General features: G+C 55.9%; 64 protein-coding genes (2 of these 64 cut by a window edge). 26 read left to right on the plus strand and 38 right to left on the minus strand.

Annotated features, from left to right (window positions below; genetic code table 11):
- The 6 genes in view from ACM1ZW_RS20660 to ACM1ZW_RS20685 are tightly spaced (at most 46 nt apart) and all read right to left on the minus strand, a layout consistent with a single transcriptional unit that may run on beyond the window.
- A protein-coding gene (locus ACM1ZW_RS20660; protein WP_416739204.1) for a DNA cytosine methyltransferase crosses the window boundary here: on the minus strand, nt 1–393 show its 5' portion. The gene continues 459 nt to the left of window position 1, outside the view; only the first 393 of its 852 coding nucleotides appear in the window; the start codon lies at nt 391–393; its stop codon lies off the left edge, out of view.
- Entirely contained in the window at nt 354–554 is a 201-nt protein-coding gene (locus ACM1ZW_RS20665) for a Com family DNA-binding transcriptional regulator (protein ID WP_416739205.1), read from the minus strand. The genes ACM1ZW_RS20660 and ACM1ZW_RS20665 overlap by 40 nt, the downstream gene beginning before the upstream one ends.
- 46 nt (nt 555–600) lie before the next feature.
- Nucleotides 601–1,545: a hypothetical protein gene (locus ACM1ZW_RS20670; RefSeq protein WP_416739206.1), complete on the minus strand. Its 945-nt coding sequence runs from the start codon at nt 1,543–1,545 to the stop codon at nt 601–603.
- A complete protein-coding gene (locus ACM1ZW_RS20675; protein ID WP_416739207.1) occupies nt 1,545–2,090 on the minus strand; it encodes a phage tail protein I in 546 nt (181 codons plus the stop codon). The genes ACM1ZW_RS20670 and ACM1ZW_RS20675 overlap by 1 nt, the downstream gene beginning before the upstream one ends.
- On the minus strand, nt 2,083–3,204 hold the full coding sequence (locus ACM1ZW_RS20680) for a baseplate assembly protein (protein ID WP_416739208.1): 1,122 nt from the start codon (nt 3,202–3,204) through the stop codon (nt 2,083–2,085). Before ACM1ZW_RS20680 ends, ACM1ZW_RS20675 begins: the two co-directional genes overlap by 8 nt.
- Nucleotides 3,188–3,565 (minus strand): GPW/gp25 family protein, encoded by a 378-nt coding sequence (locus ACM1ZW_RS20685; protein WP_416739209.1) that lies wholly within the window; start codon nt 3,563–3,565, stop codon nt 3,188–3,190. Before ACM1ZW_RS20685 ends, ACM1ZW_RS20680 begins: the two co-directional genes overlap by 17 nt.
- Nucleotides 3,566–3,674: 109 nt before the next feature.
- On the opposite strand from ACM1ZW_RS20685, the gene ACM1ZW_RS20690 reads away from it, so the two are divergent.
- Both ACM1ZW_RS20690 and ACM1ZW_RS20695 read left to right on the plus strand, forming a co-directional pair.
- Entirely contained in the window at nt 3,675–4,400 is a 726-nt protein-coding gene (locus ACM1ZW_RS20690) for a hypothetical protein (RefSeq protein WP_416739210.1), read from the plus strand.
- Nucleotides 4,401–4,585: 185 nt separating this feature from the next.
- Entirely contained in the window at nt 4,586–4,771 is a 186-nt protein-coding gene (locus ACM1ZW_RS20695; RefSeq protein WP_416739211.1) for a hypothetical protein, read from the plus strand.
- On the opposite strand, the gene ACM1ZW_RS20700 is transcribed toward ACM1ZW_RS20695, so the two are convergent.
- The 6 genes from ACM1ZW_RS20700 to ACM1ZW_RS20725 all read right to left on the minus strand — a co-directional run bounded on the left by ACM1ZW_RS20700 (nt 4,768) and on the right by ACM1ZW_RS20725 (nt 10,673).
- On the minus strand, nt 4,768–5,301 hold the full coding sequence (locus ACM1ZW_RS20700; RefSeq protein WP_416739212.1) for a phage baseplate assembly protein V: 534 nt from the start codon (nt 5,299–5,301) through the stop codon (nt 4,768–4,770). The two genes, ACM1ZW_RS20695 and ACM1ZW_RS20700, sit on opposite strands and share 4 nt — an antisense overlap.
- A 17-nt stretch (nt 5,302–5,318) precedes the next feature.
- A complete protein-coding gene (locus tag ACM1ZW_RS20705; protein ID WP_416739213.1) occupies nt 5,319–6,308 on the minus strand; it encodes a phage late control D family protein in 990 nt (329 codons plus the stop codon).
- Nucleotides 6,309–6,337: 29 nt separating this feature from the next.
- Nucleotides 6,338–6,544: a tail protein X gene (locus ACM1ZW_RS20710; protein ID WP_416739214.1), complete on the minus strand. Its 207-nt coding sequence runs from the start codon at nt 6,542–6,544 to the stop codon at nt 6,338–6,340.
- Nucleotides 6,544–7,425, minus strand: coding sequence for a phage tail protein (locus tag ACM1ZW_RS20715; protein ID WP_416739215.1), 882 nt, complete (start codon nt 7,423–7,425; stop codon nt 6,544–6,546). Before ACM1ZW_RS20715 ends, ACM1ZW_RS20710 begins: the two co-directional genes overlap by 1 nt.
- Nucleotides 7,425–9,641: a phage tail tape measure protein gene (locus ACM1ZW_RS20720; protein ID WP_416739216.1), complete on the minus strand. Its 2,217-nt coding sequence runs from the start codon at nt 9,639–9,641 to the stop codon at nt 7,425–7,427. Before ACM1ZW_RS20720 ends, ACM1ZW_RS20715 begins: the two co-directional genes overlap by 1 nt.
- A gap of 714 nt (nt 9,642–10,355) precedes the next feature.
- The gene (locus ACM1ZW_RS20725) at nt 10,356–10,673 is read right to left on the minus strand and encodes a phage tail assembly protein (protein ID WP_416739217.1); all 318 of its coding nucleotides are present in this window, start codon (nt 10,671–10,673) and stop codon (nt 10,356–10,358) included.
- A gap of 150 nt (nt 10,674–10,823) precedes the next feature.
- Between ACM1ZW_RS20725 and ACM1ZW_RS20730 the strand changes: the two genes are divergently transcribed.
- From ACM1ZW_RS20730 to ACM1ZW_RS20765, 8 genes are all read left to right on the plus strand, one after another.
- On the plus strand, nt 10,824–11,018 hold the full coding sequence (locus tag ACM1ZW_RS20730) for a hypothetical protein (RefSeq protein WP_416739218.1): 195 nt from the start codon (nt 10,824–10,826) through the stop codon (nt 11,016–11,018).
- A 12-nt stretch (nt 11,019–11,030) separates the two neighbouring features.
- Nucleotides 11,031–11,474, plus strand: coding sequence for a hypothetical protein (locus ACM1ZW_RS20735; RefSeq protein WP_416739219.1), 444 nt, complete (start codon nt 11,031–11,033; stop codon nt 11,472–11,474).
- Between the two features lie 692 nt (nt 11,475–12,166).
- Nucleotides 12,167–12,574 (plus strand): DUF6124 family protein, encoded by a 408-nt coding sequence (locus ACM1ZW_RS20740; protein WP_416739220.1) that lies wholly within the window; start codon nt 12,167–12,169, stop codon nt 12,572–12,574.
- A gap of 80 nt (nt 12,575–12,654) precedes the next feature.
- A complete protein-coding gene (locus ACM1ZW_RS20745) occupies nt 12,655–12,981 on the plus strand; it encodes a hypothetical protein (protein WP_416739221.1) in 327 nt (108 codons plus the stop codon).
- A 186-nt stretch (nt 12,982–13,167) separates the two neighbouring features.
- Entirely contained in the window at nt 13,168–14,076 is a 909-nt protein-coding gene (locus tag ACM1ZW_RS20750) for a hypothetical protein (RefSeq protein ID WP_416739222.1), read from the plus strand.
- Between the two features lie 372 nt (nt 14,077–14,448).
- A complete protein-coding gene (locus tag ACM1ZW_RS20755) occupies nt 14,449–15,117 on the plus strand; it encodes a hypothetical protein (protein ID WP_416739223.1) in 669 nt (222 codons plus the stop codon).
- 170 nt (nt 15,118–15,287) lie between these two features.
- A complete protein-coding gene (locus tag ACM1ZW_RS20760; protein WP_416739224.1) occupies nt 15,288–16,901 on the plus strand; it encodes a hypothetical protein in 1,614 nt (537 codons plus the stop codon).
- 89 nt (nt 16,902–16,990) lie between these two features.
- Complete coding sequence (locus tag ACM1ZW_RS20765) at nt 16,991–18,160, plus strand: hypothetical protein (protein ID WP_416739225.1); 1,170 nt, start codon at nt 16,991–16,993, stop codon at nt 18,158–18,160.
- 159 nt (nt 18,161–18,319) lie between these two features.
- On the opposite strand, the gene ACM1ZW_RS20770 is transcribed toward ACM1ZW_RS20765, so the two are convergent.
- The 9 genes from ACM1ZW_RS20770 to ACM1ZW_RS20810 all read right to left on the minus strand — a co-directional run bounded on the left by ACM1ZW_RS20770 (nt 18,320) and on the right by ACM1ZW_RS20810 (nt 24,775).
- On the minus strand, nt 18,320–18,856 hold the full coding sequence (locus ACM1ZW_RS20770; RefSeq protein ID WP_416739226.1) for a hypothetical protein: 537 nt from the start codon (nt 18,854–18,856) through the stop codon (nt 18,320–18,322).
- Nucleotides 18,857–19,275: 419 nt separating this feature from the next.
- A complete protein-coding gene (locus ACM1ZW_RS20775) occupies nt 19,276–19,800 on the minus strand; it encodes a phage major tail tube protein (RefSeq protein ID WP_416739227.1) in 525 nt (174 codons plus the stop codon).
- Complete coding sequence (locus ACM1ZW_RS20780) at nt 19,801–21,225, minus strand: phage tail sheath subtilisin-like domain-containing protein (protein ID WP_416739228.1); 1,425 nt, start codon at nt 21,223–21,225, stop codon at nt 19,801–19,803.
- A gap of 6 nt (nt 21,226–21,231) precedes the next feature.
- Nucleotides 21,232–21,465, minus strand: coding sequence for a hypothetical protein (locus ACM1ZW_RS20785; RefSeq protein WP_416739229.1), 234 nt, complete (start codon nt 21,463–21,465; stop codon nt 21,232–21,234).
- Entirely contained in the window at nt 21,462–21,947 is a 486-nt protein-coding gene (locus ACM1ZW_RS20790) for a Gp37 family protein (protein ID WP_416739230.1), read from the minus strand. Before ACM1ZW_RS20790 ends, ACM1ZW_RS20785 begins: the two co-directional genes overlap by 4 nt.
- Nucleotides 21,947–22,378 carry a gp436 family protein gene (locus tag ACM1ZW_RS20795; RefSeq protein WP_416739231.1) on the minus strand — a complete coding sequence of 144 codons (432 nt, stop codon included), beginning with the start codon at nt 22,376–22,378 and terminating at the stop codon, nt 21,947–21,949. The genes ACM1ZW_RS20790 and ACM1ZW_RS20795 overlap by 1 nt, the downstream gene beginning before the upstream one ends.
- Nucleotides 22,379–22,381: 3 nt before the next feature.
- On the minus strand, nt 22,382–23,362 hold the full coding sequence (locus ACM1ZW_RS20800; RefSeq protein ID WP_416739232.1) for a major capsid protein: 981 nt from the start codon (nt 23,360–23,362) through the stop codon (nt 22,382–22,384).
- A gap of 13 nt (nt 23,363–23,375) precedes the next feature.
- Entirely contained in the window at nt 23,376–23,744 is a 369-nt protein-coding gene (locus ACM1ZW_RS20805) for a head decoration protein (RefSeq protein ID WP_416739233.1), read from the minus strand.
- 8 nt (nt 23,745–23,752) lie between these two features.
- Nucleotides 23,753–24,775: a phage protease gene (locus ACM1ZW_RS20810; RefSeq protein ID WP_416739234.1), complete on the minus strand. Its 1,023-nt coding sequence runs from the start codon at nt 24,773–24,775 to the stop codon at nt 23,753–23,755.
- A gap of 435 nt (nt 24,776–25,210) precedes the next feature.
- Between ACM1ZW_RS20810 and ACM1ZW_RS20815 the strand changes: the two genes are divergently transcribed.
- Nucleotides 25,211–27,520, plus strand: coding sequence for a restriction endonuclease (locus ACM1ZW_RS20815; protein WP_416739235.1), 2,310 nt, complete (start codon nt 25,211–25,213; stop codon nt 27,518–27,520).
- Between the two features lie 32 nt (nt 27,521–27,552).
- Here the strand turns inward: ACM1ZW_RS20815 and ACM1ZW_RS20820 are convergent, their stop codons facing one another.
- On the minus strand, nt 27,553–27,705 hold the full coding sequence (locus ACM1ZW_RS20820; protein WP_416739236.1) for a hypothetical protein: 153 nt from the start codon (nt 27,703–27,705) through the stop codon (nt 27,553–27,555).
- A 372-nt stretch (nt 27,706–28,077) separates the two neighbouring features.
- Between ACM1ZW_RS20820 and ACM1ZW_RS20825 the strand changes: the two genes are divergently transcribed.
- Complete coding sequence (locus ACM1ZW_RS20825; protein WP_416739237.1) at nt 28,078–28,437, plus strand: DUF6124 family protein; 360 nt, start codon at nt 28,078–28,080, stop codon at nt 28,435–28,437.
- A 156-nt stretch (nt 28,438–28,593) separates the two neighbouring features.
- Entirely contained in the window at nt 28,594–29,460 is an 867-nt protein-coding gene (locus ACM1ZW_RS20830) for a DNA/RNA non-specific endonuclease (RefSeq protein ID WP_416739238.1), read from the plus strand.
- A 288-nt stretch (nt 29,461–29,748) separates the two neighbouring features.
- On the opposite strand, the gene ACM1ZW_RS20835 is transcribed toward ACM1ZW_RS20830, so the two are convergent.
- The 14 genes from ACM1ZW_RS20835 to ACM1ZW_RS20900 form a co-directional block, all read right to left on the minus strand.
- The gene (locus ACM1ZW_RS20835; protein WP_416739239.1) at nt 29,749–31,215 is read right to left on the minus strand and encodes an alpha/beta hydrolase; all 1,467 of its coding nucleotides are present in this window, start codon (nt 31,213–31,215) and stop codon (nt 29,749–29,751) included.
- Nucleotides 31,216–31,256: 41 nt separating this feature from the next.
- Nucleotides 31,257–31,733 carry a phage virion morphogenesis protein gene (locus tag ACM1ZW_RS20840; RefSeq protein WP_416739240.1) on the minus strand — a complete coding sequence of 159 codons (477 nt, stop codon included), beginning with the start codon at nt 31,731–31,733 and terminating at the stop codon, nt 31,257–31,259.
- Nucleotides 31,734–32,576, minus strand: coding sequence for a phage minor head protein (locus ACM1ZW_RS20845; protein ID WP_416739241.1), 843 nt, complete (start codon nt 32,574–32,576; stop codon nt 31,734–31,736). It abuts the gene before it with no gap.
- A gap of 1 nt (nt 32,577) precedes the next feature.
- The gene (locus ACM1ZW_RS20850; RefSeq protein WP_416739242.1) at nt 32,578–34,074 is read right to left on the minus strand and encodes a DUF935 domain-containing protein; all 1,497 of its coding nucleotides are present in this window, start codon (nt 34,072–34,074) and stop codon (nt 32,578–32,580) included.
- Nucleotides 34,071–35,678 (minus strand): hypothetical protein, encoded by a 1,608-nt coding sequence (locus ACM1ZW_RS20855; RefSeq protein ID WP_416739243.1) that lies wholly within the window; start codon nt 35,676–35,678, stop codon nt 34,071–34,073. Before ACM1ZW_RS20855 ends, ACM1ZW_RS20850 begins: the two co-directional genes overlap by 4 nt.
- Complete coding sequence (locus ACM1ZW_RS20860; protein WP_416739244.1) at nt 35,675–36,226, minus strand: phage protein Gp27 family protein; 552 nt, start codon at nt 36,224–36,226, stop codon at nt 35,675–35,677. Before ACM1ZW_RS20860 ends, ACM1ZW_RS20855 begins: the two co-directional genes overlap by 4 nt.
- Before the next feature lie 2 nt (nt 36,227–36,228).
- Nucleotides 36,229–36,522 (minus strand): ArsR family transcriptional regulator, encoded by a 294-nt coding sequence (locus tag ACM1ZW_RS20865; RefSeq protein ID WP_416739245.1) that lies wholly within the window; start codon nt 36,520–36,522, stop codon nt 36,229–36,231.
- The gene (locus ACM1ZW_RS20870) at nt 36,519–36,824 is read right to left on the minus strand and encodes a DUF2730 domain-containing protein (RefSeq protein ID WP_416739246.1); all 306 of its coding nucleotides are present in this window, start codon (nt 36,822–36,824) and stop codon (nt 36,519–36,521) included. The genes ACM1ZW_RS20865 and ACM1ZW_RS20870 overlap by 4 nt, the downstream gene beginning before the upstream one ends.
- A 42-nt stretch (nt 36,825–36,866) precedes the next feature.
- Complete coding sequence (locus ACM1ZW_RS20875) at nt 36,867–37,085, minus strand: hypothetical protein (RefSeq protein ID WP_416739247.1); 219 nt, start codon at nt 37,083–37,085, stop codon at nt 36,867–36,869.
- Complete coding sequence (locus tag ACM1ZW_RS20880) at nt 37,076–37,582, minus strand: structural protein (protein ID WP_416739248.1); 507 nt, start codon at nt 37,580–37,582, stop codon at nt 37,076–37,078. The genes ACM1ZW_RS20875 and ACM1ZW_RS20880 overlap by 10 nt, the downstream gene beginning before the upstream one ends.
- 97 nt (nt 37,583–37,679) lie before the next feature.
- On the minus strand, nt 37,680–38,243 hold the full coding sequence (locus ACM1ZW_RS20885) for a hypothetical protein (RefSeq protein ID WP_416739249.1): 564 nt from the start codon (nt 38,241–38,243) through the stop codon (nt 37,680–37,682).
- A gap of 252 nt (nt 38,244–38,495) precedes the next feature.
- A complete protein-coding gene (locus tag ACM1ZW_RS20890; protein ID WP_416739250.1) occupies nt 38,496–39,074 on the minus strand; it encodes a hypothetical protein in 579 nt (192 codons plus the stop codon).
- Nucleotides 39,075–39,147: 73 nt separating this feature from the next.
- Nucleotides 39,148–39,465 carry a hypothetical protein gene (locus ACM1ZW_RS20895; protein WP_416739251.1) on the minus strand — a complete coding sequence of 106 codons (318 nt, stop codon included), beginning with the start codon at nt 39,463–39,465 and terminating at the stop codon, nt 39,148–39,150.
- Nucleotides 39,466–39,482: 17 nt separating this feature from the next.
- Nucleotides 39,483–39,776, minus strand: coding sequence for a hypothetical protein (locus ACM1ZW_RS20900; protein WP_416739252.1), 294 nt, complete (start codon nt 39,774–39,776; stop codon nt 39,483–39,485).
- Nucleotides 39,777–39,859: 83 nt separating this feature from the next.
- Here ACM1ZW_RS20900 and ACM1ZW_RS20905 point away from each other — a divergent pair, with 83 nt between their 5' ends.
- Genes ACM1ZW_RS20905 through ACM1ZW_RS20940 form a run of 8 tightly spaced genes read left to right on the plus strand, consistent with a single transcriptional unit; the run spans nt 39,860 to nt 45,340 of the window.
- A complete protein-coding gene (locus ACM1ZW_RS20905) occupies nt 39,860–40,258 on the plus strand; it encodes a DNA-binding protein (RefSeq protein ID WP_416739253.1) in 399 nt (132 codons plus the stop codon).
- Nucleotides 40,259–40,266: 8 nt separating this feature from the next.
- Entirely contained in the window at nt 40,267–40,446 is a 180-nt protein-coding gene (locus ACM1ZW_RS20910; protein ID WP_416739254.1) for a hypothetical protein, read from the plus strand.
- The gene (locus tag ACM1ZW_RS20915; RefSeq protein WP_416739255.1) at nt 40,443–40,745 is read left to right on the plus strand and encodes a helix-turn-helix domain-containing protein; all 303 of its coding nucleotides are present in this window, start codon (nt 40,443–40,445) and stop codon (nt 40,743–40,745) included. The genes ACM1ZW_RS20910 and ACM1ZW_RS20915 overlap by 4 nt, the downstream gene beginning before the upstream one ends.
- Before the next feature lie 11 nt (nt 40,746–40,756).
- A complete protein-coding gene (locus ACM1ZW_RS20920; protein WP_416739256.1) occupies nt 40,757–41,686 on the plus strand; it encodes a hypothetical protein in 930 nt (309 codons plus the stop codon).
- Nucleotides 41,687–41,689: 3 nt separating this feature from the next.
- Entirely contained in the window at nt 41,690–43,459 is a 1,770-nt protein-coding gene (locus tag ACM1ZW_RS20925) for an integrase (protein WP_416739257.1), read from the plus strand.
- Nucleotides 43,459–44,640, plus strand: a complete 1,182-nt coding sequence (locus ACM1ZW_RS20930) for an ExeA family protein (protein WP_416739258.1) — start codon at nt 43,459–43,461, stop codon at nt 44,638–44,640. Before ACM1ZW_RS20925 ends, ACM1ZW_RS20930 begins: the two co-directional genes overlap by 1 nt.
- A gap of 1 nt (nt 44,641) precedes the next feature.
- Entirely contained in the window at nt 44,642–44,959 is a 318-nt protein-coding gene (locus ACM1ZW_RS20935; RefSeq protein ID WP_416739259.1) for a hypothetical protein, read from the plus strand.
- Nucleotides 44,960–44,977: 18 nt separating this feature from the next.
- The gene (locus ACM1ZW_RS20940) at nt 44,978–45,340 is read left to right on the plus strand and encodes a Mor transcription activator family protein (RefSeq protein ID WP_416739260.1); all 363 of its coding nucleotides are present in this window, start codon (nt 44,978–44,980) and stop codon (nt 45,338–45,340) included.
- 198 nt (nt 45,341–45,538) lie between these two features.
- Here the strand turns inward: ACM1ZW_RS20940 and ACM1ZW_RS20945 are convergent, their stop codons facing one another.
- Nucleotides 45,539–46,261, minus strand: coding sequence for a pirin family protein (locus ACM1ZW_RS20945; RefSeq protein ID WP_017337922.1), 723 nt, complete (start codon nt 46,259–46,261; stop codon nt 45,539–45,541).
- Nucleotides 46,262–46,520: 259 nt separating this feature from the next.
- On the opposite strand from ACM1ZW_RS20945, the gene ACM1ZW_RS20950 reads away from it, so the two are divergent.
- Together ACM1ZW_RS20950 and ACM1ZW_RS20955 are read left to right on the plus strand one after the other, a co-directional pair.
- Nucleotides 46,521–47,471, plus strand: coding sequence for a GlxA family transcriptional regulator (locus ACM1ZW_RS20950; protein ID WP_414878852.1), 951 nt, complete (start codon nt 46,521–46,523; stop codon nt 47,469–47,471).
- Nucleotides 47,472–47,648: 177 nt separating this feature from the next.
- The gene (locus tag ACM1ZW_RS20955) at nt 47,649–49,133 is read left to right on the plus strand and encodes an ATP-binding protein (RefSeq protein ID WP_416739261.1); all 1,485 of its coding nucleotides are present in this window, start codon (nt 47,649–47,651) and stop codon (nt 49,131–49,133) included.
- Here ACM1ZW_RS20955 and ACM1ZW_RS20960 read toward each other — a convergent pair.
- A complete protein-coding gene (locus ACM1ZW_RS20960) occupies nt 49,098–51,902 on the minus strand; it encodes an ATP-binding protein (RefSeq protein ID WP_414878854.1) in 2,805 nt (934 codons plus the stop codon). The genes ACM1ZW_RS20955 and ACM1ZW_RS20960 overlap by 36 nt on opposite strands.
- A 357-nt stretch (nt 51,903–52,259) precedes the next feature.
- Here ACM1ZW_RS20960 and ACM1ZW_RS20965 point away from each other — a divergent pair, with 357 nt between their 5' ends.
- The 3 genes from ACM1ZW_RS20965 to ACM1ZW_RS20975 form a co-directional block, all read left to right on the plus strand.
- The gene (locus ACM1ZW_RS20965) at nt 52,260–52,835 is read left to right on the plus strand and encodes a flavodoxin family protein (RefSeq protein ID WP_017337926.1); all 576 of its coding nucleotides are present in this window, start codon (nt 52,260–52,262) and stop codon (nt 52,833–52,835) included.
- A 31-nt stretch (nt 52,836–52,866) separates the two neighbouring features.
- Nucleotides 52,867–53,691, plus strand: a complete 825-nt coding sequence (locus ACM1ZW_RS20970; RefSeq protein WP_414884522.1) for an alpha/beta fold hydrolase — start codon at nt 52,867–52,869, stop codon at nt 53,689–53,691.
- Nucleotides 53,692–53,762: 71 nt separating this feature from the next.
- A protein-coding gene (locus ACM1ZW_RS20975) for a catalase (protein WP_144425245.1) crosses the window boundary here: on the plus strand, nt 53,763–53,849 show its 5' end (the start). It continues 1,356 nt past the right edge of the window; only the first 87 of its 1,443 coding nucleotides appear in the window; its start codon is at nt 53,763–53,765; its stop codon lies beyond the right edge, outside the window.

The following is a 53,849-nucleotide window of genomic DNA, read 5'->3' on the forward strand; positions in this document are numbered from 1 at the left end:
GTCTTGGCTATCGTTGATAGCGAGCAGGTTAACGACATTCTCAAGCACCACCCAGCGAGGTTGTGTCTCTTTGAGGATTCGTATGACTTCCCAGAATAGGCCGCTTCGTTGGCCACGAAGGCCTCGGGTTTCTTTGTTGCTGGGTCTGGCGCCGGCAAGGCTGATGTCTTGGCAGGGAAAGCCGCCGGTGATGACGTCAACGGGGCTGAGGTTGTGTGCGCCGCAGTGGCGGACGTCTTCGAACTGGGTGGCGTGTGGAAATCGATCGGCAAGGACAGCCCGGTTAACTGGGTTGAGTTCCACTTGCCAGGCGGTGCGGTAGCCTGCTTTTTCGAATCCGACATCAAAACCTCCTATACCTGCGAACAGGCTTCCAATAGTGGGCTGGGGCATGTCTGCTCTTTTATGGGCAGATGCTCACGGCATTCGGATAGGAGGCTCGGGGCCTTCAGGTGATTGAGTGTCCGGCAACGCGGGCACTTGATTTGTAGTTCGGTAAAGCCGCTGACGACGGCGAGTTTGCGGTGGCATTCGCCACAGCGTATTTCTTGCATGATTAAATCCCTTGAGTTGCGCCCCCTTATGAAGCCTTTCGTGCGCTTACCATCGGATGGTTACCTGTCCATCAGCACCATCAGGCGCCGGGCCACCGTTACGCCCACCACCACCATGTCCGGGACTTCGCGGACGATGGTCGCCGATCCCTGCGAACCCAGAGACTCCACCGCCGCCAGCGCCCCCCATAAAAGCATTGTTGCTCGCGGTCCCAACTGGAATGTAACCCCCACCGATGGTGCTGGTTTCGTCACCATCAACGCCGTATCCCCCTTCCGGTCCCTTTCCGTCTATCCGTCCCCCATAGCCACCTGTGGCCCATGGTTTTCCACCAAATGACGAGTTGCCGCCGTCGGTCCCATTCGTGCCATCAACTTTGCCTCCTTCACCACCTGCACCGACCTTTACGATCACAGATGTTGCTCCAGTCAGGTCGACAAGCTTTTTGGCAATACCGCCACCGGACCCTCCGGACGGACCTGGTAGTACTGCAATTCGGGCTCCACCGCCGCCGCCCCCAATAACAGTCACCCAGGCTTTAGTCACCCCAGACGGTACATCCCAAGTGAACTCTCCAGCCGACGAATAGACTTTTATGCCACGAAACGGGAACGTTTCTGCGAGCGCTTTCGGCGTCACGATCGTGTGGTTATCAGTACCCGCTTTAATCAATCGTTGTGTTGCAATCCGTGCAATTCCTGGTGCTTGGGCCGTCGCTTGAACGACCTTGGCGCGGATGGCTTGGAAGACTCTAAGCGCACTCATCGGTTTATTGGTATCAGCGCCTTTTTCTGCCTCATTCTGACTTGCAAAGGGAATTCCAGAGCCGTCGATGAACGCGTCGATTTTTTTCTTTAGCCAGCTTGTCCTGTTCGCCAGTTGTTTGGCTGGCAGGTTGGTAATGCCCTCTGGTCCGCCCAATACCGGGTCGGAGGTTTCGATTTGGTAGACGCCGGGGGCCCATTCGCTTGATTCGGGTAGGTCGGCCATTAGCTGCTCCCATGGTTGTATTGGCCGTCGTAGCGGGCGACTGCGTTGTAGCGGATGGCGACGGACTGGTAGTCGAGCGACACAAGGCGGCAGCGTGCTGGTGCTACGGACAGTAAAAGGCGGCGCAGGAGCACCGCCTGATCGTTGGTGATAACGCGTTTTAAAACGACGCGGTACAGCGGCCAAGCCGAAGGATCTGCGTCGGGTTGTGTGTGCAAACCTTCTTGAAGGGTGACCTCGCCGAAACCTAGTAAGCGAATGACTTCGCGGATTGCCCATGGTGTGCCTTTGAACCGATGCAGTTCGCAGGCATTTTTTATGAGGTTGCGCTTTGCTTCTTCGGACTCGGCCAAACCCCAGGCGGCTTCGTCGAGCAGTGAGAACTGGTCGGCCAGGGCTGGTAGTAGTGAGGGTTTCAACAGGTCGATGAGGTAAACCAGCATGACGTTGAGATCGAGCTCGGCTAACGCCTCGTTGAGGAGTTCGCACAACTGCGCAAAACGTTCATCGCCTGCCAATGCGGGTGGTAGCGGTTGATTAGCCATCGGCCACTCCCGCGTCGATCAGTTCAATGGATGAACAGTTTGCCCATTCGTTGTTCTGTAATTCGCGCAACTCTATTGGTAGCTGGAGGTCTGCGCGGTAAACACCGATGACTTGAAGACGCGCCGTTAACTGTTGTGGCACGAGATCGCGACCGAGGCCGGTGCGGCATTGGGCTGCATAGGCTTGGGCGGCGGATTGTGCGGTGGCCATTGCGTTGCGGCGATCTGCGTTGGCATAGAACGTGATGTGGGCCTTGATCTGATAGCTGACTTCGGTTGGTGAGAACGCATTGACGGTGTCGCACAGCGGGCGCAGTTTTTCGCCGCTGACTTGGGTCTCCATTCGTTGTAGCAGATCGGCAGTCGGTAAGCCGGTTGTGGTCAGTGGGTATAGCGCGACGTGGCCGTCTGGCTGACCTTCGTCTGGGCCGTGCACCGCGACGTCGATAATTGATTGGTGCACGGCGAGCGCATGGTAGCGATAGGCGGCACGGCTGCCGGCGTTGCTGAAGGCTTCGGGGGCCAGGATGATGCGTTCGCGGTAGCGGTCATCGTCTTCATCTTCGGCACCGTTGGCCGTGATGGTTATGTTGCTTGCCGTGAGACCTGGCATCGGTGAGTTGCCAAGGGCGCTAATTTGGCCGATGGACCAGCCGTTGCCTTGCTCGCCAGCGGTCACGCACGTTGCGGAGACGGTGACTTGTGTTTGCCCGTTGGTTATTACCTCGTCTTGATCGGTGATGAAGGTCAGCTTGGCGTCTTGGGTACTGACCCGAGTGCCGACCGGAATCAGCAGAGATCGGGTTACTGGGGTGGGCATAGTGAAGCGCAAAGTGCATCGGGCGGCTTGTGCCAGTAACCGAGGTGTTGCGACCAACTCGCCGAGGTAGTCGAGTATCACCCCGCGGGCGAATCGCACCAGCAGTTGTTCACCGGCATGCTGAATACCCATCTGCAGGCGAGATACCGCGTAGGCGATTTGATTGATGTAGAGACGTTCGATCTGGGCCGGGTACAAGGTTTTGCCGGACTTTTTCTCGTAGCGCGCGATTAGTTTTGCCTCTGTCGCGGCAGGGTCTATTTTGATGAATTCGGGTCTAGGCAGCTCGCGCATAGGGCACCTCGGTCAACTGGGTAAGTTCGCCTGCAACACCCCATTGCACCCGCACGATGATCTGCGCGGCGTTGATGTGCACTTGCACCTGGACCACAGTGGCGCGGGGTTCCCAATGGCCAATGGCGTCGATTGCTTCGCGTACCAAATGCGGCGTGACGCGATTACTGGGCCAATCTAGGTAAAGGTGCAGGTCGCTGCCAAATTCTGGCCGATGGGGATCGCTGCCTTTGGGCGTGGTTAAGATGATGCGGAGGGATTGGTCGATATCACGCAGGCCCTCGACCACCAAGCCGGACGTACCGAGAGCGGGCTGCCAGTGGGCGGCGGTGATGCTTGTGTGGGAAATGGGCGTCGTCATGGGCCCATGGTGAGCTAACCCACTAGCGCTCGCTTTTAATCAGGTTTAAAGATGCTGTTCGCGCGGCCGATGAGGCTATATCGCAAAAATATCGAACGGAGTCGCGTCAGTGCTTGGCATCTCAAAACAAACATTTCTGCAGCTGGTAAAAGAATTCCGCATTCCCTTAGTGGTCGCTGTGGGATGGACCACCTACGCTGTTTGGGGGCCAGAGGTTTCATTTAAAAAACTCATTGAGACCTTTGGCACATCGTTCTTTTTGGCTAGCTGGATGACCGGCCAGATTTTCAGAGTTCGAAAACAGGCAGGGATTGAGGACAGCCTTTCTAAAGTACAAACCCGCATAGAACTCGTGACAGAGAACTTGGAGCATCAGACAAAACAGCTAATGGGGTATGTCACCGGAGGAGACAGTTTTGTTTTTTTCAGGGTGAAGGTTCGTGGTGATAACACAAGTTTATGGATGGCTGCCCATGGCGGAGGCACGGAATTCCCTGTGTATCGTGCGCAAGCCAGAATCGTCGATTTGGATGTTTTCGACGCTCTGCTCCGTAGCGGGCGTTCAGACGAGGCCAGCACTTTCATCTCTATAGGTGACCTGCTGCCCCGGACCTTTAACAATGAGTGGGAGCATGACTTAGGCAATGGCAACTCTCGGAGCTTCAACATCTTCATTACCGCCGGGAATGGTCATATCCAACAGAAAATCAGATTTCGTCGCGTTAACGACGTTTGGACCCAGGCTACGCGCGTTCTCAATGACAACGGCGTTGTGCATCTCTATGCAGATGACGAGTACCCAAAAGATGAATCCGGAGAAATTTGCTGGGACTGATCGTCGAGTGATGAACAGATCCTTGTGTTGGCCCATACACCGCTGTCTCGTCCGATTCATCGGCCTGTAGTAAACGCTGTCGATGCGACATACATAGTCAAATTCAATGACCATCGACTTCCAATTACCCTTAATTCACGTAAGAGTGCCGATTGGAAAAATGACTCGTGAAAAAGGACAAAAAAATGTTTGATGGTTTGGATGTGGACACGCTGTGGCAGATGAAAAATCAGCCTAATGGTGCGGAGTATCGTGTGATTATGCACTCCTTTGGGTTACTTGAAGGGCCGACAGTGACGTTTGATTTCAAGAATGAAATGAAAACGTACAGCGTGGATTGGATACGTGAAAATATGCAGCCTGTCATCTAATGGCTGTGATGATTTGAGTTACCGCCAGCATCCATGATGGTGCCGGTCGCTTGGATATCACCCGTCACCTGCAGGTTGCCTTTCAAGGTGACCTGTGGGATTTCTAGCGTCGCTGAAGGCGCATTCACTACTAGCGGTTCACCCGCTTGAATCGTGATGTTCTTCCCGCACTTCAGAAGCAAAGCCCCCGCGCAATCCAACGTCATCAGCCTGGACACACGGTCGTAAGTTGAAACGGTTCCGTCGCTGAACCTCACGTAGTCCGTGTCTTCGTCAACTACCGGTGGTGGTTCGGCTATTGAGTAGATGCCGCCCAAGTAGACGCCACCCACACCGTCGGAATCGAGGAGCACTGCGACTTGCTCGCCTAGTTCGGGCATGAGTGGGCGGCGTTGGGTGCCTTGGGTGTTGCGTTGGGGGATGTTGAGCCAATAGCTTTCGACGTTGTCGCGGTCGGCCAAGCGTACGCGGATGCGGCAGGTTTTGTGGTCGATGGCGCTGACTTCGCCGTATTCGAGTTCGACGGGCATTTGTTGGGGGTTCCTTGTCAGGACTCGGTTACGCGGTTGACGGATTGGCTGACGGTGTAGCCGTTGCGGGTCATGCGGTGTTTTGAGGCGGTGATGAGGTAGTGGCCGCCGAGTTTGCCGGCGGCGGCCAGGGTGACGACGTTGCCGCTGAGCAGGTTGGGTTGGCCGATGGATGACCAGTTGCCGGTGGTGCGTTCGCGGTTGGCTTTGGCGAGTTGGGCTTGGGCTTTTGCTTTGGCTTCTTCGGTTGAGGCGCTGCGTGTTCGGCTTTTTTGGGTGTCGGCGCTGGTGGTGGTTTTGGTCATGCTGCTGGGGACGGCGATGGTTTGGTTGTTTTCGATTTTGTAGGCCACCAGCTGTTTGGTGGCGGGGTCTTTATGTTTGACCTCTGCGGCTTGGGGGACGTTTTTGATTTGGTCGCGCAGGTTCACTTGGTTTAGGTCTTGTAGGTGCAGTGTTGCCACTGGTGCTGTTTTGGCTAGTGCGCTGATGGCGTGAAAGACCATGCGATGGCCGGTGATTTTGAAGGCGTAGTCGTACTCGGCGGCGAGTTTGCGCAGGAAGGTTAAGTCGGTGTCTTGCTGGGTTAACCGGTCGAGGTGGATGGGTTGGATGGTGCCGATCAGTTCCAGGTTTTGGCGTGTTGCGATCTGCTGGGCGACGGCTGGCAGTGTGGTGTTTTCGTAGGCGTGGTGTGAGGTGGTGCGCAGCGCCGTTTTGATGCCGGTGGCCAGGCCATGGATGGTGATGGTCGAAGGTGGGCTGTTGAGTTCGACTTCGTCGATTTCGAACCGGCCAAGGGCGCGCAGTGGTTGGCCTTGCCAGCCGATGGATAAGGTGAGGCTGTCACCGTGGCCTGGGTACCATTGGTCACGCCATTTACCTTGGGCGTCTTCGAGTTCGACGGCCAGGCTGTCGGCTTGGCCGGTGAGGTAGTCGTCATAGGACACCGAGAGCAGATGCTGGCTGACGTTGCGGGTGATGTTGCGTTGTTGATAGGTCAGCACGAAGCGTGATTGCGGGACCTGCTTTGGGATCATTGCATCCATGGGGGCAGGTCCTGGGTTGTGGCCATCGGTTCCAGAATGGGAATAGCCAGGGTCAGGCCTGACGGCAAGGTTGCCGCGATGGGTACGTGGGGGTTGGCCTGAACGATCGGTGAATAGCGATGTGCATCGCCGTAGTAACGCCAGGCCAGTTGGTCCCAGCGTTCGCCTTCGGTGGTGATGTGGGTGATGAACATCAGGCATGCCTCGTCAAGACTTGGGCAGCCAAGCCTGCAAGACGGGTTCGGGCGTCGTGCATTTTTTCTAAGGCTTGTTCGAGCGATGCGTGTGAGGCCTGGAAGCGGTCGACGATGTTGCCGAGGTCTACCGGTTTGAGGGCGGATCGGGCGCCCACTACGCTGCCCAATACATCCTCGCCCAGACGCGATAAATCGGCACCATCTTCGAGTAAGTCGGCGGCTGACGCCAGGCCTTGCAGTGGTGCTATGGCCCGGGCCGTGACGCCCAATAGTTGTGGGACTTGGCCGAGGATGATTGAGGCGTTGCCGCTTTTGGCTGCCAGGTACACTTTTTGGCCCGCCCTGAGGATGTTGGCCGCTGTTTTTGCGTGACCGATCACCGCCTGCACGACACTGGGCGGTGGTGTGAGGCGCGAGATCAGGCCGGGCTTGCCGGCTGCCGCTGCCGATGTGCCATTAACGGTTGAATCGAGCAGGCCTGGCCTTGCGACTTTGCGGGTGAATGCACCGGTGTATTCCTTGAGACTCAGTTGAACCGTGGCCGCCTTGATTTGGCCCACTGCTGTGGCGCGGCGAATAACGTTGGAAATATGGGTGATGACGTAGACGCCCAGGTATTCGCCGCTGCCCATCACAAACGCCAATGGTTGGTGCTGACTTTTGGCCTGGGACAGCGCCTGCAAACGTTCCTGTGGATTGCCCAGTATCGGGTGCAGTTCTAGTGTGAGGTTGCATTCGTCGAGCCCTTCGCCGATCCATTCAAGCAAGGGTTTGCCTTGGATACGTGCGTGCTCTGCCCAGTCGGCTGACCTGGTTTGTTCCATGGCGCTGATGCCACCGGCCACGGTGAATTCGATTTCGCCCAGGATGGCAAACATCACGCGAACCCCTCATCGGCTGGGCCGTAGCTGCGGCGGCGTTTGTCGTGCAGGTAGCGCTCCATCATGCGCATCCATTCGGTATAGCTGGCGTGTAAGCCCTGGTTGATTGCGTCCATGCCAGCGCCGTTGGGGACATTGATTTGAGGTGAGAAATGGAAATTCATTTGGCCCGACGCCCCCGCGGCTGACGCTGAGGATGCGCCCGCAGCGCCGCCCATCATGCTGGCTCTGGAGACGTCTGCAAGGTTTGGTGGGGCAAGTTTGACGCCGGATTGGGTGGCCATATCGAGTGCGGCCTTACGTACCAAACCGGCTTGGGTACTGATGCCGATGCCGGCACCTTCGCTGATGTTGGCGCCGTAGCCGATGAATACGCGGCTGGGTGACTGGATGCCGAGCGTTTCGGTGAACCAGTCTTTAACGGATGAACCGATGCCTACGACGCTGTTTTTTAGGATGCCGGCCATGTTGCCGATACCGTTGATCAGGCCCGTGACGAGCATGCCGCCGAACTCGGTGAATGTGCCCGGCAGTTCGACACCGAAGTAGCGCATCACGCCAGCAAATGCACGGTAGAACCAGCCCACCGGCGAGAAGTTGATGATCAGCCCGATGATGCCGGACAGACCGCCACTGAAGCCGGCTTTTACCTCGCCCCACAACCCGGTGAAGAACGATTTGATCGGCGCCCAGTGGCGGTAAATCAAATAGGCCGCGAGGGCGATACCGGTGATCAATAGACCGATGGGGTTGATCAGCAAGGCTCTGCCGAGCCAGAGCATGGCTTGGCCTGCGAGCTTGAGCCCGAACAGTAAGGTGCCACGCAGGATCTTGCCCAGAAACAGGCTGCCACGAGCGACCATGATTAGCGGCGCACTCAACGCAGTGAACAGGCCACGCAAAAACAAACCACCGAGCCTGGCCACCATGCGGAAGCCGCCGCCGATACGGGTTAAGGCGGTGACCAAGGGCACGAACTTGCCCATCTGCCACATGCCACGCAACAACGTCCATTTGGCGGACAGCGTGGTGATGGTGCCGGTTATTGCCACGAATGGCGCCATGATCAGGTTGGCCCCATATGCAATACCGATGAAGGCCAGCTTGCCCACCAACAAGCCGCCGATTAAGCCGACTACGCCTCTTATGAGCCCCGGGTTTTGTTCTGCCCATGCCGAGAATGAACGCATGAGCGGGACCACTGCGCGGCTCACGTCGACAATGGCAGGAAGCAGCGCGTTGCCCACCGAGATGCCGATGTCGGTGAGGTTGTTGCGCAGTTCTTTGAGTTGCTCTTTTGAACTGCCCATGCGCTTGGCCCAGTCGTCATCAAGCACGGCTTTATCGGCAGCACTTTTACTGCCTTGCTTAATGCTGACCAGGTCTTTTTGGTTGGCCAGTGCGGGACGAACAAACGACAACACTTGCTGGTCAGCGAACAACGTGCCGAGTTTGTAGGCTTCATCTAGACGGGCCAGTGCTAACTGTCGCTCTTGCTGGTCTTTGAGGGTCAGCGCCTTGCCATATGCAACGGCTGCGGCCGGGCCTTTGGCGCCGAGGTGGGCGGTGAGGATTTTGATCATGGCTTCTGCGGGGGAAAGCCCTTCGCTGACCAGGTTTTGCATGCTGCTTTTAAGGTCTATGCCGGCTTTTTCAAAGGCCTTGAGTGTTTCTGGCGCTGTGATTTTTGAAAGGAAGTTTTTGAAGTTGTTGGCGGCTTCATCATTGCTGCCGGCACCGCGGCGGGCGATCTGTAACGACGCGCCGATTTCTGCCACGGCGCGCTCGCCGGTAATACCCAGCGCGGCAAATTGGGGGGTTAGTTGCGGCAGCCATTTGGCCATGTCGGCAAGTTCGAACTGGCCGCTTTTGCCCGCGAAGGCGAGCATGTTCATGGAGCGCTCCAGGCCTGCGGCGCCAATGCCCAGGTTGTCGCTGAGCGCGATGGCGACAGCCCCCAGGTCATTCATGCTGGCGCGGGTGGCGGTGGCGCTTTTGGCGAGTACTGGGGCGTAGGCCTCCAGTTCTTTGAGGTTGGCTATGCCGCCCGCAATCAATACGGCGGTGCCTCTGGCTATTTCGGTTTGGGTTTGGTTCCACCTTAACGCGGCGCGACGCATTGCGTGGCTGAGGCGGGATTCTTGCGCCAGGTTGAAGCCGCCGGTGATGGCGATGTCGCGGGTTTGGTCCTGGAAGTCGGTGGCGGTTTTCATTGACTGGAAAATGGGGGCGCCCAACGCCGCACCGGTACCCGCCACTTCCACGGCTTGGCCGCGAAGGTCGCCGCGTTTGGCTTTGAGGGCTTCGCCGCGGGCGATGCTGGCGGTGAGCCGGTCTTGCTTTAGCTTGAGTTGGTCGAGGGTGCGACCGACTTGGTCGTACTCACGGCGCATGCGTTCAATGCCGGAACCACCGCGCGCCAACGAGGCCGCCAATTCGGTGCCCATGTGTTTTTGCTTGGCCGTTAGGCCATCGGTTGCACGGCCGAGTTGCTGCACAGTGGACTTGGCCGAGCTGAAAGCCGTACTGAGACTTCCCGATACAGCTGCACCGATTTTCAGCCCCACCAACACTTCATTCGCCATAGAACCTTGCTACGCTTTGAGCATGTTTGAGAACGCCGCCCTATGCACCGCTAAAACCCTGTACGCACTGGCCATCGGCGCCGGTGTGATCTGGCTTGCGTGGTTGTGCCTGACGAGCCTGCCGGTGTGGGCTGCCGTGTTGGTGTTTTGCTTGGGGCTGCCCTTGCTGGCGCTGGTGGCTGCCCCTGTTGCGGCGTGCGGCGCTTTGCTGGTGGCTGTGGTGGTTGGGTTGATCACGGTGATCAGCTCTGCATCTGTTCGGCGAGTTCGATACGGCGATTGATTTCGCGTTCGCAGACTTCTACCCAGCGCCAGTAATCGACCATGTCCAGCCGGCCAATTTCAGACGGCTGCATCCGCAGCACTAGCAATAGTGCTTCGTCCCAGGATTGCAGCAAGGTCTGCTCCGTTGGACATTTCCCGCAGCACCTCTGTGGCTGACTTTGAGTCAGCTATATCAAATTCCCCTAAGTCTTCCAGCGTGATGCCCAGCATCTTGGCCACGAGCAGGTCTTCCATAGCGCCTTCGTCTTTTTGAGCAACGGCCTGCGCGGCGCTGATGTCTTTGCGTTTTAGGCGCTTGATGGGCAGATTCGAGACCTGGTCGCCACTGGCACTTTTGAAGGGAAATTTGAGGGTGAAGCCCAAGGTGTCAGCCATCGTTACTGCTCCAGGTTGATCGGGGTGATCGGTTGCTCTGTGGATGAGCCCTGATGATGGTGCACCGCTGAGGGACTGGCTTTTAATCGGATTTAAAGAGAGGATTTGCCGATCATTCACTTATGTTTTTGAAAGGATGCGGTTGCGCAGATGGACGACGAAATTACGATTGAGCATAAAGGTGTCCAGTACACCGCTTCTTACATTGTGACTGGTGATACGTTGACGGTGTTTTTGCCCAATGGGGAGCAACGTACGACGCAATTGCGGGGATTAAGCGCAGAAAGCGCAGCGCACCCACACCTGAAATCCTACATCCACAGCGTTACTCAGAAGAAAGACTAAGGAAGGTTCACAATGGCAGCAAATATTGAGCGCTTTAACGTATTAACAGGCGCAATTTTCGCCAAGCTCTACGAAGAATTTCCGGAGCCTACCAATCTTTCTGCCATGAACTTTGCAGAGCAGCTAAAAATTGGAGGCTCAGACTTTGTGAGTGTGCGGTTTTTCACGTCAACTGTTGAGTGGCTGGCCGATCACGGATACCTGAAAAAGGGGACTACCGTAGGCGAGGGACTGGTTACGAACTGCGTGTTAACCGCCCGAACGTTGGAGTTGCTCAGTGCGCTGCCATCAAGCCTAGAAAGCGAAAGCAAAAGCGAACAACCTTCATTGGGCGATCAATTGATCACTGCTACAAAAGATGGGGTGACCGAAAAAATCACAGAGCTTACTCGTGAGTTTTTGAGCGAAGCCGTTATTTTCACCACAAGAGTTGCGACAGGTTTGATGTCCAATTAAGCAAATCTACCGACGCGCTCCCGCCATTTGATACTTGGCCTTTTTCCACCTTCAGTTAGGGAAATGGCAGAGCGTGTGTCGAGGGAGCATGCTTCCTCGACAACGTTGTATTGCAGCTATTCAGAAGGCTGCGATCAATCTGCTGGTCACTCTGCATGATGACTTACGTCCCGGGCTAGCAGGGTCCCGGTTTCGAGCGTGCTTATGCGGACCACCACCATTAAAAGCATCGGTACTGAACAGAAAAAAATGGCCAGCTGTACGCCGGTTAGCAGACTGGGAGAGCTTGCAAAGCCAACACGTCCAAAGACGCCCTGCGTACAGTGACCTGAAATCAGGCGGGAGACGCCTGGCCTGTTTTACAGAAGCACATTCCGCTCAATGTGCTACGGGCTCTTGAGCCCCATCACTGGGGCAGTGACGGGGGCAGATTACCAACGAGTCCTAAGACAAATCAGCCAGCCCATTCGGTTGCCGTTGTAGGCAAGTTCGGTAGGAGTTGTAGCCTTCACGAAATCACCTCGAGTGCTGTTTAACGTGCATGGCGAAACAGGTGGTTTTTTCTGAAGAGAGAGGCTAGGACGCGATGAATACGTTGAGAAAATCGAGGAAGTGTCTTACGTATTTTTAGGGTTGGCGGTGAGAAATTCGAGGTATAGCGTGTTTGCTCCTTCACTGAGCGGAGACGAAGCATGAGCGACGCAACTACCTCTATCCCCGAGCCGTTAGACCCCGCAACCACATCGCCTTACATTTCCGGCAACTCAAAACAGTTTCACCGCGCAGCCAATCGAGCACTCGACCATTACCTGAAACCTGCAGAGCCTGATGAGCACCAGGCACCGCGAAAACCCAGTTCGGTTTTTGTGGTCGCGCCGGACGTCAACGCTGAAGTGCTATTGGCCCAAGCGTGTGAATCGTTGGCGTCTGCAAGTGTGATGGCCAGTGATTTTGCGGCGTTGCTGGAGGGTGCGCAGCGCAACACGATGATGGCGCTACAACAAATCATCATGTTGGGGGAGCTGGCAGTGAATCGAATGCTGGATAACGTTGAAACGCCATCGCAGGCCAAGGCGGACTGCTCACCTGTAGACGCCTAACGATCTGCTGCTTTTGCTTTCGAGCGCTGGCTGCTTTGTACACCCCACTACCTGGACGATTGATCACAAGGACTGTTGATTTGGAAATCCGAAAACTCAGTAAATTTGAAGCCACCATTACTTCCATTTTCAAAAGCTTGATGGAGAGCTATCCAACCCCCTGCGAACTGGATGCAGGTGTTGCAGGCTATAAAGCCGGTGCGGATTACCGCTCGATTTTTACTTCTGCCGTTGAGAAGAGGACGTCTGCTCATCCGTCCTCAGATGAACACTTCTTCGCTGATATCGTTCGCTGGTTGGCTGCTCAGAGCTATCTAGTGTTTGATAAAGAGGATGCCTGTAAATTCTGTGGTGCCGTGATGACGGAAAAGGGGTTGAAGCTTTGCGAAACCCTGCCGAATACCTAGGTCTGATCCTCTCGAAGGCCGCTTTGTAAGCGGCCTTTTTGTATGGAAAGCCTACGAATCGCTTGTGTCCGCGGGCATCGGTGTTGGTAATTGTCGATGACCGCTGCGCGCCCGTTCCCCGCATGGTAACCAAGCCGATGCAGTGCATGAGCGATGAACCTTTGAACCAGGCCCTTATGTGTATTTATGAAAACAGTCATTTCCTCGCTTGAATCTACAGCTGAAAGTTTCTCAAAACTCACCGGTGCAGCGCTTAAGCTCAGTATCGGTTTAGGTAGCGCCTGTGTGATCCTTTACGCACTTCGAGTTGGGCACTTCCCTCAAGGGCTTGCCTTAGGAGACGGGTTGCTGTTCCTTTTGGCTGCTAGCTGCTTTGGTGGTGTTTATGCCATGTTCGTAGCCTGCATGGTCTCGCTTGGCATTTGCATGTCGATCGTCGTGCGGCCTGTGTTCAGCCTCGTTTATGAATATGCGCGTAAAAAAACCGGCAGCAAAAAAACTGCTCATGAACTGGCTCGGTTTGACTGGCGTGCTATTCCTTTGGCAATAGTGGCGGGTGTGGTGATCTGGGCGCTTGGGCGACGGGATATTGGGGCTTATTGGATTTTACCCCTGCTTTCGATAACGCTTTATTTGTTCTTTTCCATTGCTCAGTCGGCTGGAGCGCAGTATCGGCGCCATGAGAAACTTCTCAATAGCGTAATCGCTACACCCGATAAGGATGCCCTTCAGCAGTCGGGAGAGGCAGGAAAACAAAAAAACGCCTACTTGGTTAGCCTTACTGTGGTCCTGCTAGCTCCACTCCTTTTTGGTGGCGTTTCTGGCCAACTCATGGATGGCGCCATGCGCCTGGCACAGGTGCGCATCGAGCATGCGACCATCTACGTTAAAGCACCGTACAACGCACTGATTCCCGAAACTCTGCTGGCGAATGAGGCAAAAGTGCTGGAAGGCTACAAAGCCTATGCGGGCTTGACGGTATTGTTTAAAGGTTTTGGCAGCACAACCGTCATTGCCTTCACGGACGGCGATCTAAAGCGTCAACTGGACGTCCCAAATGACCACATTATTGTGGAAAAAAAGTCTCGCGACTGACTTCTATAAAGATTCACAGCCTAGGATTGCCACTATCCTTTTGAGGATAGGACTACCGACGGTTCGATTGAGAGGATGCCTGAAATTTTCAGGGGCTATGATGACGGAAAAGAGGTTGAAGTTTTGCGAAACTCTGCCTGAGAACTAAGTCTGGCAGGCGTGAAAACGCCGCTTCGTCAGCGCCCTTCATCGGACGAAATCATGTTTATTTCGACCTTTGAGCTTCCAGCTTCACAGGAAAAAGAGGGTGTGTTACCGCTAAACCCTAACGACGACCAGCCGATAAACCTGTAAAGCGTAGGCGCTTACGTAGCGTGCTTATGAGTTCCAACAACGCACTGCCTGATACGAAAAGGCCCAACAAGGAGTTAAATGTATACTATCGAAAACAGCATTACAGAATTTGACGTTGCTCCAATTATTAACTTGGCGCTAGCTAATTACGTAGATCTCGTTAATAAAGTTGTACGTCCATCGGGCCCTACGGGAGGGTTGTGCAAAGAAATTCTGAAAATCGAAATTAATGAATACTTGCAAGATATTCTGACTGGGCTTCACAGCATGCCCGGCGCTATATCAATTGCTAGAGGTGCATCTGGTGAAATTCTAGGATTTGCGCTTGGGATGGAATCTGCATCACCTTATCATTGCGGTATTAGCTATGCAGCAGTTCGTATCGAGGCGCGAAAAAAAGGGATTTTGCGCGCAATGATCGCAGCCTTTCAAATGCGCTACACAACCATAGAGCTCAGTTGCCACCCCAGAACCGTACCGGTTTATCAAGCCTTGGGCTTTCGCGTCTGTGGACGCCAAACGGTTCAGGTTGCAATGCGCTGGGGTGTTCCAAGGCCTCCAGGGACAATGCGGAAGGTAAATTTGGAGGCTATTGATGAGGTCCAAATCGCATTCGAAAAAGCCAATCGGGTTGTAAAACAAGAAGACTGGGAAAATCTTTTTCTAGCGTCAATAAAACGCGTTGAAGAGATTATGGGATTTGTGGGGAGCCAGCTTCCTATTCAGTATTTGACTATTGAAGATTAAATTCTCGTCAAGTTGGATAATCGAACGAGAGGTATCACGCCTGAGCGGTCAACCAGCGTATATGACGCTTGGCTCGGGCTCTGCCTGCCAGAGGGGTGAAGGATCATCGATAGTTACGATCAGGCATGGTTCAATGCATGCTATCCAATTGACCTGCACCCTGCGATCCCATGCCGAACATCACTGCAATAGACACAAGCGTACTGATCACAATCCTGGGTTTAATAGCCGCTGTCTGGGCTGTCGTCCCGTCCAATACCCGACTTCGTTTTCGGCTGAGCATGTCATGGTTTGACTGGGTCATCGCGATCGGCGTGTTCCTCGTCATTCACTACCTTGTCTTCGAGCAATTCTTTCGCTCCGTCGGGCTTTTTTATAGTTTTGGGCCTTGGAGGTGGGGATTAGACAAAGGCAGTACGGTCTACCTGCTCCTACTTGGCCTAGGGCTGTATGTATTGATTCGCGCGCGAGCGCCAAAACTTGCAAAGGGAAAAATCGGGACCTTTGAGGAACTGCTGCATGCGCTCCTGCTGACGAAGCGATACGACGAGCTTTTCACGCTCATCGATCCCCACCTATTCAAGCTCTTTGAGTTCACCAAACACCGACCTTTACTGGTTCGGCTAGTCAAAAAAATCAGTCCCATGCCTTGTATTCCGCCGTCCTATATGGATGACGGCAAACTCGTTACCCGAGAGATACGCGAAGGCTTCATCAAAATGCGTTTTCGCTCTGCTCTTTCCTGGCTTGAGTCGAAGCTAGCTACTCGAGCTCGCCTAGCAGATCGGGCGCAGGATCTTCTAAAAATTATACTTAACAAACCGGATTTCGTTGCTTACCTAAGCGTGAGTCACCCCCATTTTTGTCTGAGAGTTTTGACGATCCCGGAAGTGATTCGCGAGGATTTCACAGACCTCTGCGTGGAAGCACTCATTGCTGACAGCAATAGTCTGTTGTACAGCGAGTTGAAGAATAATCAGAACTCGAACGGTCAGTACCGGCTCGATTTACCACCCTCGAATCGTATCCTCTATTTCTTATTCAGTAACGTAACGGTCGCTGGAAAGTTAGCGGTGTATCAGCCTATAGGGAACTCGGTGGGTAGGCGTATCGATGAAGACCCCAAGCTCGTAGAAGCCTATAACCGCCCGATGGGTTCATTTAACGAATCAGGTAAGTACCGGTGCCCAGTCTATGCAGGGATCAAACTGTTCCAGATCATGATCCACGAGGGTATACACCAAGGTGCGCAAGATCATCTCTGGCTGTTTTACCTCAGAAATTTCACAGACAAAATACTCAAGCAACTACGCGACCGTCACCTGGATGACTCGAACCATGAGTATCCTACACCTTTTCATTTTTTGATCTGTGAGATCGTTACCACTACCTCAAACTGGGTTGATGACTGTTTTGAAGTGAAGGAATGCTTTGTAGCTGATCAGGTCAGTAAAGCGCAAGGCTTCGATAGTCAGTACATATCCAAACAAGCCGCCAAATCACTGGGGTCTATTACTCAAAGCATACTCCTCTCTCCCAAAATCGATGATCGATTCAAGTGCTACGTTCTCGAGATCAGCATGGAAAGATTTAAGAGGCTGCAAGGCCGAAAAGACGCAGTTCCCGTGGCGAATGCATTCATCAAGTCAATGATCTTCGGCAACGGCTTTCTGAAAGATGGTTATCAACAGGAGCTTTATCGTGTTTACAAGGAACTCGACCATGAGCTGAGGCATGGTGTGAGGAGCTTTGGTGAGGTTTTGGAGAATGCCATAAAGGAGTAGTTGGTAGTGAAACCGGCCAAGAAAGCCTTCGCTTTAAAGCGTGAAATAGCTACGCTCAGCACTCGACCGAACTGTATTGGATATGCATTATGTTGCCCCCTCATCCCTCGCTTTCAGCACCATTTTTAGAGCCACAGCCCATATACCCCGTTGAAAATATGTCTCCATACAAGCCTTGCTGGTGTGGTTCGGATAAAAAATGGAAGTGGTGTCATAAGGATCGTGACAAGCGCCCGCGTATCAAGATTGGGCGGCTGCTTTCCGATATGCGAGAGCAATTTTCCCAAGGGTACTGCTCCCACCCTGACGCTGGACCTGAGTCTTGCAGCCAAAAAATTATTCGCGCACACACAATTCAGCGTCGCGGTGGCCTAGCCGAAATAACGGAAGAAGGTCATGTGATGTCTGTAAAAGCCGGCGTTGAGGACATTTTTGAAAATGAAGGCCGCACTGCCCCTAAGCTAGATGGCGTTCGTGGGGCCTCAACATTTAACGGCTTTTGTGGCTTCCACGACACAGCGCTTTTCCGTCCTGTGGAGGTAGGTGGGACGACGCTATCACTAGAGAGCGTATTCCTTTTAACTTTTCGTGCCATTGCATATGAGTTGTTCACCAAGCGAGCGGCGCTTCGGGGAGTACCCATTCAACGTGAGATGGACTCCGGTGCACCTTTTCCAATACAAGCTGCTATTCAGAATGAACTACATTTGAATGCCGAAGGAATGAAAAGGGGCTTGGCTGATTTAGAAACCTTGAAGGACCGTTATGACACAGCATATCGTCAGAATGACCTTTCAGAATTCTCAGTCTATGCGATTGAGTTCGAAGAGGTGCTTCCCGTAGTCGCCTGTGGAGCATTTCACACAGAGATCGATTTTGAAGGAAATCAGCTGCAGAGGCTTGGTCGGGGTAAAGCAGAGTTTGAACAAATTGCATTCAACCTCACCACTTTAAATGGAGTGTCGGTTGCTGCCTTCGGTTGGCTCGGTGGCATTGGAGGTCCTTCCGCTGCGTTTGTTGAGTCATTCAAACGCTTGCCTGACTCGGCAAAATCAACTGCCGTAATTCAACTCGCTTTTGAACAACTTGAAAATACCTACATGAAACCCTCTTGGTGGCTCGGCCTTCCTGATGAGTGGCGTAATTTCGCCATATCAAAAACTCGAAGCGGTACAGGTTTAGCTGACCGAGAGAAAGGTGCCCTTGCAAACCGCCCATTTCCATTCTCAACGGCAGGTGTCCGATCTGTCTTGGGATAGGGTGCGGCAGTGCGGGGGCAAGTGGTCATCCGATAGCGGCAATGACCACTTGCAGTACACTTGGTGTGACCCGTTTATTATTCGGAGCTCAACCGAGACGGGAAAGCGTATTGGAAGGTTCGTGCAGTAGCGATAGCTCCTTTCGGCTGCTGTTAATGATCACAATGGGGCGCAACCGGCACAACCCTCTGTTTTGACTCGCCACGCCACCCAACCCCAGTTGGCATAAAATTTAATCCAAGCACTGACTTCCATAGAGCGCGCATCCCGCTTCCCCCATCCGAAGTTTGCGTGAGTGGCATTAGGGAATGTCTTAAAATACTGTGTATTGGCTAATGGAATACAACATTCGTTTGTTGATGCCGACTCAATTAAATTCCATTGTTGTATGACGCCATTCGTTTCATCGATAACATGCACCGTACCATTAAACCAAGTGGTAGAAGTATTGAAAACATCGGTATACCAACGGTGCTCCCAACTGTCTATTCGAAGTACGAGGTTGTCGACCAAAGACTTGGCTTCAACATCATCTAAGGCCAATAGAATTCCGTTTTTTGACACCTCTACACATTGAATTTCATTACTTGCCTCCTGATCCACCGGTTTTGTCAACGCAGCGGTCAAAATCACGTTAATTGATGACTCCAACCTCGTAATCCTTTGCTCTAGCTCAATAATTTTATCGTCACTCATGCTTATGCCCTCAATCGCATCATATGATTTGGTTGATCGTGTGCTATCCGCATATGAAAATGATGATCCCTCACACCCTTGAAAGCACCATCAACGAACAATGAGCAATGAGCAAAGGCATCAAATAAAGCTCAACAACTCCTTGGCGGCACAAGGCCGCTAGGATGCGGACTCAGTTAACACTAGTAGAATGCTCATGGTTGTCCATCAAGTTGTGAGCTCGAGTGACCGTTGATTGCAGCTAGTTGTTTCATTGATGAAACACTTCCAGCCTATTTGACGTCGATGAACAAGAAGATGTCGACTGTTGATCATGTAAATACAGGCACTTAGCAGCACTAAACCTAATATGGCTAGATCTGCTAAGTCGTCTTCCTATACCTGCAAAGCTCATTAAAAATAGCTTTTTGTCCGAGCCATCAAGAGATTCCAAGGTTTTTGTTGTACTTGCCCAACTGGTCCTTGCCTCCCACGCGAAAGATATTGGCCAGGTAGTCGAGCAGCACCACCTCTTCACCATCGAGTATCTGCCGCACATAGGTGGCCGAGAACGGCGTTTCGTACTTGGTCGGGTCGCGGGGTTTGTGGGTGCCTAGTTGGTATTCCTTACCGGTGATGGTCATGGTGGTGACCAGCGGTATTTCGTTGACTAGCCCGCCGTTGTTGAAGACCTGAACATTGGATCGGCATTGCAGCTGCACGCTTTTGAAGGGGGTGACCAGTTTTTTGGCGGCTTCGACGTAGAGGCTGTTCCAGATGATTTTGCCTTCGAGTTTGTCGATGCCGTCGGGGAGTTCGATGAGGCCGACCATGCCCAGGCCCTGGAAGTCGCTGGTGATGGTTTTGAGGGTGCCCAGGTCGATTTCTTCGCACTTGCCGAAGAAGCTGGAGCCGTCGAGGTAGATGTTGGCGTTGGTGATGCGGTGTGCGCTAAAGCCTGCCATTTATGCGGCCCCCAGGTTGACGAGGTATTGCCCGGTGATTTCGGTTTCGAAGGTGCCGCGTTCGAACGGTAGTGGGACGGTGAGCTTGTAGTTGAACAGTGCGTGGCCTTGTTCCAGTTCGGTCTGGGGGTTGCGGGCTGGGTCGTACCAGCATTCGCCGCCGAGTAAGGCGCTGTCGCCGATGAGTTTGCGTAGGAACTGGTTGACGCTTTCGGTGATGCTGGTGATGAGTGAGGTGGTGATGGGCTGGTCGACGAACTGGAGCGAGCTGTAGCGGATGGATTCGTCGACGACGTCTTTGGTGCGGCGTACGTTTTCGAAGTTGCGCATGTGGGTGACGGTGGGCCATGCGGCTGTGCGGTTGCCCCATAGGCGTAGGCCGGTGCCGAATGAGTTGAAGACGGTGGTGATGCCGTTTTCGTTGAGCAGGTTGACCTCGCTGTTGGCGTCGTCGATGCGTGCGGTGAGTGGTCGTTCCAGGCCGATGACGCCGAGTAGTGGTTGGTTGGAGCTGCTCCACCAGTAGCCGTGGTCGTTGTCGACTTTGGCCCGTAGGCCTGCGGCGCGGATGGATAACGGTTGCAGGCGTTCGCCATTGGTGGCGGCGTCGTAGACCCTGACGTGCGGGTAGCACAGGCGGACCCGGTCGCTGCTGGTGTTGAAGTTGATGGCGCCGGATGGGCCGCGCCCGGCTAGCACTTGCTGGACGGTGGCGCCAATGGGGGCATCGACGTAGGCGACACCGCCTAATTGGGTGGCTGATGTGGTGAGGTCGGCAGTGATTGCGCTTAGGGTACTGAAGCCTGGCGCGATGAAGATTTTGGGAAAGAAGCCCAGCAGGTTGTAGCTGTCTTGAAAGGCTTTGAGGCCGGTGCGGTGGCCGGCGATGGTGACGCCGCCGATGATGTCTGCCAGGGTGACTTTGCTCGGGTCTGTGTGGGTGTAGTCCGCTTTGATCTGGGCGCTGGCGGGAATGCTGCCGGTGGGTAGGCGCTGTACTTGGCCAGTTAGCATGTTCACGGTGTAGTCGGTGTTTTCTTTGTAGGGGCTGTCGCCCTCTGCGGGCATTAATTGCAGTGTTTGTAGCGCGCCGTCTTCGAGTTGAAGCAGGTTGTTGTCGGCGAATTGTTTGAGCTGGCCGGTGACGTTGGTGCTGTGGATGGCTGGGTCGAGCACGTTGACCACCAGCACTGTGCCGGCGCCGAAGTCGTATATGCCCTGCAGCGCTTCGGGGATGCTGAAGCCTTTGAGATGGCTGCCGAACTGGGCGGCGTCTGTGTCGTTGAGGCACAAGGTGAGTTGGTTGATTGGCCCGGCCGGTGCTGTGCCGACCAAGGCGATGACGGCTGATTTGACCACGCGAATGGCCCGGGGGCCGCGTTCGACTTCGGTGGTTTCTATGCCGTGCAGGTAGTTGGCTGGCATTGGCCTTTATTCCTTTTCCAGGTTTTGAGCAGCTACCGGGGCTTTGCCGGTGGGCTTGGCTTTGGGCGGCAATAGGTGCAGGTGTTTGAGGGCCAGCAATACCTTTGTGTAGTCGTGGTCGGCGGGTAATTCGGTGGGATGGTCTGGCAGCAGTTGGACTTCCAGTAGTTCGCCGGTATCGCCCAGCCGTAAGGAGGCGGAGCTTTGTGGACCGGTGTAGCGGTAGCTGGTGAGTTTCATGGGTGTTCCTGAAGTGGGATTGAGGTGATCGGCCCTTCTTCGAGCGGCATGGTTTGGAGCTGTGTGGCGCGCGTGGCGAAGTCTTGGGCGTACTGCCAAACGCCGTTGATGTGGCCGATAAACTGTTCTGAGATTGGGCGGCAGGCTTGGTCGCACTGCGGCGGGTGCCAGCCGGTGAGGCAGGTGCGGATGCGGTCCAGGTAGCTGATGACGCCGGCAACGCCGTTTAGTTGACGGAACACCAGGGTTAACCGCAGCACTAGGTTGCGCGCCTGGAAGGTTGCGTCTGTGCTGTGTGAACCGCTAAAGGTTGATTTGCCGTAGGCCAGCAAGACGGCGCCGCGTGGGTGATTGAGGCGGTACTGAATGGGGTTCTCGGGGAAGAGCTCTACCATGAGCTCGTTGGCGAAGTGGTGTTGCAGCCGTGCAAGCATGGCGTCCATCAGTTGCTCGGTCTGGGTTTTAGGCGGCGCGTTACTCATCAGTAACGCCCCCAGGTTTCGGCGCTGAATTGTTGAGGGCGTGAGCGCACGCGAATCTCGCCGGGCTCTGGCGCTGCGTGCCCTGTGGACAGGCTTAAGGTGACGACGCCGTCGCGGATGTTTTCCAGCAACTTGAGGGTGTCTTTGCGGCTGTCTTTTACGGCATCTGGCAAGGCGCCTTCGGGGCGACGCTGATAGAGCCAGTGCCTGGCCAGGTACATCACCGCGTCACGCAGGATGGTGGGCACCGCGTCAAGTGGCAGGGTGTAGCGACCGCGCAGATAACCATCGACCAGTTCTTCTGCTTGGCGAATGCCTTCTTCTATTACGACTTCGTTGGGCTGTATTGCAGCCGGGTCGTCGTTGGAGAGCTGGATGAGCGTTAGTTGTGGGATGGCGTTGGTGATGTTGACGCGGGTGCAGTAGCGCATGGGTCAACCCGCCTTTAGCTCTATAAGGGCTTCGGGAAACAGGCACATGGCCAAGGGGTTGGCTTGGGCTTCAAGGTCCCAGCCTTTGCCCATCTTGCGAGGCTCTGCCTTGCTGTAGAACGGCTGGCCCAGGGTGTTGACGGTTTCGTTGTAGTTGGCTGGGGCGTTGAACATGCGGAACACGCCACGGGCCATCGGAAAGACCTGAGCGATGTCTGCCGGGATGAAGCGCTGGCCGCTGACGGTGACGTCGTATTCGATGAACTCGATGCCGCCGAAGGTGAAGCCGGTGCGCATGTCGCCACCGAGTCGGTCTTGGGCTTCCTGGTAGTTGGCGAAGGCGGCTTTAACCTTTTCGTGGTCAATGAGCGCGTCAAACCAGTCTGGCCCGCACAGGGCGCGGAAGCCGGTAACCATGACGCCATTTAGCTTGGATTCTGAGTAGCGTTTGGCGTCGAGGCAGGCCTTGCGTACGTTGGTGCCCGCGGTGCTGAGGGCGACGGTGAATTTCTTTTGGCTGACTTCAAATTCTTTATAGAGATCGAACATGATTTCGCCGTCGGCATCGAGCAGCTTGCCGCGCAAGGCACCTATGCGTTGAAACTCGCGGGTGGCTTCGATGCTGTTTTTGAGCTCTTGCAGGTTGTCGTTGATGACGGTGGCCATGGGCGCAGTGGCGCTTTCTTGGCCGAAGGCGGCGATGCCTTGTAACTGGCTGGGCAGCAATGGTCGGTTGATGGGCAGGTGCAGGGTTTCGAAGGTGCGGCGTTTGCGCTTACTGCCTTTGAGCGGCGCCGGGTCGTCGTTGCGTGAGGTGTTGGGCACGAGGACCAAGCGGCCTTCGCGTTCGTCGATGACGACACTGGTGCTGGTGACGCCTTTTTCGTCGAACAGCCCCATGGCACCGACCTTGCCGGGGATGGCTGGGAGCTTGTTCACGGCGGCGGTGAGGTTGGCGACGCTGAACATGTCTTGCAGGTTCATGGTGGGCTCCGGATTAAAGCGTTTCGCGGGCGACGATGCCCAGGGCGTTGAGTTCTTCGAGGGCGGTGTTTTTTTGGGCTTCGGTAATGCCCGCGGGCCAGGCCAGTTCTGCCAAGGCGACGACGGCGCCGCGAGCGATGACGACGCCTGGCTGGTCGCTTGCGGTGGCGTCTATGGGGTCGGCCAGGACGGCCGCGGCCTTCTTGGCTGCGGCGGCACCTGCTGGGTCGAGCTGTTGGTATTTGCCGGCTACCTTGGCGAGCACTTGCCCGAGTGGGTAATCGGTGCCGGCCAGTAGCGTTGCTTTGGAACGGGTCCAGCCGGGGCTGACTTCAACCAGTAGTAAGTCGCCCAGGTCTTTGGGTTGGGTGAATGTGGCCATGGGGGCTCCTAGTGTTTGGCGCGGGCTTCGGCGTCGGCGAGCAAGGGGTTGGTGACTTGGTCACTCACACCGTCCGCACGGTTTTTGGTGGCCACTTCCGTGAAGCCGATGCCCCCGGCCAAGTCGTTGAAGACGGATTTGAGGCCTTCGCTTAAAGGTTGGCGGCCGTCGGCTTCGCCGAACTCCAGGGGTGTTTCACTGGACTGGGCGAAATCGAGGGCGGCGATCACCACCGGGACGTGCAGCGGCTTCATGCCTTTGGCTACCAACTGCTCGGCGTACTGAACACTGGCTGTGTGGGTGACCTGTTGTGCGGCGGTATGGGCCGCTTTGTCGCGCTGGTCGAGGTCGGCTTTGAGGCGTTTGTTTTCTGCTGCTAAGGCGGCTGCGTCTTGCTCGGTCACGGTGGGCACCTGGGTTGTGAGGGCGGGTTCTGAGAACGCGGGTTGCTGGGCGACATCTGGCTGGCGGGCGGTTTCGGCGAGGCTTTCGATGGCCCACGAGGGGGCGACTTGGTCGGCTGACTCTTTATCGAACTTGCCGATGAGCCATTCACGCAAGCGGCGCCACAGATCTGAACTGAGTTCGTGGCCGTGGTCGCTGAATTCGATGACGCCGGCTTCGCCGTCGGCCAGCTCCACTGGGCGCAGGCCTTTGACGGCGGGTGGTTGTGCGCCAAGGAAACCGACGTGGCGTAGGTAGTACACGCCGGGTACGGGGTTGTTGGCGGCGTTGGGGTGGTAGAAGGAAGCGGAGATTTTTTTGTAGCTGCCCTTGGCGACTTGCTCGGCGAAGGCGGCGTCGATTTGTTGAGGTTCGGCGATGAGGCCTTGGGCATTGGCTGACAGAGACTTGACCCAGCCGGCCGCTGGCGCGTCATGTTGAGGGTGGCCGATGACGATTGGGGCTTCGTGCAAAGTCGGATCATAGGCCGCGACGGTGGCAGCCAAATCGGATTCGCTGAAGTTGAAGCTGGCGCCGCACATGGCGGTGTGGGTGCCGTGTTTGAAGATGTGTAGGGGTTTCATCATTGAGCGCTGCGCTGAGGTAGTGCACAGAGCTTGGGCATGCGGTTGCGGTGGGGCTTTTAATCGGGTTTAGAGGATTTAGATCAGAAAAGAGGTGTTCTGGAGTAGCCACGATAGTTCAGGATCGTGGATAGATGGGAAACGGGCTTTATGATGAGGGGAGCCACTGCTGTGTTATGCAGTTGGTTGGCTTTATAAAGCGTTTACATCGTTATGCTTGATGAAATGTGAGTGTAGCGACTGGTTAACGTTTCTCATGCCTCCTACGTAGGTCGTATTCTGCCTTTGAATTTGGTCACCGGACCGATATTGAGGTTTTTTTTCCCTGATCCAGTGCGCTTGAGCTGAGCCAAATCTCACCAAGCTGTCGCGACACGAACCTGCTAAATTTTCACCCATCCCACACCATCGTTTGAAAACCTGTTCAGGACAGCAAAAATGGCTCGTTATGATTTCAAATCGTTGTCCCCACAGGATTTTGAAGAACTTACTAGAGATCTCCTTCAAGCAGAATGGGATGTGCCGATAGAAGCATTCAAAGCTGGCCGCGATCTGGGAATCGACCTTCGTTACAGTTCTCTAGATGCCGGTACCACTATCGTTCAATGCAAACACTTTTCTTCTTCCACGTTCAGTACGCTGTTATCGCACCTGAGAAATTCTGAGCTATCGAAGGTCCAACGATTGAAGCCTAAGCGGTATTTGTTAGTCACTTCACTCGGTCTCACCGTCGCTCAGAAAGACAAAATTGTCGAAACAATGCACCCATTTATTCTTTCGCCTTCTGATGTGCTTGGCTGTGGTGATTTGAATGGTCGTCTCTCATTGCGTCCAGAAATCGAACGAGCAAATTTTAAGCTTTGGTTCACAGGTACAGAAGTCATAGAGCGCATTCTTCACAATGCCGAGGTCTGCCAAGCCCAGTTCGAAGTAGAGCGGATTCGTAAAAAGCTGCCCGTTGTTGTGCAGAACGAAGCATTTTCGAGAGCGCGAGAAATTCTCAACGAGCAACGCGTAGTGATTATCTCTGGCGTTCCTGGAATAGGTAAAACTACTCTCGCGGAAATGCTTCTCTACGCGCACCTCGATGAAGGATACGAACCGGTTGTCGTGCAGAGCGATATTAATGAAGGGAAAAAGCTTTTTCGAGCGACAAAAAACCAAGTCTTCTACTACGATGATTTCTTGGGGCAGACATTTCTGGGGGATCAGCGCTCCTACCTGTTTAGGAACCAAGATGCGGCACTATTATCATTCATGGAAATGGTTAGAGACACACCCAACAGTCGGTTTGTGCTAACAACACGAGAACATATCTTCCAACAAGCTTTTTTAGGCTCAGAGCGTTTTCTGCATAGCGCTATGCTCAGCCTTAAGTGTGTATTGACACTTAATGACTACTCGTTCGGACAGCGCGCGCGGATTCTTTACAACCATCTTTACTTTAGCGACCTACCACAAGCGTATAAAAACATCGTGCTAGATGATGACTTTTTTATGGATATCATCAAGCATGATCACTTCAATCCGCGGCTTATTGAGTGGCTAACCTCCCTCACTCGGATGCATTCACCGCCAGTTGCTGAATACAAACAACGTATTACGGAATTGCTACAGTCACCCGATAAAATTTGGTCGCATGCCTTCGAAACACAGATCTCCGATGCCGCCCGTGACCTGTTGCTGACGCTCTACACATTGGGTGCTACAGAGGACTTGATAGACCTCGAACCCGCATTTGAGGCCTTACACAAGGGAGCTTGTAACCAATACAACCGCCCCCGCAGCGCTAGTGACTTTCACTCTGCCTTGCAAGAGCTCGATGGCGCATTTCTTGAGTACGATTCGGGACATGCCGCATTCATCAACCCGTCAATTCGAGATTTCACTTCAAATATCCTCTGTAAAACCCCAGCAATTGCGATAGGGATGATCCCCGACGTAACGCGTTTCAAACAGATCAAAAACCTTTGGGATCTTGCTGCAAAGCGGCAAGATCAGCCACTTATGGCGGCGTTCCTTACTAACAAATCTCTGTTGCGATCAAATCTTGAACGCACCTTGTACGGCGAGTCCTCTCGAAGGACTACGAGTCTCACGGGATATCCAATTAAAAAATATGTAGATACGTATGAGGATGCTCGCCTCGACACAATAGGCGCATTCGCCGAAGAATTTAAAGATTTAACTTTCGTTGATCTTGCCATCACCTATGCAGAATTCCTTGTTTCTCACTGGCGCAAAAACATTATCGATTTCGAAATTACTGCCCGCATCCTGAATGCCATGAAAGCCAGAAATTGGTACTGGGGCAAAGGCGGAAACTCAGTTTACCGGATTGTCCTTGACGGGTTGCTAAACCACTTGGACGAAGCGAGTGCGTGGGAGTGGGCAACAATTCTTGAATTCAAAAAAATGGCATCAGAATGGAGTAATTTAGATGAGTCGAGACTGTTAATCGGTCTTGAAATATACCGCCTACAAGGCTTCGACAGCGATCGAGAAAATTGCTCTAGTGTGGACGAGTTAGAGGATTTGCGTAGTGCTCTTATAGAGCTCAAAGAAAGCTACGGTGTCGACTTAGAAGTATCCATCGAAGCAATCGAATCCGATATAGCGGAACGTGAAAAAGACGCGCCCTTCGATGATGGAGAAGGCGGTGGCTTCGCACGAAGAACCGATCCACTGCCATCCAACTACGTCACTGAGAGCGACGTACGAGAAATGTTCAAGACATTACGGGAATGATTACCTGCGCCCTCGGTAAGGAATAATTGATCTCACGCCGAGGTTCGCCACACCAGTAACCAAAGCCTTAAATTGCTGCTAAGTGCTGCAAAAGCGTAAGCCTCATCCAGAACCAGGCATTCATAAGAGAAATACTCGATTTTTCCAAAGCTTTTCATCACGTAGCAGAGGTTGAGTTGGCTCATTCAACAACCTTGGACGCGCGTGTTTAAAAGCCCCCCAATGTTACCTCCTGAAAGCTACAAGACCTTGCGCCGTTGCCTACGGTTACGCAAGAATCGGCCGGCTTGTGTACGTTGGGCCTGAGCTCTACCGTTGACGTGCCGCTGGCATCAGCGGCCGGGTCTGGAAACCCCGAAGTGTAGATGGCGCAAAAGCGCCCTTCATAACGTATGCTTGCGCGCTTTTCGTGTGTGCACTCCGTTATGGCGGCTGTGCGCGGGAGACTTTCGAGTCTACCGGGTTGCCGTTTCCCCGGGTTTCCAGCCTGCGTACAGCTGCCACCTTTCGCCTGGAAACGAATGGGCGCAGCTCCAATCAATAAACGGAGCTTCACCATGATCAAGGTCACACCAGATCCGCCGGAAACAGATCCGGCGTCCCCGTACGAACCCAACTCAAAAAAACTCAACGAAGCAGCCGAGCGAGCTCTCAACCACTATTTTCCGTCGATTGCCGACATCAAAGCCACCCCACGTACCATTAGCACGATGTTTAACGTGGACGCGGAGGCTACAACCGAAAACCTAGTGGTTTATCTGGTCGAAACCCTGGCCTCGATTGATGTGATGGTCCACGAGTTGGTAGACCGTTTGGACGGTTACTCGCGCTATTCCCTGTTGGGCATTTCCAATAGCATCATGCTGGCGGAGATCACGGCTAATCGAGTGTTGGATCAGATCGACCCACCTGAGTAGGTGCAGGCTTCTGTGGCAAGGGGCGGTTTCCTTGCCACAGAAGCATTCTTCTTTTGAATGGCCCGATTGCTGCAATTGAAATAACTGGAGGCAATGGAACGTCTAGTCTTACTGACTCGTACGGTCTAGGTTCAGCGTTTTCAGAAGGAGTAAATTATGCACGGAATGCCGAAGGTTAGATCACTGCTGTTCGTTTTATTCCCACTGGTTGGTGCGTGTACCAGCCCGCATTCAATTGATGTGGGTGGGCGGCCCGAGCGGGTACAGCCTGCGCTACTTTCGACCGTTGAGATTCCTGGGATTGATAACTGCGCTGTCGGCTGCCCCTCTGGCGGCGGTGAGGCCACCATCACCCGCTATGCGTATACGCTGAATAACAATGGTTCGACGAAATTTGCCAACTGGGTGGCCTACAAAATCACCAAGGACACACCTGAGAGCAATCGCCCGCGCAATTGGAAAACTGATCCTGATGTGCCTGCGGGGGAAACGCTGAACCCTGTGGACTACAACGGGGCTTATGTTGCCTTGGGTCTGGACAGAGGCCACCAAGCCAATTTGGCCTCTATGGGGGGGATTGCTGATTGGCAACCGTTGAACTACTTGAGCAATATCACGCCGCAAAAAGAGGACCTGAACCGGGGGGCCTGGGCTCTGTTGGAGAATCAGGAGCGCAAGCTGGGTAAAACGCCTGGCATAGATGCGGTCTACGTGGCTACCGGACCCTTGTACGAAAGGACGATTGGTTCGCTTCCCGGTACCAACAAAATTCATACGATCCCGAGCGGCTACTGGAAGGTCATTTTCACGGGCAGTACACCTGCCAACGGCCTTTATGCTGCGTTCATCATGGAGCAAAGCACCCCACGCACGGCGAACTTCTGTGACTACCAGGTGACGGTGAATGAGATCGAGGAACGGTCTGGGCTGACGCTGTGGAGTGATCTGCCGCAGGATGTTCAGACAGCGTTGAAGTCAAAGCAGGGGCAATTGCCACAGAAGATCGGCTGTAGCACTCAATAGAGCTGGATGGAAAGCCATCCCCGAAAACACAACGGAAAGGCCAGTGGGTTATTGGTCGAAAGGCTAGTCACAGTGGATGCGCGCACCGATTGATTTGCCCGCGTAAGGACCTTCTGCTGTAGTGAGTGGGTTTACGTTAATCGTGCGGCGGTCTCATTCTGGGGTCGCTGTGCTGTGAGTAAGCTTCCTCTCCACTGTTAACCGAGCTGAGCACCACTGCCTGTGATTAGAGCTGCTTGACCCAGGCAGTGGTTCACCAAAAAGGCGAATCGCGATTTACATTAAAATCTAGGGTTTGAATTGCCAATAGTTATTAGGCTCTCGCCCCGCCGGGCTCAATCCTGCTCTTTTATCAACAGTGAGCGACTCTTGAATGAGGTAATGCATATCGTCAATTATCGAGCGTACGTCTCCATAATATGAGTGACCCAGTAAGCTGGTGTCTACGTTCGATGCATCGATGGTGTCTACTCCCTTTAGTATGACTAGCCCAGTTCCGCTATCTCCCGCACGTGGGTAGCCATGGAGTTTTTGTGATGCAAGCAATGCTCTATCATTGGACGACGCATACAACGTAACGCTTCGCTCGGCCTTCAATAGTCTTGGTGCAATCTGCTGCTTAAACAAATCGGCATCTATGTCAGGGGCAGCGAGTATTACTGCTTTCAGTTTTCCAATTGCTTCCGGCTTTTCTACTGCTATTGCTCCAATCGCCTTAGCAAGGCCTCGCGTTCCCATGCTGTGACCTACAACAAAAACGTTTGAAAATTTAGAGTCTGAAAGAATATCAACCAGGAATTCTTTGATGTTGCCTTCCGATAGCTCAATGTTTCTTTCGTCCGCCTCATAGGCGGTTAATGAAGCCGAGTTTCTAGAAGGCCAGCTGTAAAAAATTGGTACGCCGTCGAAATTCAGGTCATAAGCCATTTGTGCAGTCCGTTTCGCAGCATCATTGAAACCAACGTTGAAACCATGAATAAAAACAAAGGCATTACCCGATTTTGACATCTCTGCAAGCCAGGCGATGTCTCGAGTGAACGCTTCGTATGATTGTAACTCTGTTTTTAGAATCATAACGTGCTTTTGGGGCGTCTCACTAAACTCAAGCCGAAGTATAGATGGTGACTCGATAACCCCAACTTTGTGGCGAGGTGGAATACTTACATAACAGTAGCCATAGCTGAGATTGCCAGGGGCTGAAGTGAAAGTGATTTTGTTGTCATCGGTGGCATATTGTCGGTCGGTGGCAAAATTTACTCGGGCCACATGATAGCCTTTGCTATCAATTGAGCGTGGGTCTTGCCAGTCTTGGAGAGTTTTTGGATTGACGGTAGGGGTGACTCGAGCAACTACGTCTATTGTGGAAAAGTCTAGTTTTGGTCGAATAACATAAGCATCATAGGTTAGCTTTTTTGTTAGCGTAGTACCGTATTCTTCGCCTTTATCTTCCCACCCATCAGTTTGGGTGCCAGAAAATTCCGCCTCGCTGTTGAAAACAATATATGGGCTGTCCGTGGCAATTGTTGTGGGTTCGGGCGGAGGATTTGGACGCACATCTGGGTTAGGTGGAGCTGCCGCTGGCGGAAAACTCTTAAGTTGCATTGTTTGTGGTATTACTATAACTATCAAGGCGACTGTTATTAATACAACCAACCAGTGCTGTTTTATTGTTTCTCCAAACTTCATAGCGACCACCATGAGTTTTAGGTTTGAATCCGTAGCGTGGAGATTAGCAAGCGTGTCAAATTTTGCCACGCGTATAACCCTGTATTCGTTTTAGAACGACATTGAACGCATTAGAGGCGTGCCGATTTTTCTAAGTGAAGCAACGCCAACTCTAGGATCGCCTCTGCCGCTTGGGGCTGTAACTGGCCTTCGACACTCATGGGCAGATACGGCCTGCCCGGTATGTCGCCCCACAGGTGTGGAAAATCCGCTTGCTCCCCACCAAACTGCATCATGGCCGCATAGGGTTTGTTGCTGCCAACCAGTGCTGAACTGTGGTTGGCGTGAGTGGTGATTGACGCAGCCAAGCCGGCGGCGCTGACTTGCAGGATCTGGCCGGGCCAGTTGCCGTGTTTGGCGCGGCGCTCGGTAGTGGTGTCTGATAGTTCTGCCCATTCGGGGCGGCCTTCGTTTTCAAAGTTTTCTTCGGTTTGCTGAGCCAGTTCAGCGGCTATGCCCTGCATCAAAGGTGCGAGGTCGCCGACGGCCCATTCCACTTCGCGCAAGGCGTTCTGGATGCTCTGGTTGTTTAGTTCGATGGTGAACATTCATGCCTCTTGTGCGGCGATTGCCTGCTTGCGTTTTAGCGCTTCGGCCAGGCCTGTACCTGGTGCGTGATTGAAGCCTGGGTCGGTGCGGAATGTGATGGCGCGGCCTTGGGCATCTTTGAGGCGGATGCCGCTTACCGTGGCGTTGCGGACTTCACCGGTGCGCTTGTTGGTGCCGACCTGGACTGTTTCTGTGAATAGCCTGCCTTGACTCGATACGACTGTAAGCCCGCGGCGCTTGACGGCGGCTTCGCTGAGGGCGATGACGCGGCAGCGGCAGTTGAAGCCGTTGGGCGGGAAGATGGAGGCCCAGATGGGGTCGTCGTGGCGGAAGACGTGGCCGTGCAGTGCGCGGTGGCTGGGTCGCGTCTTGCCGTCGAGGATGGCGATGTACATCCAGTACGGGTGGGTTTGTGCCGTCTGCTCCATGCTGGCTTTACGGCCGGCCATGTAGGCGCTTTGCAGGTTGGTTTGGTAGATGGTTTTGAGACGGCGTGGGCTTCCGAGTTGGACGAGTTCGCCTGTGCCTTGGCTGTCGACGATGACTTGTTGGCCCCACCAGCCTTGTGCTTGCAGGATGGGTTGTAGGTTGGTGGTGAATTGCTTGAGGGTTTGGCCTTGTTGGAGAGCTGTTTCCAATGCTTCGCGGATCTCTGACAGTAGGTCCAGGCGAATGGCTTTGGCGACGGTGAAGGCTTGGTCGTGGGCGTGATCGAGCATGTCTTGCCAGTGCCAGGTGATGGCGTAGCCCTTGCGTTTTAGGTAGGCGATTGCATTGGCCGGGTCGAGGCCGAAGATGATTTGTAGGTCGGTGGGGTTGAGGCGTTTCGTGGAGGTGGCCATGTCAATCTTCCCGGTCCGCGTTGGCGCTTAGGCGGCCCCAGGTGTTGGCCATGAACAGGAGATTGGCGAGTGGTTGTTCAAGTGTTTGGCCGTCCGCTTGAGTGAAGGCTTCTGCCAGTAAGCCGAGGGCCTCGGTGTCGTCACGGCCGCGTTGTAGTGCTTCGATGAAGGGGGCTACGGCCTTTTCGCTGTGTTGTTGCAGCGTTTGGGCTGGCAGGCTTTGGATGGCTTGGTCGAGTGCGATTTGGTCCAGCAGCGGCTGCAGGGTTGGCTCGGCGAATTCAGGCGATTTGGTGGCGGTTGGCGTTAGCTGGATGTCGCCGTCTTGCAGGTTGTAGGTACGTTGCCAATAGGCGTTGGTGAATTTAACGCCGGCGTCGGTCAGGGTTTTGTCGCGCTGGGCCAGGCTGTTGTCGATTTCTTCTTGTTGCCAGAGGGCGTACAGCGGCGCGATGACGTCGGCGCCGAAGTTGAGGTTTACGACTTGGCGTATGCAGGCGTTCAAGGCGGTGGCGACGATGGCGGCGTCACCGTCGCGGATGTCTTTGGTGACTTCGGCGCCCGCGGTGGCGCTGGCGCGGTTGCTGTCTTTTTCGGTGGTCTGGTTTTGGCCGAGCATGGCGACGTTGATTTCGCTGCGGCAGTACTCGAGTAGTTGGCGGTAGACCTCTGCACTGCCGGCCTTGCCGGCGGCTTCGATGATTTGCACGCTGGCATCGTCCGGGATGGCGGCGACTGCGTCTTGAACCATGGCTTCGAGGCTGTCGAGTAGCAAGTTGGTTTCGTCGTCTGTGGCGCCGCGGGGGTGTTTGCCGATGACCCAGGGGCTGCCGTACTTTTCGGTGAACTGGACCCAGAATTTGAGGCCGCCTTTCATGAAGGTGGCCGGCCAGAAGCACATGCTGAGGTCCGGGAAGCCGTAGGGGTTGGCGTAGGTGGCGTCTTGGCGGGCGACGATGAAGCGTTGGGGGTCGCAGAGTTCACCGTCTGGGCCGGCGTCTTTGGCGCGAAAACGCAGTGCGTTGTTTTGGTCGTAGAAGAACCATTCGGACGGTTTGCCGAGCAGGTCTTGCGGCACCAGGTGCGTGCCGATGGGCTGCCATATGAGTTCTAGGGGTTGGTAGCCGAATAAAGGGGCGTCGAGCAGTTCGCGAATGATGCGGTCGAGGTCGAGGTCGGTGAGCCAGTCGCTGATGAAGCGCTCGACGTTAGTGGGCGCATCGCCGGGTTTGATGCCGCGTTCCAGGGACAACACTGAGGCCTTGCGGCGGCGGATGTTTCCGCCGACCAGGGCTGAGCTGCGCAGGTCGCGGTAGACGGCGATGTCTTTGCCTTGGGCTTTGAGGATGGGGTCTGGGTTGGGCAAGTTGGCGCCGCTGAAACCACCTGCTTGGGTGCGGCCACGGGTGGCGATGTGTTGGCTGAGGGCGCGACTGCGTTTGGCTTCGGCAAAGCTTATGAATTCGGTGGGGCTGACCCACACGCCGTTGTTATTCATGCGTACCCCTGGGTGATGCGTTTGCCCTGGCGTGGGCGGCGGGATTTGACGTTGACCGGACCGCTGGCGACTTCGAGTGTGGCGAAGTTGGCCAGGGCACCGGCGCCTGCAAAGTCGCCGTGACGGTAGAGGCCTGGGTCTTTGAGGTCTTGGGTGCGGGCTTTGATGATCATGGGGATGCCGTCTACGGTTTCGATGGCGCGGATGTCTTGGTGCAGGGAGTCGTCTTTGGGCAGCGTGAGGGTGGCGTCTTCGAACAGTTGGACGAATTTGGGCATCCAGGCGCCGTACCAGGCACGGCTGATTTTTACTTGTTGGATGCGGTTGTGACCGAATTCGTCGGCGGTTTCTTCGGCGAGGGTTTCGCCGTTGCCGGTGGCGTCCAGGGCTGCGCCGATAAAGCGTGGCAGACCACGCAGGGTGTGGAAGAGGATCTGCTTTTGTTGTCGGGTGGGTACTTTGTGCATCTCGACTACGAATGGCACGTTACGGTGGCGGGTTTGATCAACGGACATTGGGCAGATGATTGAGAAGTCTCGGTGACGGGCGTAGTCCATGCCGAGGAAGTGACGCAGGTCTGGCGCTACGGCCTGTTTCATGAGGGGCGTTAGGTAGCGGTTGATCCAGTCGTTTACGTAGGCTTCGCGGCGATAGACCGGTTGTTGGGTGAAGCTGTCGTCGAGTGTGAGACGCAGGACGGTGCGACCTGGGCGCATGGCTTCGTCGATCCAGATGCCGGGGATGCAGACGCCGTTGCCGTCGCGGGGGATGGCGTCGAGCTCTTCGCGCATTTGCGCTTTGCGCGGGCCGTAGGCGTTGCGGATTTGTTTGTACCAGGCTTCTTTGCCTTCGGCTGTGGCGACTTTGCCGGCCATGAAGCAGACGCGCTCGTAGAGGCCGTTGGCTACGGCGTCGTCGAAGGTGGCGCGGTAGACGCGGGCGCTGTCGCCGTAGCGCTTGTCGCGGATGTCGCTGACCATTTGGTTGAAGGCGTTGGCCTTGCCGTTGTGGGTGCTGATGATGACGATGCGGCCGCCCCAGATGAGCAGCGCGGTGGCGGCGTCGAGTACGGCGGAGACGTCGCGGTGGAACGCTGCTTCGTCGATGATGACTTTGCCTTGCAGGCCGCGCACGCCGGCCGGGTTGCTGGAGAGCGCGACGATTTTGAAGCCTGAGGCGTAGCGGATGCGGTAGGCGTTGATGTGGCGGGTGTTGCCGGCGTCGTCTTGGTCTTGGAAGAGGAATTCTTCGATTTGGCTGACGCCTGAGGCCTGCGCTTCTGCGATGACGCGGCTGAATTTGGCGCAGTAGCCAATGAATTCGAGGCCCTTTTCTTTGGTGTCGCCGATGTAGAAGCAGTCCATGCCGCCGGCGATTTTTTGTGAGGCGGCGGTGATGACGGAGTCCAGGGCTTCGGCGAAGGTGATGCCGGTGCGGCGGCCTTTTTCGCAGAGCTTGATTTGGGCGTCGATGGCCAGCCAGTGGGACTGGTGGGCCATGAGGATGCCTTCGATGAGGGGGTTGTAGCCCTCGGGAATTTGGCGAACGCTGGGGGGCAGTTCGTCCCATTCGATGACGCGCAGTGTGCTGGCTGAGGGTTTCATGGTTTGACGCCCAGGAACTTTTGGCGCCAGAACAGGGCTTGGTCTTCGGTCATGCCTTGGGCTTTGACGGCGTTGTCGAGTTCGGCGGCTTGTTCTTGGAGCAGGCGTTCGCGGGCGGCTTTTTCGATGGTCTGGCGCTCTTTGACGCTGAGGGTTCGGGCTTCCATGGTGGCTTTGGCGGCGCGGGCCAGGGCTGAGACTTCGGCAATGGTGACTTCGTCTTTTTCGTGGGCGCCCATGGCGGCTTGATAGGTCAGGGTTGAGATGGCTTCGACGAGTAGGACGCCGGTTTTGTCGGAGGCGTCTTCACCGAAGGCACCGACAAAGGCTTCGGCCATTTCGCGTTGTTGGCGGGCTTTGTCGGTGAGTTCGTCGAAGCCGACTTTGAAGCGGCCCAGGGCGCTGCGGCTGGGGGCCTTTTGGTTGGGGAAGCGTGCCTGGAGGTCGGCGAGCATGTCGTCGAGGGTTAGGCGGTCTTCGCGCAGTAGCTTTTGGATGTAGGCCTTGACGGTGGGCGGCAGGCGGTTGATGGAGGATTTGCCGGCCATGGTCAGGCGCCCGGCCGTTTGATGCCGGGTACGCGGGCGCGGCCGGCGGCGATGTCTTGGCCGCGTTCGGTGAGTGTGGCGACGAGTACGGGACCGATGTCGGCCAGGGTTATGGCGCCTTGTTCGGTGAGCCATTGCAGTTCGGTTTTGACTTGGTCGCGGCTGGCGGTGTGGCCGAAGTTGTCTAGGGCTGTGTTGAGTACGGAGCTGTTGGCGCGGTAGCCGGGCATTTCTATGAGTAGCCGCAGGATGACCAGGCGTATGTCTTGGCGAAGGTAGTCGGCGTAGTGGGTCATGTTTTGTCTCGCAGCAGGTAGTCGTTGATGCGGTCGAGCGATCGGGACAAGGGGCTGAGTGCGTCTTTGACGCCGGACAGTTCGGCGCGGATGGCTTTCATGTCGCCGAGCAGGTCGGTGATGGCGGTTGGGTCCGGCAGGTGCCGGACGTGTTCTTCGAGGGCGACGATGCGGGTGCGCAGTTCGAGCAGTTCTTGGGTGCTGGCGGCTTGGCGTTTGGTTAGCCAGGTGTAGATGCCGAGGACTGTGAGGATTAGCCATTCGACGGTCTGGAAGCCGACGTTGAGTTCGTTGAGGTTCATTGGTTGCCCCGCATCGCCCGGTGTTGGATGGTGTTTAGTGCGTTAGCGCAGAGCCTGTTGTGGGGGGCTTTGTTTGATTAGGCGTGCCACGAATAAGAGGACGGCCATTGCGCTGTTGAAGGTGGCGTAGGCCGTAGGCGACAGTTGTGTTTGCCATAGCGGCAAGAGTTCTAGTTGGGCGAATGCGACCAGGACGATGGCTAGGCTTATTTGGACGCTGTAGAGCCTGTAGGCGTGGCGCCAATCTTTGATCAGTTGCATGGTGGCGCCCCTGCAGTTTTGCCGTGAGAGATGCCGCGTTCGATGCCTGCGAGCGCCAGGCCGTCGGCGATGACGGCTTCGCCGTACCAGCGGCCACCGGGTAATGGTCCCGGACCGTTTTCGTGGCGAATGATGACGGTGATGAGGGCGCGCATGACTTCGAAGTCGTAGACGTCGACGCTTTGTACGTCGGGGTCGAGGCCTAGGGCGCGGGCGACGCTGATGACGTAGGCGTCGGTGTTGTTTTCTGTGGGTGGGGCCCAGCGTTCGACGATTTCACGCACGGTGTCGATGGAGCTGCCGTCGGCGGCGTGGCGTTTGTCTTGGTAGGTGATGAGTACGCGGGCCATGGCGCGAATGCCCCAGCGTGGGTTGAGGTATTGGACGTATTGGCTGTCGGTTTGGGCTGGGGCCATGCCTTGCCAGCGGATGGATTTGGCGTGGCGGATGTTGCCGGGGTTGAAGTTGCGGATGCCGCGGGGTTGTTCGGGTCGCATGGGTTGCCTCCAGTCTGGGCGCCGTGGGTTTTGGGGCGCTAGAAATGCCCACGCCGCTATGGTGGGCGGCGTGGGGCTGGAGGGCTTTTAATCGGGTTTAAGGAGTGGTCTGGGGTTGGCTTTTAGGTTTAGGGTTTTGAATGCTGCTCTCGCAGAAATCAAACAACTGAGCCAGTTGGGCTTGGACAAAACCTATTTTCGGTAAATCCTCTTTTGCGAATCCCTCTGCCCGCATCATTTCGTTGTGGCAGATGGCGTTTAAAACGTGCAGTACAGGAGGCTCCTCTGCCTCGATGCTTAACCGTTGTTCCGAGACCTTCAATAGACGCTCTTCGGTTTCGTCACCGAGCATAAATTTTTCTAGATCCACATACTTACGCATGAAATCCGTATGGTCGCGGCCACGTTGCGCACTGCCCACAACCAAATTGATGGATGAGACAACGGTGACAAAGGCGGAAGCTATCAACGCCACATTTTTTGCGTTCTCTTGGAGAACGCCGTAGATCGCGGCGGACCCCAATATCAATGACAGCATATTGGATATTTTATCCAACCTGTCATAGAACGCACGACGACGTTGGTGGTATCGGATTGAGCGACGCACGCTGAATTGCACTGCGTACCAACGATCCGCAAGATCAGCTGTTGTCGCTCCCATCCCGATCCCCTCTGCTAGGCCGTGTTGGTGGAGAAAGAGTGTCTACCACGTCAGGAAACCTTCGCTCTTTGTAGTTTTCGAAATCAGGACGGCCTGGGTTAAGGTCGGTATTATTGTGGAGATCACCGCTGTTTTCTTCTCTGCTGCCACGGTCACGGTGGTCATCTCTATCCCTTCTCAATGTGTTGACTCCTTTTTTGAATTTGTTATGAAAAAGCTCCAGCGTGATGGCGCTTTGATTCACAGAGCACTCTAATGTGCTTTTGGTGCTGTTTGTACAACTTCGTCAAATGTGGCAACGATTTCTGTCGGATCTGCCTGCTGTAGGCATTCGGTTCGGTTGTTTTTGTATTCAGCCCAGTGATTGTTAATTGAGGTTGCAACCTCTGCCGTGACCCCTTGGCGTGCAGCGCTGACTCTGGCCTGCCACCAGCTGTTGGCGAAGAGGCCTGCAGCACCGCATTTGCCTAAAGGTTCGAAAACGGAGTGGCCAAATTGCGCGTGACCGTAGTCGATCAATGATTTGAAGACTTGGCTGTGTGCTACCAGCTGTGGGACTTGGTTGGCTTCAATGATGGTGAGACCTTCGAGCATGGTTTGCTCGATTGTCGCTATGTAGTGTGTCGCACTGAACAATGCGTCGGCACTGGGGTGGGTGTGAACGGCTTCAGGTGGTTCTGCTGCGGGTGTGATGTCTGTTGCTGGTTCTGTGGGTACCAACATGGCAAGCCTTAACCAGTGCGTCAGTAGTAGGAATGCGACAGCCAAGAAGGCCAGCAACGCGATCTTGCTGACGATGTGTCGTTGTCCCCAAGGTACTCTTCGGCTCATGCCCACTTCCTTTTAGTTTTCAGTCATCCATGACTATTTCGATCTGACGGTTACATGTTTGTCGATCAGTGTTTTACGTGCTGGGCAGGAAATCTCTGACGAAGTAGCTCAGCAGTGCCACGCCTAAGAAGGCTGCGATCTTCAATAGCTGGGCGGTGCCTTTTTCTGTGCGAGCTGGCTGTTTTGGCTGTGCAGCGATGTGGTGATGGTTGCGGGGGTTGTGGTCGCAATGCGTGCATTGCTGGGTGTAGCTGCCGAGGTTGATGTGGCCTCGATTGCCTTTGATTTTTACGGTGAGGGGGTGATCTTTTCCTTCCTTGGGGAGGTTTGCTATTTCCTCAGAAAGCCTGGCGGATAGGTTTTTAACCAGAACTTCATCCTCGCTTCGCATAGAGCTCCTTTGCTATTTCAGCGATTGACTACCAACTTCAATATTCGCTCAACGCGCGGTTCGTCGAATCCTTGTTCTTCACCTAACGCGTTGTAGACATCTGCGGCCACGGTGGCCAATTTTTGGGGTGGCCAGCGCCTGCCGGCTTGTTTGGCGGCGGTTTCTAGCATTTCGATGATGCGGCCCAGTTTGTTGCTGTCGATGGGCGCCCATGCGTTTGCCCGCGCTTGGGTGAGCTGTTGACCTGTTAGGACGAAGTGGACGTCTACGCCTGCCGTGGAGATGGCGGTCAGGTAGTTGGCGTCAGGCACGCGGTCCCCTGCCTCGTAGAGCATTTGTGTTTTTTTGGTCACTGCGCCCAATGCAGCGAATTCGGTTTGGGTGAGGCCAAGCCGTGTTCGTTCTGCGCGCAGTCGCTCACAAAAGGAAACCATTCGGTTGTCAAAAATCCTTTGAAAAGGAACCGATCGGTTCCATTATGCATTCACACCGTTCAACCACCAACGGCAACTTAATCGGCACCCTTTGGGGCGCCACGAGCACCGGAGTATTTCCCATGGCGCTACGTACAGCAGACCAGGCCAAAGCAGTGCTGAAGGCCAAAGGTATTTCGATTACCCAATGGGCAATCGCTAATCAGTTTTCGCCCAACCTGGTGTTTGAGGTGTTGGGTGGGCGTAAGAAATGTGTGCGGGGTCAGGCCCACGAAATCGCGGTCAAGCTGGGGATTAAGGCCGGGGAGATTTGTACTGACCCGGCTAAGGCCCTTGAGAGCATCCGTTTTGTGGCGTGAGGCTGACGATGAAAAATCATATCGGTTATTTGGAATTTACCGCTTTAAAGCGCTTGTTGAATGCGTGTGCGGGGCAAAAAAAGAAATTTCCTACAAAAAACACACGATTTCACACCGTTTTCGTGGGCGGCGCTGACTTTCGGGCCGTCAATTTACCTGAATTTGTTGGGCTGGAGGCAGGGTTATGAGCCGCGCTGTGTCTGCCGCTGCGCGGGTGTTGCGTGTGTTGAAGGCGTTGAAGGGACACACGGTGACGGGGTTGAGTAATACGGAGTTGGCTCAGCTGACTGATGACAGTCCCAGCAATATTACGCGGGTGATGCAGACGCTGATTGAGGAGGGTCTGGCGTTGAAGCTGGATAACGGGCGCTTTGCTCACTCGGTGGCGATGTTGCAGATCGCTCAGGCGCATGCCGAGCACATGGCCCGCGTGACGGGGCGTATGCAGGAAATTAATCAGCGTATTGCCGCTGGATCAAGGATTTGAGGGAGATGGATATGGCACGTACTAAGAGCCAACCCGTGGAGCCGCTGGATTTACCGGTTTTGAATGAGGTGATGTTGACGGCTGATCAAAATGCGATGGCGGCGATGCAGGCTTCGCACGCTGAAGATCGCGACACGGTTAATCAGTTGTTGGGACAGGCGCAAATGGCCGGCGCGTTTGAGGAGTTTTCCCGCACGGTGCGGACTTCGAAGTTGGCGTATGTGAAGGAGAACAAGCTGTACCGGGCGATTGCGGGGCGTAGGAGCCCGCACGGTGCGGAAGTTTTGAGCGGTACGTGGGAGGAGTTTTGTGTGTTGTTGGGCCGCTCGGTGGACCAGGTTGACCGGGATATTGCGAATTTGCGGACCTTCGGTGAGGAGGCGTTGGATTCGATGTCGCGGATGGGGATTGGTTACCGGGAGTTGCGTCAGTACCGACGTTTGCCGCAGGACCAGCAAGCTGAGTTGATTGAGGTGGCTAAGGCTGGCGATAAGGACGCGTTTGTGGACCTTGCTGAGGAGATTATTGCCAAGCATGCCAAGGAGAAGGAGGTGTTTGTGCGGCGCCTTGATGAGAGTAACGCCGATTACAACGCGCAAAGTGAGGTGATGGCGAAGAAGTCGAGCGAGTTGGATAAGGCACGGCATGAGCTGGATAGGTCTCGTAAACGTATTAAGGCGATGCCAGCGGATGAGGCCGCGAAGGATTTGCGGGGGGAGTTGGCGGCGATTGCGTATGAGGCTGAGGCCAGTGTGTTGGGCCCCTTACGTGAGGGGTTTGCCAAGCTTGAGGAGTTGGCTGTTGAGGGTGAGGAGCACCGTTCTTTTCAGGCGGGGCTGATTCGGCAGTTGGAGGTGACGTTGGGAGCGGTCCGCAGTGAGTTCAATCTGCCTGAGCATGTGGACGGTAGCCCTACTTGGCTGACGGCTGCTGAGGTTTGATTGATGAACCCGGTGCAGATTCAGCTGTTGACGCAGATTGCTCGGCGCGCTGAAGAGGCAGCGCATGGTGAACGTACGGCTGTTTATGCGGCGGGAGCGGCGGAGTTAGGGGTGTCTGTGCAGACGCTTCTGCGCCAGCTGAAGGCGGTGCGTGTGGCGAAGCCGCGTAAGCGTCGCAGTGACGCGGGGTGCAGTGCTTTGCCGATTGAGGAGGCACGGTTGATTTCGGCGGTGTTGTTGGAGTCGATCCGTGGCAATAACAAGCAGCTTTCGACGATCGAGCGTGCGGTGGAGCGTTTACGCAGTAATCACTTGATTGTGGCGGGTCGTGTCGATGAGGACACGGGGGCGTTTCGCCCGCTGACTCATGGTGCGATTAGCCGGGCATTGCGTGGCTATAAGTTGCATCCCGAGCAGTTGTTACATGACGCGCCAGCGGTGTCGTTGGCGAGTAAGCATCCCAATCATGTGTGGCAGGTTGATGCGTCGATTTCGACTCAGTTTTATCTGGCCGATAACGGCGCTCAGGTGATGGATAAGGCTGAGTTTTACGACGGTAAACCCGGCAATTTGAAGAGGATTGAACGCCAGCGGTTATGGCGTTACGTAATCACGGACCATGCGAGCGGTTCGTTGTATGTGGAGTATGTGCTGGGGGCAGAGTCGGCTGAGCATTTGTGCGGTGTGTTGATTAATGCGATGCAGAAGCGTGGGGAATCTGACCCTTTTCACGGGGTGCCTTGGGTGCTGATGACGGACCCTGGTGCGGCGATGACGAGTGGCTTGTTTCGTAATCTGTGCCGGGTGTTGTCGATTGATTTGATTATTAATCAGGCCGGCAATGCCCGGGCGAAGGGTCAGGTTGAGCAGGCACACAATATTGTTGAACGTGAGTTTGAAAGCGCTTTGAAGTTTCAGGCGGCGGAGTGTCTGGAGCAGATCAACGAATGGGCCGGCAAGTGGATGCGTTTTTTTAATGCGACGTCTATTCATTCGCGCACTCGGCGTACGCGGTATGGGGTTTGGCAGTTGATTAAGCCGGAGGAGTTGCGCTTGGCCCCTAGTGTGGAGGTTTGCCGCGAGTTGGCGGTGAATACGCCAGAGCCTCGCAAGGTGAGCAATCTGTTGCGGGTTTCTTTCCGGGGGGCTCAGTTTGATGTGAGTTCGGTGCCGGGGGTGATGGTCGGAGAAAAGCTGCTGATTACTCGCAATTGCTGGCGGGATAAGGATTCTGCGATTGCGGTGTTGGTGGGTGATGACGGGCGTGAGCATTATCACGTGATTGAGCGTATCGGGATGGATGCGTTTGGGTTTGCCGAGACGTCCGCGACTATCGGTGAGCAGTATAAGCGCCATGCTGATACGCCGGCCCAGGTGTCGCGCAAGGTGTTGGAGCAGCTTGCGACGGGTACGACTAATGAAGCCGATGCGCGAGCTGCTCGTAAGGCGAAGGCCGCGCCGTTCGGTGGGCTGATTGATCCGCATAAGCCTGTGAATGACACGGTGCTGCCGACGTATTTGCCGCGGCGCGGAAGAACTTTGAACGTTAATACGCCAACTGTGGAGTTTGCGCCTTTGAGTCTTGTGGAGGCGGCGAAGCAGTTGCGGCCGCGGCTGGGTGATTTTTGGTCGGGGGAGACGTTTGGTTGGTTGCAGAGGCGGTATCCGCAGGGTGTTCCACAGGACGAGCTTGATGCCATTGAGGCTGAGTTGAAACGACCGGTTGAGGTCACGAGTAAGCCGCTGGTGTTGGCGGCGGTTGGAGGTGGGTGATGTTGAAGTTGAAGCACATTTTGCAGGAGGTGGGCCAGGCTCAAGCTGCTTTGGCTGCGTCGCTGAGTTTGAGTGGTGCGACGGTGGCGCAGTTGGTGAATCACGGTCTCTGGCCGCGCAGTTTGGACGGTGATGAGTTGCGGGGGCGCATTCGGTCTTTTTTGACTGAGTCGGGTGCGAACGATGCCGATGTTGCAAACGCTTTTGATGATGTGGACCCGCCGTGCGCTAACACGGCAGGTCCGGCCCTTAAGAAAGAGCCGTCCGGGGAGGACGAACCTATGTTACTGCCTAAACAAGCGTTACAGATAACAACTCGCAAAGCTTTTGGTTTGTTCCGTGATCCTTTTGATGAGTTGTCGAGTTCGCAGGATATGTGGGTGAGCCCGGATATTCGTTATGTGCGTGAGCTGATGTATCAGACGGCGAGGAATGGCGGGTTTCTGGCGGTTGAGGGGGAATCGGGGGCCGGCAAAAGTACGCTTCGTAGGGATTTGGTGAACCGTATTGCTGACAGCAATGAACCGGTGATTTTCATGGAGCCTTATGTTTTGGCGTCTGAGGACAATGACCTTCGGGGCAAGTCGTTGAAGAGCACGCATATTGCTGAGGCGATGATGGCGGCGGTTGCGCCACTGACTAAGCCGAAGAATAGTCCTGAGGCGCGGTTCGCGCAGTTGCATAAGGCGTTGAAGGAGTCGCATGCCGCTGGGTATCGCCATTGTCTGGTGATTGAGGAGGCTCACTGTTTGCCGGTGGCAACGCTTAAGCACTTGAAGCGTATCCAAGAGCTGGAAGTTGGGTTCACTAAGCTGGTGAGCATCATCATGATTGGCCAGCCGGAGTTGGGGGTGAAGCTGAGTGAGCGTAACGGGGATGTGCGGGAGGTGGTGCAGCGCTGTGAACGGGTGACGCTTTCTCCGGTTGAGGATTCGCGCTTGATGGAGTTTTTGAAGTTTCGTTTCGACCGGGTGGGCAAGGCCCTGGATGAGGTCATTGATGAGGGGGGCATTCAGGCGATTGCTACGCGGTTGTCGCAGGCTCAGCAGCGTGGTGGTCGGGAGGTTAGGATTTCGCAGCTTTATCCATTGGCGATAGGCAATCTGGTGGTTGCGGCGATGAATCTGGCTACTGAGTTGGGTGTGCCGGTGGTGACTGCTGATGTGGTGAAGGGGGTTTGATATGGGGGCTTTGTATCTGGAAGGTGCGTTGGGCGCTGAGCCGGTGAATCTGTTTGCTGAGGAGTTTTTGGCGAAGCTTTCGACCTTCAATGAGTTGTCGCGCAAGGTGCGTGACGCGGGAATCGAGATTAAGCAGCTGGAGTTGCTGGAAAACAGGATTTTTATTGAGCAAGACAGTGTTGAGCGGTTTTTACAGCGATTTGAGTATCAGTTGCAGAAGATCCGCTATCTGCCTGCCGGGCCTTTTACCTGCAATGCCGTGACGGTTCGAGGCGTTGAGGTGGCTTGGTTCACGTTGGTGAAGGAGCAGGATAAATGAGCCCGTGGCGCCTGATGTATGAGTGACTTCCGTAGTAAGGGGCCGGAGCTGCTGATTGACCTCAGGGAGCATGTTTCGGCCGCGCTCATTGAGTTGGTGTCGATGGATGACGGTACTGCCCGTCATGTGGCCAAGGAGGTCGCCGATCGTATGGCGGCCCATTGGGGTGGTCAGAATGTCTATTTTCCTATGGGCTTGGCGGTTAAGTTGAGTCGTCGGGATCGGCAGATTTTTGATGAGTTCAACGGTACGAATCAGAGCGACCTGGCGCGTAAGTATGCGGTGTCGTTGCAGTGGATTTATAAGATCGTTAAGGCGGTGCGCAAGGATGAGATTGCGCGTCGTCAGGTTGATATGTTTGCCCCGTCAGATGACGATTGACGGGGTTTTATTTGTTGCTTGTGGTGCAAGGGTATTGCGTGAGGTATCCCAATATGTGCCAGTCTGGCCCGGAATAGCCCGGGTTTATCTCGCTTATTGATTGGGGTTTACCTCGCGGCTAAACACGCTCCGCTCGACAGCTCCTACAGGGATTGACATGTAGGAGCTGTCGAGCGGAGCGAGGCTGTTATCCCAGGGTTATGGCATTTCCGGCAATTCCTGAGGACGCAGGTCGAACACCAACACTTCGGCATCGACGCCATTGCTCAAGCTCAACAATTGTTCATCCCGAACCCGTACGCCATCGCCTTCCTGCAATACCATGCCGTTGAGTTCGACACTGCCACGAGCCACATGCACATAGGCGTACCGATTGGCGGCCAGTTCCAGGGTGGCGGATTCCTTGCCGTCGATCAGCCCGGCATACACCCGTGCATCCTGGCGCACCTGCAGCGAACCGTTTTTCCCCTCGGGGGAGATGATCAGTTGCAGGCGGCCGCGTTTTTTCTGCGTGCTGAAGTGCTCTTGCTGATAGCGCGGTTTGGCGCCGCTGACGTCCGGCACGATCCAGATTTGCAGGAAGTGCACGCCACGGGTGGCCGAGTGGTTGTACTCGCTGTGCGCCACGCCGCTGCCGGCGCTCATCAATTGCACGTCACCGGGGCGGATCACCGAACCGGTACCCAGGGTGTCCTTGTGTTCAAGGGCACCTTCGAGCACATAGGAGAAGATCTCCATGTCGCGATGCGGGTGCTGGCCGAAGCCTTTGCCGGCGGCGACGCGGTCATCGTTGATCACCAGCAGGTCGGAAAAACCCTGCTCTTTCGGGTTGCGGTAGTTGGCGAAGGAAAAGGTGTGGAACGACTTCAACCAACCGTGATTGGCCGCGCCGCGATCGGAAGCTTTGCGAAGGGTCAGCATGATGAAATCTCCTGTTGGGACGTTGATTCGTCCGAGTGAGGAGAAGGTTAATGTTTATCGGTTTGTGCAATAAGTAGATGAAAATTGAAATACTGTCTCGTTCAGGTTGACAATAATGGGTAGGCTGTTCCTGTTCCATTGGCCATAATGCATATCACTGCCTTAATGCCGAGCACATAACGTGCAGGAGCCAGCAAGCCGGTTCCTGCAGGGTGGGTGTTCAGCCAGTAATCCTTTTTTGACTTCAGTGATGTAACCCATGAAAACCGTAGCAATGGTGCTGTTTCCCGACTTTCTCCTGCTCGACATGGCCGGGCCCATGGAGGTGTTTTCCATCGCCAATCGCTACCTGGAGCCGGCACAGCGTTATGAGCTGATGACCATTGGCACCGCACACGGGGCATTGCGTGCGTCCAACGGCGTCAACGTTCACCCCGACATGCACATTGATCAGGCGGATCAGGCCTACGATCTCTTGCTGGTGCCTGGCGGTCCCGGTGCCTACAACGAAAAGCACCCGCCGTTACTCCACTGGTTGCAAAACGCCGTCAGCCGCGCAGGCTGCTATGGCTCGATTTGCACCGGCGCCTTCGTGCTCGGGCACGCCGGCTTGCTCGACGGTTACCGCGTCACCACCCATTGGCATTACACAGAACGGCTGATCAAGGGCTTCCCGAAGGCGACAGTGGAGACCGACCGGATTTACGTGCAGGACCGCAACCTCATCACCTCCGGCGGCGTTACGGCCGGCATCGACCTCGCGTTGTCAGTTGTCGCCGAAGACCACGGCAAGAAAGTCGCCCAGGACGTGGCCAAGGTGTTGCTGGTGGTGATGAAGCGCCAGGGCGGCCAGGCGCAATTCAGTCCGTTGATGGCCACCATCGCGCCCCATGAAACGCCAGTGACCCGCGTGCAGAATTATGTGCTTGAGCATCTGGATGAGGCATTCAGCATTGAACGCATGGCGGGCCTGGCCACCATGAGTCCCCGTCATTTCGCCAGGGTGTTCGCCCGGGAAGTGAACATGACCCCGATGGAATTCCTGCAAAGCGCGCGCATCGACTGCGCGAGGAATCTCCTGGAAACCACTGACTTGCCGCTCAAGACCGTGGCGTTCAAAAGTGGCTTCGGCAGTGTTCGGCACATGCGGTTCCTGTTCAGTGAAAAACTTGGATTGACGCCGACCCTGTACCGGGAACAGTCGAGCTAGAGCCTTCTTGTCCGTCTTGCGCACTGTGATGGCCGTGATGCTCCCATCTTCGCAGTTGTACCTTCACCGATGCCTGCCAAGATACTGCTGAACTCTTTGCAATGGAGGTGCGTGAGCCTGGCGCGCGATGAATGTGCAGTCCTTTTAGCCGCCCCGGGTTTGCGCACGTGAACGTGCATGAACAGCATGACAAATTTGAACAGCGATGCAGTGCTGCAATTCGGCCCCTACGCACTCCACCTGCGGCAACGGTTGATCCTGGACGGTGCCCGGCCGCTGCGCATGGGCGGGCGGGCCCTGGATATCCTGCAGGTGCTGGTCCAGCGTGCAGGCACTGTCGTCAGCAAGGACGAATTGATCGCGCTCGTCTGGCCGACTTCGGTGGTCGAGGACATCAACCTGCGTGTGCACATCGCAGCGCTGCGTCGCGCCTTGGGCGACGGGCAGAACGGGCAGCGCTATATCGTCAACATTCCCCAACGGGGCTACAGCTTCATTGCGGCGGTGCAACGTGTGCCGGCGTGTTCTCTGGTGTCGATCGAGACGGCTCAAAAACTTCAACACAACCTGCACGCGCGGCTCACACCGGTCACCGGTCGCGATTCGATCGTCGGCAGCCTGGTCCGGCAATTGCCGGTTCGACGCTTCATGACCCTGGTGGGGCCCGCTGGCATCGGCAAGACCACCGTGGCGTTGCGTGTGGCCGAACTGCTTTTGCAGCACTATCAGGACGGCGTCTGGCTAGTCGATTTCGCGGCAATCGATGATCCGGCGCAGGTGGTCGATCAGCTGACCCGGGCGCTTGAACTGGAGGTCGGGACGACACTCGATACGTTACAGCAGCGCCATGCTTTGCTGGTGCTGGACAATTGCGAGCACCTGCTCGAACGCTGCCGCACGCTGGTCGAGGACCTGCTGAAGTCCGCACCGCGTCTGTCGATCCTGGTTACCAGTCGAGAGCCGCTCAACGCGCAGGGAGAATCGGTCCAGCGTTTGCCGCCACTGGCGGTGCCGCCAGCGTCGGCATTGCACAGTGTGGCGGAGGCCATGGGCTATTCGGCGGTGCAACTGTTCGTCAGTCGCGCCCGTGCCCGTCAGCAAGGGTTTGCCCTGCGCGAACAGGACCTCAAGGCTGTGCGCGAAATCTGTCGCCGCCTCGACGGAATACCGTTGGCCATCGAGTTGGCGGCCGCACAAATCGACGCGTTGGCGCTGGTGGGCGTGCAAGCCCAACTCGACAACTGTTTTCAGCTTCTGAGCCACGGCCGGCGCACCGCCGTGCCCCGCCATCAAACCCTTAAAGCCGCGCTGGACTGGAGCTATGAACACCTGAGTCCGCTGGAGCAAACCGTGTTGAAGCGTCTGGCGGTGTTCAAAATGGCCTTTACACTGGACGCGGCGATTGGCGTGCTCGGTTGCACGGCGCTGCTGCCCGGACGTGTGATTGAGGTGGTGGAAAGCCTGGCGCTGAAATCGCTGCTGTCGCTGGAGCAGGGCGGTGGATTGAGCCGATACCGCTTTCTCAACACCACGCGCGCCTACGCCCTCGAAAAACTTGAACACAGCGGTGAGCTGCGGACCTTGGAAATGCGTTACGCCCGCTACATCAGCCGGACGCGCTGGACATCAAGCGGGCAGGTGGCGTTGCAACTCATCGAGTAACCGGCGCACCTTGGTCAGGTCTGGCGTGGCAAAACCCTCAGTGAACCGGTTATAGACCGGCAACAGCAACGTATGGGCTTGCCGGTGCCGGCCCTGTCGCTGCCAAAGCTGTGCCAGTGAAGTGGCGCTACGCAATTCCCAGGCAAGGGCACCCTGGTGTTTTGCCACGTTCAAGGCCCGAATCAACACGGCTTCGGCTGCTTCGGTTTTCAACGGGCAACCTTGCGCCAGCAGTGCATCAGCCCTGGCGCGGAGGATTTCCGCCGTGCTCCAGCCGGCCATGCCGGTGTCCGCCCGTTGCAAGGAGGCGTCATCGACGAAGCCGGTGTCCAGCGTGACCATGATGTCCTTGATCAGCCCCACGCCCGGCAGGAGGGACGAGCGCACCTCGGCGTGGTCGATCACCTGGGCGTAGTGCAGGGCCCAGGTGTAGAACAGCAGTACCGAGTGTTTTTGCGCTTGTTCCAGCAGCAGACGCAAGAGTTCGCGAGCGGTGCGGGTGTCGCCGTTGTAGTGAGCGATCAGGCAACTGGCCAGCGCCAGGGTGTAGCAGATGGAGGTGCCGTGGTTGATCTGCAAGGCAATGTCCAGTGCCTGTCGGGCCGTGCGCCAGGCTTGTTCCGGTTGACCCTGCAACCAGAGAATGCGCGCCAGAATCGTCAGTGAGGCGACGCTCTGGTCGTATTGCACACCAAAACCGTGGGTGAAGCGGTTGAGATGCCCGCTCTGGGTCATGCGTTGGAGAACCTGTTCGGCATTCAACCGCGCCTGTGGCTGGTCCCCGGCAAAATGCAGGGCCAATACCCGCAAGCGGTGGGTGCTGAGGGACAACACCGGATCGCCGTGCACGCCCAACCGATCAAATTGCCGGCTCTGCTCGAGGGCCATTTGATAGTGGGCGCAACTGAGGTTGACCGCCATGTGGCCGGACACGGCTCGCAGTTGACCGGCCAGGTCGTCGCACTGTCTCGCCAGAGTCCTGGCGCTGACGAAAGCCTCGACGGTCTCCGCCGTGCCGCCCTGGGTGTGATAACACGAGCTGCCGAGGGCCAGCTTGAGGGCCATTTTCAGCCGAGGGCAAGGCTCGGGCGCGGCGTCCAGCAAGGCCAGCGCCTTGCGCACGTACACGCCGTGCTCCCTGAGCAGCGACAATTCCTGCCACAGCGGAGCTGACGTCGCAGCGAGGCGGATCGCCAAGGCTTGCGGCCCTTGCGCGTTCAATCCCCAGTCGAGGGCGGCACGGATGTCTTCCAGGCTGCGGGCATATCGCTCGATCCACGTGCACGTCTGGATCGCCTCCCATTCGTGCTGGGCCTGATGCATCAAGGCCAGGCAGCGTTCGGCGTGACGTTTTCGGGTGTCGGGCAGGTCGGTGGCCTGGTCGAGTTTTTCCAGCGCATAACTGCGGGTCGTGTCGAGCAGACGGTAAAACACCTCTTCATCACCGACCTCAACGTTCAACAGCGATTTGGCCACCAGTTGGGTGATCGATCCAAACACCTCACGGGGTTCGATGTGTTCGCCGACGATCACTGCCGCAGCGGACTCCAGTGTGAAACCGCCCCTGAACACACCCAGTCGGCGCAGGCAGACTTGCTCACAGGGGCTGAGCAGTTCGAAGCTCCAGTCCAGCGTGGCGCGCAGGGTTTGATGCCGGCCCAAGGTGGTCTGACAGCCTTGGGTGAGCAGGCGAAAGCTGCCCTGCAGTTGCGTCAGCAATCCGCTCAATCCGAGGCTGTTGACTTGCGCGGCCGCCAGTTCGATCGCCAGTGGAATGCCGTCCAGGCGCCGGCAGATTTCAATCGCCAGCGGCAGTTCGTCATCGGTCAGTTCGAAACTGTCGTGGCTGGCCATCGCCCGTTCGACAAACAGTTGCAAGGCCGAAAACGTCAGGGCCTGGGCGCGGTCGAGCACGGCGATGGGCGGGGGGCAGTCCAGTGACCCAAGGCGCTGGACGAATTCACCTTCGGCCCGCAGGCTCTCGCGGCTCGTGGCCAGAATATGCACCTCGGGCGCGGCGCGCAGTAGGCTTTCACTCAGCAAGGCGACCGCGTCGATCAGGTGTTCGCAGTTATCGATCACCAACAACATTTGCCGATCGCGCAGGAATGCCGCGAGGCCGCTCATCGGTTCGGCGCCGTGCAAGGGCAGTTCGAGCAAGGTCGCCAGATGCGCGGTGATCATCGCCGGGTCGTTGATCGGTGCCAGGTCCAGCAGGCGAATGCCGTCCCGATAACGCCCGATCAGTTGCTCGGCGACGCGCAGGGCCACGGTGGTCTTGCCGATCCCGCCGGGACCGACCAGGGTGATGAATCGCTGGCGTGACAACTGCACCACCAGACTGTCGACGAGGGACTGACGCCCGATCATGCGGGTTCGACGCACCGGCAGGTTGTGGACGCTCGGCGCCGGTGCCTGACTCGCCGCGGGTTGCTCGATGTATCCCAGCGAATACGGCGCGACAAAGCTGTAGCCACGCTGGGCCACGGTGACGATGTACCGCTGGCCGGCCTGACCATCGCCCAGCGCCTTGCGCAATGCCGCCATGTGCACCCGAAGGTTGATGTCTTCGACAACGCTTTTGGGCCAGACCCTGGCGATCAGTTCCTGTTTGCTGACCACATTCCCGGCGTGCTCCAGAAGGATCAGCAGAATGTCCATGGCACGCCGGCCCAGACGCACGGGATGCTCGGCTTCCATCACCAGGCGTTGGCCGGGATAGATCCGGTAGGGGCCGAAATGGATGGCCTGTACGGGTGAAAGGGACAACGGGGCACTCCTGCTTGCAACCGTCTGGTATGCGGTTCTCGAACATATTCGTCAGGTTTGTCGATCTGTGCAATGCACGGTGCAATGGTTTTCGGAGGGCATCTGGCCCGGCCGTTTGCCGTCTTTGTTCGTGAGTTCCGTATTTATTGGGCGCGGTACTCGCAAAGGTGATGTCGGGGCTTTTGGCGCGCCAGGGAAAATTAACAACGTTTAACTCGTGCTGCGTCTGGTCTACGCCCAAAACTCTGCTTCTTCAACATCCACCGGTCAGCTGCAGTGAAAACCTGTGGGAGCGGCGTTGGCTGGCTGGTACTGAGCCTTGTTGCAAAGGGAATGATTCGTCATGAGGACGCCGGAATGAGCAACGTGGTGGTGGTCTATCACAGCGGCTACGGGCACACCCGGGTCATGGCCGAGGCCGTGGCCCAAGGTGTGGAACGGCACCTGGGCAGCACGTGCCTGCTGATTCCGGTCGAGGACGTGCACCAGCATTGGGACCGTTTGCACAACGCCGACGCGATCATCTTTGGCGCGCCGACCTACATGGGCAGCGCCTCGGCGCGCTTCAAGGGGTTCATGGAAGCCACGGCGGCGTTCTACCTGGCTCAACCCTGGCGCGACAAACTGGCTGCCGGTTTCACCAATTCCGGCTGCCTGTGCGGCGACAAACTCAATACCTTGCTGCAGATGGCGGTTTTCGCCGCCCAGCATTCGATGATCTGGGTCGGTCTCGACCTGCTGCCCGCGCGCTCCGGCGTCGGCGTGTTCGACGGGCAACTCAACCGCCTCGGCAGCTCGCTGGGCGCCATGGCGCAATCGAATGTCGAACAGTCCCCCGAATTCGCACCGCCCGCCGAAGACCGTTGCACTGCCGCGCACCTGGGCGAGCGCGTGGCGCGGCTGGCCGATCGCATGAGCCACTCACCGGTTTGATTCACCCCGACACTCACTAAGGAGACATCGCATGAGTACGTTCACGACCCGAGACGGAACCGAGATCTACTACAAGGACTGGGGCACCGGTCAGCCCATCGTCTTCAGCCACGGCTGGCCACTGAACGCCGACAGCTGGGAATCGCAGATGATCTTCCTCGCCTCCCAAGGCTACCGGGTGATCGCCCACGACCGCCGTGGTCACGGCCGTTCCAGTCAGCCGTGGACCGGCAACGACATGGACACCTACGCCGATGACCTGGCGCAACTGATCGAGTTGCTGGACCTGAAAGACGCCGTGCTGTTCGGCTTCTCCACCGGCGGCGGCGAAGTGGCGCGTTACATTGGTCGCCATGGTACTGGCCGGGTGGCCAAGGCCGGGCTGATTTCCTCGGTGCCGCCACTGATGCTCAAGACCGAAGCCAACACCGGCGGTTTGCCGATTGAAGTGTTTGACGGCATTCGTCAGGCCTCCCTGGCCGATCGTTCGCAACTCTACATCGACCTCGCCAGCGGTCCGTTCTTCGGCTTCAACAAGCCGGACGCCAAACCCTCGCAAGGCATGATCGACTGGTTCTGGATGCAAGGCATGACCTCCGGCCACAAGAACGCTTATGACTGCATCAAGGCGTTCTCCGAAACCGACTTCACCGAAGACCTGAAGAAGTTCGACGTGCCGACCCTGGTGGTGCATGGCGATGCGGACCAGGTGGTGCCGATTGAAGCTGCGGGGATCGCTTCGGCGAAACTGGTGAAAGGTTCTACGCTCAAGGTCTACCCGGGCGCGCCCCATGGCTTGACTGACACTCACAAGGATCAGCTCAACGCCGATCTGCTGGCGTTCCTCAAGGGTTGATGCATACCGGCGCGGGCCTAGATCCGCGCCGTTTTTGCTCCTGATGAGCTGAATTCTTCGAGTACATGACCATGAAAAAGCTGACCAACGCCACCGGCGCGCCGGTGGTCGACAACCTCAATATCCAGACTGCCGGCCCTCGTGGGCCGGCACTTTTA

This window comes from Pseudomonas sp. NFX71 (genome assembly GCF_048079215.1).
Lineage (GTDB): Bacteria > Pseudomonadota > Gammaproteobacteria > Pseudomonadales > Pseudomonadaceae > Aquipseudomonas > Aquipseudomonas fluorescens_B.

Excerpts from the sequence above, each read along its gene's own strand:
- ACM1ZW_RS20830 (WP_416739238.1), top strand. The coding sequence starts at position 28,594 with ATGCACGGAATGCCGAAGGTTAGATCACTGCTGTTCGTTTTATTCCCA.
- ACM1ZW_RS20760 (WP_416739224.1), top strand. The coding sequence starts at position 15,288 with ATGCCGAACATCACTGCAATAGACACAAGCGTACTGATCACAATCCTG.
- ACM1ZW_RS20805 (WP_416739233.1), bottom strand. The coding sequence starts at position 23,744 with ATGGCCACATTCACCCAACCCAAAGACCTGGGCGACTTACTACTGGTT.
- ACM1ZW_RS20775 (WP_416739227.1), bottom strand. The coding sequence starts at position 19,800 with ATGGCAGGCTTTAGCGCACACCGCATCACCAACGCCAACATCTACCTC.
- ACM1ZW_RS20925 (WP_416739257.1), top strand. The coding sequence starts at position 41,690 with ATGAACCCGGTGCAGATTCAGCTGTTGACGCAGATTGCTCGGCGCGCT.
- ACM1ZW_RS20725 (WP_416739217.1), bottom strand. The coding sequence starts at position 10,673 with ATGGCTGACACCTTGGGCTTCACCCTCAAATTTCCCTTCAAAAGTGCC.
- ACM1ZW_RS20735 (WP_416739219.1), top strand. The coding sequence starts at position 11,031 with ATGGCAGCAAATATTGAGCGCTTTAACGTATTAACAGGCGCAATTTTC.
- ACM1ZW_RS20740 (WP_416739220.1), top strand. The coding sequence starts at position 12,167 with ATGAGCGACGCAACTACCTCTATCCCCGAGCCGTTAGACCCCGCAACC.
- ACM1ZW_RS20720 (WP_416739216.1), bottom strand. The coding sequence starts at position 9,641 with ATGAAAACCGCCACCGACTTCCAGGACCAAACCCGCGACATCGCCATC.
- ACM1ZW_RS20935 (WP_416739259.1), top strand. The coding sequence starts at position 44,642 with ATGGGGGCTTTGTATCTGGAAGGTGCGTTGGGCGCTGAGCCGGTGAAT.
- ACM1ZW_RS20855 (WP_416739243.1), bottom strand. The coding sequence starts at position 35,678 with ATGAAACCCTCAGCCAGCACACTGCGCGTCATCGAATGGGACGAACTG.
- ACM1ZW_RS20815 (WP_416739235.1), top strand. The coding sequence starts at position 25,211 with ATGGCTCGTTATGATTTCAAATCGTTGTCCCCACAGGATTTTGAAGAA.
- ACM1ZW_RS20875 (WP_416739247.1), bottom strand. The coding sequence starts at position 37,085 with ATGCAACTGATCAAAGATTGGCGCCACGCCTACAGGCTCTACAGCGTC.
- ACM1ZW_RS20730 (WP_416739218.1), top strand. The coding sequence starts at position 10,824 with ATGGACGACGAAATTACGATTGAGCATAAAGGTGTCCAGTACACCGCT.
- ACM1ZW_RS20955 (WP_416739261.1), top strand. The coding sequence starts at position 47,649 with ATGAACAGCATGACAAATTTGAACAGCGATGCAGTGCTGCAATTCGGC.
- ACM1ZW_RS20795 (WP_416739231.1), bottom strand. The coding sequence starts at position 22,378 with ATGCGCTACTGCACCCGCGTCAACATCACCAACGCCATCCCACAACTA.
- ACM1ZW_RS20850 (WP_416739242.1), bottom strand. The coding sequence starts at position 34,074 with ATGAATAACAACGGCGTGTGGGTCAGCCCCACCGAATTCATAAGCTTT.
- ACM1ZW_RS20860 (WP_416739244.1), bottom strand. The coding sequence starts at position 36,226 with ATGGCCGGCAAATCCTCCATCAACCGCCTGCCGCCCACCGTCAAGGCC.
- ACM1ZW_RS20880 (WP_416739248.1), bottom strand. The coding sequence starts at position 37,582 with ATGCGACCCGAACAACCCCGCGGCATCCGCAACTTCAACCCCGGCAAC.
- ACM1ZW_RS20845 (WP_416739241.1), bottom strand. The coding sequence starts at position 32,576 with ATGGCCACCTCCACGAAACGCCTCAACCCCACCGACCTACAAATCATC.
- ACM1ZW_RS20945 (WP_017337922.1), bottom strand. The coding sequence starts at position 46,261 with ATGCTGACCCTTCGCAAAGCTTCCGATCGCGGCGCGGCCAATCACGGT.
- ACM1ZW_RS20950 (WP_414878852.1), top strand. The coding sequence starts at position 46,521 with ATGAAAACCGTAGCAATGGTGCTGTTTCCCGACTTTCTCCTGCTCGAC.
- ACM1ZW_RS20665 (WP_416739205.1), bottom strand. The coding sequence starts at position 554 with ATGCAAGAAATACGCTGTGGCGAATGCCACCGCAAACTCGCCGTCGTC.
- ACM1ZW_RS20785 (WP_416739229.1), bottom strand. The coding sequence starts at position 21,465 with ATGAAACTCACCAGCTACCGCTACACCGGTCCACAAAGCTCCGCCTCC.
- ACM1ZW_RS20800 (WP_416739232.1), bottom strand. The coding sequence starts at position 23,362 with ATGAACCTGCAAGACATGTTCAGCGTCGCCAACCTCACCGCCGCCGTG.
- ACM1ZW_RS20885 (WP_416739249.1), bottom strand. The coding sequence starts at position 38,243 with ATGGGAGCGACAACAGCTGATCTTGCGGATCGTTGGTACGCAGTGCAA.
- ACM1ZW_RS20865 (WP_416739245.1), bottom strand. The coding sequence starts at position 36,522 with ATGACCCACTACGCCGACTACCTTCGCCAAGACATACGCCTGGTCATC.
- ACM1ZW_RS20870 (WP_416739246.1), bottom strand. The coding sequence starts at position 36,824 with ATGAACCTCAACGAACTCAACGTCGGCTTCCAGACCGTCGAATGGCTA.
- ACM1ZW_RS20675 (WP_416739207.1), bottom strand. The coding sequence starts at position 2,090 with ATGGCTAATCAACCGCTACCACCCGCATTGGCAGGCGATGAACGTTTT.
- ACM1ZW_RS20780 (WP_416739228.1), bottom strand. The coding sequence starts at position 21,225 with ATGCCAGCCAACTACCTGCACGGCATAGAAACCACCGAAGTCGAACGC.
- ACM1ZW_RS20770 (WP_416739226.1), bottom strand. The coding sequence starts at position 18,856 with ATGAGTGACGATAAAATTATTGAGCTAGAGCAAAGGATTACGAGGTTG.
- ACM1ZW_RS20715 (WP_416739215.1), bottom strand. The coding sequence starts at position 7,425 with ATGTTTGCCATCCTGGGCGAAATCGAATTCACCGTGGCCGGTGGCATC.
- ACM1ZW_RS20700 (WP_416739212.1), bottom strand. The coding sequence starts at position 5,301 with ATGCCCGTCGAACTCGAATACGGCGAAGTCAGCGCCATCGACCACAAA.
- ACM1ZW_RS20710 (WP_416739214.1), bottom strand. The coding sequence starts at position 6,544 with ATGTTCATCACCCACATCACCACCGAAGGCGAACGCTGGGACCAACTG.
- ACM1ZW_RS20915 (WP_416739255.1), top strand. The coding sequence starts at position 40,443 with ATGAGCCGCGCTGTGTCTGCCGCTGCGCGGGTGTTGCGTGTGTTGAAG.
- ACM1ZW_RS20680 (WP_416739208.1), bottom strand. The coding sequence starts at position 3,204 with ATGCGCGAGCTGCCTAGACCCGAATTCATCAAAATAGACCCTGCCGCG.
- ACM1ZW_RS20755 (WP_416739223.1), top strand. The coding sequence starts at position 14,449 with ATGTATACTATCGAAAACAGCATTACAGAATTTGACGTTGCTCCAATT.
- ACM1ZW_RS20670 (WP_416739206.1), bottom strand. The coding sequence starts at position 1,545 with ATGGCCGACCTACCCGAATCAAGCGAATGGGCCCCCGGCGTCTACCAA.
- ACM1ZW_RS20920 (WP_416739256.1), top strand. The coding sequence starts at position 40,757 with ATGGCACGTACTAAGAGCCAACCCGTGGAGCCGCTGGATTTACCGGTT.
- ACM1ZW_RS20910 (WP_416739254.1), top strand. The coding sequence starts at position 40,267 with ATGAAAAATCATATCGGTTATTTGGAATTTACCGCTTTAAAGCGCTTG.
- ACM1ZW_RS20970 (WP_414884522.1), top strand. The coding sequence starts at position 52,867 with ATGAGTACGTTCACGACCCGAGACGGAACCGAGATCTACTACAAGGAC.
- ACM1ZW_RS20695 (WP_416739211.1), top strand. The coding sequence starts at position 4,586 with ATGTTTGATGGTTTGGATGTGGACACGCTGTGGCAGATGAAAAATCAG.
- ACM1ZW_RS20790 (WP_416739230.1), bottom strand. The coding sequence starts at position 21,947 with ATGAGTAACGCGCCGCCTAAAACCCAGACCGAGCAACTGATGGACGCC.
- ACM1ZW_RS20895 (WP_416739251.1), bottom strand. The coding sequence starts at position 39,465 with ATGCGAAGCGAGGATGAAGTTCTGGTTAAAAACCTATCCGCCAGGCTT.
- ACM1ZW_RS20825 (WP_416739237.1), top strand. The coding sequence starts at position 28,078 with ATGATCAAGGTCACACCAGATCCGCCGGAAACAGATCCGGCGTCCCCG.
- ACM1ZW_RS20965 (WP_017337926.1), top strand. The coding sequence starts at position 52,260 with ATGAGCAACGTGGTGGTGGTCTATCACAGCGGCTACGGGCACACCCGG.
- ACM1ZW_RS20750 (WP_416739222.1), top strand. The coding sequence starts at position 13,168 with ATGAAAACAGTCATTTCCTCGCTTGAATCTACAGCTGAAAGTTTCTCA.
- ACM1ZW_RS20890 (WP_416739250.1), bottom strand. The coding sequence starts at position 39,074 with ATGAGCCGAAGAGTACCTTGGGGACAACGACACATCGTCAGCAAGATC.
- ACM1ZW_RS20940 (WP_416739260.1), top strand. The coding sequence starts at position 44,978 with ATGAGTGACTTCCGTAGTAAGGGGCCGGAGCTGCTGATTGACCTCAGG.
- ACM1ZW_RS20810 (WP_416739234.1), bottom strand. The coding sequence starts at position 24,775 with ATGATGAAACCCCTACACATCTTCAAACACGGCACCCACACCGCCATG.
- ACM1ZW_RS20840 (WP_416739240.1), bottom strand. The coding sequence starts at position 31,733 with ATGTTCACCATCGAACTAAACAACCAGAGCATCCAGAACGCCTTGCGC.
- ACM1ZW_RS20820 (WP_416739236.1), bottom strand. The coding sequence starts at position 27,705 with ATGAGCCAACTCAACCTCTGCTACGTGATGAAAAGCTTTGGAAAAATC.
- ACM1ZW_RS20685 (WP_416739209.1), bottom strand. The coding sequence starts at position 3,565 with ATGACGACGCCCATTTCCCACACAAGCATCACCGCCGCCCACTGGCAG.
- ACM1ZW_RS20930 (WP_416739258.1), top strand. The coding sequence starts at position 43,459 with ATGTTGAAGTTGAAGCACATTTTGCAGGAGGTGGGCCAGGCTCAAGCT.
- ACM1ZW_RS20765 (WP_416739225.1), top strand. The coding sequence starts at position 16,991 with ATGTTGCCCCCTCATCCCTCGCTTTCAGCACCATTTTTAGAGCCACAG.